This window comes from Pelagibius sp., assembly GCF_965227505.1.
Classification (GTDB): domain Bacteria; phylum Pseudomonadota; class Alphaproteobacteria; order Kiloniellales; family Kiloniellaceae; genus Pelagibius.
The window spans coordinates 2,303,160-2,356,620 of the sequence record NZ_OZ245757.1 but is presented as its reverse complement, the minus strand read 5'-3'; the positions used below and the strand labels follow the sequence as shown (position 1 = coordinate 2,356,620).

Annotated in this window: 59 protein-coding genes (2 of these 59 only partly in view); 26 read left to right on the top strand and 33 right to left on the bottom strand. The window is 67.9% G+C overall.

Annotated elements, in window-relative coordinates:
- Window positions 1-1,010 carry the 3' portion of a M16 family metallopeptidase gene (locus ACO06P_RS11185; RefSeq protein WP_420345326.1) on the top strand. 436 nt of this gene lie to the left of the window's left edge, so 1,010 of the gene's 1,446 nt are visible here — the last part of the coding sequence; its start codon lies off the left edge, out of view; it ends in the stop codon at window positions 1,008-1,010.
- Window positions 1,011-1,039: 29 nt separating this feature from the next.
- Here the strand turns inward: ACO06P_RS11185 and ACO06P_RS11180 are convergent, their stop codons facing one another.
- From ACO06P_RS11180 to ACO06P_RS11170, 3 genes are read right to left on the bottom strand one after another with little or no spacing between them, the layout of a single operon-like run.
- Window positions 1,040-3,277: a molybdopterin cofactor-binding domain-containing protein gene (locus tag ACO06P_RS11180; RefSeq protein WP_420345325.1), complete on the bottom strand. Its 2,238-nt coding sequence runs from the start codon at window positions 3,275-3,277 to the stop codon at window positions 1,040-1,042.
- A gap of 1 nt (window position 3,278) precedes the next feature.
- Window positions 3,279-3,755, bottom strand: coding sequence for a (2Fe-2S)-binding protein (locus ACO06P_RS11175; protein ID WP_420345324.1), 477 nt, complete (start codon window positions 3,753-3,755; stop codon window positions 3,279-3,281).
- Between the two features lie 41 nt (window positions 3,756-3,796).
- A complete protein-coding gene (locus ACO06P_RS11170) occupies window positions 3,797-4,231 on the bottom strand; it encodes a c-type cytochrome (RefSeq protein ID WP_420345323.1) in 435 nt (144 codons plus the stop codon).
- A gap of 150 nt (window positions 4,232-4,381) precedes the next feature.
- On the opposite strand from ACO06P_RS11170, the gene ACO06P_RS11165 reads away from it, so the two are divergent.
- The gene (locus tag ACO06P_RS11165; RefSeq protein ID WP_420345322.1) at window positions 4,382-5,200 is read left to right on the top strand and encodes an AraC family transcriptional regulator; all 819 of its coding nucleotides are present in this window, start codon (window positions 4,382-4,384) and stop codon (window positions 5,198-5,200) included.
- A 15-nt stretch (window positions 5,201-5,215) separates the two neighbouring features.
- Here the strand turns inward: ACO06P_RS11165 and ACO06P_RS11160 are convergent, their stop codons facing one another.
- A complete protein-coding gene (locus ACO06P_RS11160) occupies window positions 5,216-6,529 on the bottom strand; it encodes an MFS transporter (protein ID WP_420345321.1) in 1,314 nt (437 codons plus the stop codon).
- A gap of 167 nt (window positions 6,530-6,696) precedes the next feature.
- Window positions 6,697-7,599, bottom strand: a complete 903-nt coding sequence (locus ACO06P_RS11155; protein WP_420345320.1) for a LysR family transcriptional regulator — start codon at window positions 7,597-7,599, stop codon at window positions 6,697-6,699.
- Window positions 7,600-7,715: 116 nt separating this feature from the next.
- Between ACO06P_RS11155 and ACO06P_RS11150 the strand changes: the two genes are divergently transcribed.
- Window positions 7,716-8,285, top strand: coding sequence for a GNAT family N-acetyltransferase (locus ACO06P_RS11150; protein ID WP_420345319.1), 570 nt, complete (start codon window positions 7,716-7,718; stop codon window positions 8,283-8,285).
- A 9-nt stretch (window positions 8,286-8,294) separates the two neighbouring features.
- Here the strand turns inward: ACO06P_RS11150 and ACO06P_RS11145 are convergent, their stop codons facing one another.
- Entirely contained in the window at window positions 8,295-8,711 is a 417-nt protein-coding gene (locus tag ACO06P_RS11145) for an Hsp20/alpha crystallin family protein (protein WP_420345318.1), read from the bottom strand.
- Between the two features lie 211 nt (window positions 8,712-8,922).
- Here ACO06P_RS11145 and ACO06P_RS11140 point away from each other — a divergent pair, with 211 nt between their 5' ends.
- The 4 genes from ACO06P_RS11140 to ACO06P_RS11125 all read left to right on the top strand — a co-directional run bounded on the left by ACO06P_RS11140 (window position 8,923) and on the right by ACO06P_RS11125 (window position 13,108).
- On the top strand, window positions 8,923-9,423 hold the full coding sequence (locus ACO06P_RS11140) for a hypothetical protein (protein ID WP_420345317.1): 501 nt from the start codon (window positions 8,923-8,925) through the stop codon (window positions 9,421-9,423).
- Between the two features lie 66 nt (window positions 9,424-9,489).
- The gene (gene mutL / locus ACO06P_RS11135; RefSeq protein WP_420345316.1) at window positions 9,490-11,349 is read left to right on the top strand and encodes a DNA mismatch repair endonuclease MutL; all 1,860 of its coding nucleotides are present in this window, start codon (window positions 9,490-9,492) and stop codon (window positions 11,347-11,349) included.
- Window positions 11,350-11,365: 16 nt separating this feature from the next.
- On the top strand, window positions 11,366-11,629 hold the full coding sequence (locus ACO06P_RS11130) for a hypothetical protein (RefSeq protein WP_421935184.1): 264 nt from the start codon (window positions 11,366-11,368) through the stop codon (window positions 11,627-11,629).
- 330 nt (window positions 11,630-11,959) lie between these two features.
- Complete coding sequence (locus ACO06P_RS11125) at window positions 11,960-13,108, top strand: IS4 family transposase (protein WP_420345314.1); 1,149 nt, start codon at window positions 11,960-11,962, stop codon at window positions 13,106-13,108.
- Between the two features lie 119 nt (window positions 13,109-13,227).
- Here the strand turns inward: ACO06P_RS11125 and ACO06P_RS11120 are convergent, their stop codons facing one another.
- From ACO06P_RS11120 to ACO06P_RS11100, 5 genes are all read right to left on the bottom strand, one after another.
- The gene (locus tag ACO06P_RS11120; protein ID WP_420345313.1) at window positions 13,228-14,247 is read right to left on the bottom strand and encodes a threonine ammonia-lyase; all 1,020 of its coding nucleotides are present in this window, start codon (window positions 14,245-14,247) and stop codon (window positions 13,228-13,230) included.
- A gap of 52 nt (window positions 14,248-14,299) precedes the next feature.
- On the bottom strand, window positions 14,300-14,881 hold the full coding sequence (rsmD, locus tag ACO06P_RS11115; protein ID WP_420345312.1) for a 16S rRNA (guanine(966)-N(2))-methyltransferase RsmD: 582 nt from the start codon (window positions 14,879-14,881) through the stop codon (window positions 14,300-14,302).
- A complete protein-coding gene (locus ACO06P_RS11110) occupies window positions 14,856-15,965 on the bottom strand; it encodes a pseudouridine synthase (protein ID WP_420345311.1) in 1,110 nt (369 codons plus the stop codon). The genes rsmD and ACO06P_RS11110 overlap by 26 nt, the downstream gene beginning before the upstream one ends.
- A gap of 10 nt (window positions 15,966-15,975) precedes the next feature.
- Window positions 15,976-16,701 (bottom strand): gamma-glutamyl-gamma-aminobutyrate hydrolase family protein, encoded by a 726-nt coding sequence (locus ACO06P_RS11105; RefSeq protein ID WP_420345310.1) that lies wholly within the window; start codon window positions 16,699-16,701, stop codon window positions 15,976-15,978.
- 84 nt (window positions 16,702-16,785) lie between these two features.
- Window positions 16,786-17,229: a DUF3775 domain-containing protein gene (locus tag ACO06P_RS11100; protein ID WP_420345309.1), complete on the bottom strand. Its 444-nt coding sequence runs from the start codon at window positions 17,227-17,229 to the stop codon at window positions 16,786-16,788.
- Window positions 17,230-17,447: 218 nt separating this feature from the next.
- Between ACO06P_RS11100 and ACO06P_RS11095 the strand changes: the two genes are divergently transcribed.
- Window positions 17,448-17,882: a nucleoside deaminase gene (locus tag ACO06P_RS11095; protein WP_420345308.1), complete on the top strand. Its 435-nt coding sequence runs from the start codon at window positions 17,448-17,450 to the stop codon at window positions 17,880-17,882.
- A gap of 111 nt (window positions 17,883-17,993) precedes the next feature.
- Here ACO06P_RS11095 and ACO06P_RS11090 read toward each other — a convergent pair whose 3' ends face one another.
- A complete protein-coding gene (locus ACO06P_RS11090) occupies window positions 17,994-18,362 on the bottom strand; it encodes a hypothetical protein (protein ID WP_420345307.1) in 369 nt (122 codons plus the stop codon).
- A gap of 127 nt (window positions 18,363-18,489) precedes the next feature.
- The gene (locus ACO06P_RS11085) at window positions 18,490-18,927 is read right to left on the bottom strand and encodes a hypothetical protein (RefSeq protein WP_420345306.1); all 438 of its coding nucleotides are present in this window, start codon (window positions 18,925-18,927) and stop codon (window positions 18,490-18,492) included.
- A 201-nt stretch (window positions 18,928-19,128) separates the two neighbouring features.
- Between ACO06P_RS11085 and ACO06P_RS11080 the strand changes: the two genes are divergently transcribed.
- Both ACO06P_RS11080 and ACO06P_RS11075 read left to right on the top strand, forming a co-directional pair.
- Window positions 19,129-19,470 (top strand): DOPA 4,5-dioxygenase family protein, encoded by a 342-nt coding sequence (locus ACO06P_RS11080; protein WP_420345305.1) that lies wholly within the window; start codon window positions 19,129-19,131, stop codon window positions 19,468-19,470.
- The gene (locus ACO06P_RS11075) at window positions 19,457-20,026 is read left to right on the top strand and encodes a TlpA family protein disulfide reductase (protein WP_420345304.1); all 570 of its coding nucleotides are present in this window, start codon (window positions 19,457-19,459) and stop codon (window positions 20,024-20,026) included. The genes ACO06P_RS11080 and ACO06P_RS11075 overlap by 14 nt, the downstream gene beginning before the upstream one ends.
- Window positions 20,027-20,061: 35 nt before the next feature.
- On the opposite strand, the gene ACO06P_RS11070 is transcribed toward ACO06P_RS11075, so the two are convergent.
- Entirely contained in the window at window positions 20,062-20,349 is a 288-nt protein-coding gene (locus tag ACO06P_RS11070) for a TMEM165/GDT1 family protein (RefSeq protein WP_420345303.1), read from the bottom strand.
- Window positions 20,350-20,780: 431 nt separating this feature from the next.
- On the opposite strand from ACO06P_RS11070, the gene speD reads away from it, so the two are divergent.
- Both speD and speE read left to right on the top strand, forming a co-directional pair.
- Window positions 20,781-21,269, top strand: coding sequence for an adenosylmethionine decarboxylase (gene speD, locus ACO06P_RS11065; RefSeq protein ID WP_420345302.1), 489 nt, complete (start codon window positions 20,781-20,783; stop codon window positions 21,267-21,269).
- Between the two features lie 19 nt (window positions 21,270-21,288).
- Entirely contained in the window at window positions 21,289-22,137 is an 849-nt protein-coding gene (gene speE / locus ACO06P_RS11060) for a polyamine aminopropyltransferase (RefSeq protein ID WP_420345301.1), read from the top strand.
- 174 nt (window positions 22,138-22,311) lie between these two features.
- Here speE and ACO06P_RS11055 read toward each other — a convergent pair whose 3' ends face one another.
- Genes ACO06P_RS11055 through ACO06P_RS11045 form a run of 3 tightly spaced genes read right to left on the bottom strand, consistent with a single transcriptional unit; the run spans window position 22,312 to window position 23,500 of the window.
- Window positions 22,312-22,800: a YybH family protein gene (locus ACO06P_RS11055; protein ID WP_420345300.1), complete on the bottom strand. Its 489-nt coding sequence runs from the start codon at window positions 22,798-22,800 to the stop codon at window positions 22,312-22,314.
- A gap of 31 nt (window positions 22,801-22,831) precedes the next feature.
- Window positions 22,832-23,053 (bottom strand): hypothetical protein, encoded by a 222-nt coding sequence (locus ACO06P_RS11050; RefSeq protein ID WP_420345299.1) that lies wholly within the window; start codon window positions 23,051-23,053, stop codon window positions 22,832-22,834.
- A gap of 3 nt (window positions 23,054-23,056) precedes the next feature.
- Entirely contained in the window at window positions 23,057-23,500 is a 444-nt protein-coding gene (locus tag ACO06P_RS11045; protein WP_420345298.1) for a YybH family protein, read from the bottom strand.
- 116 nt (window positions 23,501-23,616) lie between these two features.
- Here ACO06P_RS11045 and ACO06P_RS11040 point away from each other — a divergent pair, with 116 nt between their 5' ends.
- Window positions 23,617-24,519, top strand: a complete 903-nt coding sequence (locus ACO06P_RS11040; protein ID WP_420345297.1) for a LysR family transcriptional regulator — start codon at window positions 23,617-23,619, stop codon at window positions 24,517-24,519.
- A 20-nt stretch (window positions 24,520-24,539) separates the two neighbouring features.
- On the opposite strand, the gene ACO06P_RS11035 is transcribed toward ACO06P_RS11040, so the two are convergent.
- Together ACO06P_RS11035 and purD are read right to left on the bottom strand one after the other, a co-directional pair.
- The gene (locus tag ACO06P_RS11035; protein ID WP_420345296.1) at window positions 24,540-25,094 is read right to left on the bottom strand and encodes a GNAT family N-acetyltransferase; all 555 of its coding nucleotides are present in this window, start codon (window positions 25,092-25,094) and stop codon (window positions 24,540-24,542) included.
- Window positions 25,095-25,099: 5 nt separating this feature from the next.
- On the bottom strand, window positions 25,100-26,386 hold the full coding sequence (purD, locus tag ACO06P_RS11030) for a phosphoribosylamine--glycine ligase (RefSeq protein ID WP_420345295.1): 1,287 nt from the start codon (window positions 26,384-26,386) through the stop codon (window positions 25,100-25,102).
- 166 nt (window positions 26,387-26,552) lie between these two features.
- Between purD and xseA the strand changes: the two genes are divergently transcribed.
- Entirely contained in the window at window positions 26,553-28,019 is a 1,467-nt protein-coding gene (gene xseA / locus ACO06P_RS11025) for an exodeoxyribonuclease VII large subunit (RefSeq protein ID WP_420345294.1), read from the top strand.
- A complete protein-coding gene (locus ACO06P_RS11020) occupies window positions 28,016-28,843 on the top strand; it encodes a M23 family metallopeptidase (protein ID WP_420345293.1) in 828 nt (275 codons plus the stop codon). The genes xseA and ACO06P_RS11020 overlap by 4 nt, the downstream gene beginning before the upstream one ends.
- Window positions 28,844-29,011: 168 nt before the next feature.
- Here ACO06P_RS11020 and ACO06P_RS11015 read toward each other — a convergent pair whose 3' ends face one another.
- From ACO06P_RS11015 to ACO06P_RS11000, 4 genes are read right to left on the bottom strand one after another with little or no spacing between them, the layout of a single operon-like run.
- Complete coding sequence (locus ACO06P_RS11015) at window positions 29,012-29,941, bottom strand: lauroyl acyltransferase (protein WP_420345292.1); 930 nt, start codon at window positions 29,939-29,941, stop codon at window positions 29,012-29,014.
- Entirely contained in the window at window positions 29,938-30,945 is a 1,008-nt protein-coding gene (gene lpxK / locus ACO06P_RS11010; protein WP_420349622.1) for a tetraacyldisaccharide 4'-kinase, read from the bottom strand. Before lpxK ends, ACO06P_RS11015 begins: the two co-directional genes overlap by 4 nt.
- Window positions 30,932-31,696: a lysophospholipid acyltransferase family protein gene (locus ACO06P_RS11005; protein WP_420345291.1), complete on the bottom strand. Its 765-nt coding sequence runs from the start codon at window positions 31,694-31,696 to the stop codon at window positions 30,932-30,934. Before ACO06P_RS11005 ends, lpxK begins: the two co-directional genes overlap by 14 nt.
- A gap of 30 nt (window positions 31,697-31,726) precedes the next feature.
- Complete coding sequence (locus ACO06P_RS11000; RefSeq protein WP_420345290.1) at window positions 31,727-33,571, bottom strand: ABC transporter ATP-binding protein; 1,845 nt, start codon at window positions 33,569-33,571, stop codon at window positions 31,727-31,729.
- 185 nt (window positions 33,572-33,756) lie between these two features.
- Between ACO06P_RS11000 and ACO06P_RS10995 the strand changes: the two genes are divergently transcribed.
- Window positions 33,757-34,695, top strand: a complete 939-nt coding sequence (locus ACO06P_RS10995) for a diacylglycerol/lipid kinase family protein (RefSeq protein ID WP_420345289.1) — start codon at window positions 33,757-33,759, stop codon at window positions 34,693-34,695.
- On the opposite strand, the gene ACO06P_RS10990 is transcribed toward ACO06P_RS10995, so the two are convergent.
- The 4 genes from ACO06P_RS10990 to leuA all read right to left on the bottom strand — a co-directional run bounded on the left by ACO06P_RS10990 (window position 34,692) and on the right by leuA (window position 39,416).
- Window positions 34,692-35,297 (bottom strand): DUF2239 family protein, encoded by a 606-nt coding sequence (locus ACO06P_RS10990; RefSeq protein WP_420345288.1) that lies wholly within the window; start codon window positions 35,295-35,297, stop codon window positions 34,692-34,694. The genes ACO06P_RS10995 and ACO06P_RS10990 overlap by 4 nt on opposite strands.
- Window positions 35,298-35,390: 93 nt before the next feature.
- Window positions 35,391-36,734 (bottom strand): TldD/PmbA family protein, encoded by a 1,344-nt coding sequence (locus tag ACO06P_RS10985; protein ID WP_420345287.1) that lies wholly within the window; start codon window positions 36,732-36,734, stop codon window positions 35,391-35,393.
- A 130-nt stretch (window positions 36,735-36,864) separates the two neighbouring features.
- Entirely contained in the window at window positions 36,865-37,407 is a 543-nt protein-coding gene (locus ACO06P_RS10980) for a GNAT family N-acetyltransferase (RefSeq protein ID WP_420345286.1), read from the bottom strand.
- 257 nt (window positions 37,408-37,664) lie between these two features.
- A complete protein-coding gene (gene leuA, locus ACO06P_RS10975) occupies window positions 37,665-39,416 on the bottom strand; it encodes a 2-isopropylmalate synthase (RefSeq protein ID WP_420345285.1) in 1,752 nt (583 codons plus the stop codon).
- A gap of 578 nt (window positions 39,417-39,994) precedes the next feature.
- On the opposite strand from leuA, the gene ACO06P_RS10970 reads away from it, so the two are divergent.
- The 4 genes from ACO06P_RS10970 (at window position 39,995) to paaK (ending at window position 43,841) form a co-directional block, all read left to right on the top strand.
- Complete coding sequence (locus ACO06P_RS10970) at window positions 39,995-40,504, top strand: hypothetical protein (protein ID WP_420345284.1); 510 nt, start codon at window positions 39,995-39,997, stop codon at window positions 40,502-40,504.
- Window positions 40,505-40,579: 75 nt separating this feature from the next.
- Window positions 40,580-41,596 carry a GlxA family transcriptional regulator gene (locus tag ACO06P_RS10965; protein WP_420345283.1) on the top strand — a complete coding sequence of 339 codons (1,017 nt, stop codon included), beginning with the start codon at window positions 40,580-40,582 and terminating at the stop codon, window positions 41,594-41,596.
- A 144-nt stretch (window positions 41,597-41,740) separates the two neighbouring features.
- Complete coding sequence (locus ACO06P_RS10960; protein WP_420345282.1) at window positions 41,741-42,541, top strand: enoyl-CoA hydratase/isomerase family protein; 801 nt, start codon at window positions 41,741-41,743, stop codon at window positions 42,539-42,541.
- Window positions 42,542-42,545: 4 nt separating this feature from the next.
- Window positions 42,546-43,841 (top strand): phenylacetate--CoA ligase PaaK, encoded by a 1,296-nt coding sequence (gene paaK, locus ACO06P_RS10955; RefSeq protein WP_420345281.1) that lies wholly within the window; start codon window positions 42,546-42,548, stop codon window positions 43,839-43,841.
- 124 nt (window positions 43,842-43,965) lie between these two features.
- Here the strand turns inward: paaK and ACO06P_RS10950 are convergent, their stop codons facing one another.
- From ACO06P_RS10950 to ACO06P_RS10935, 4 genes are all read right to left on the bottom strand, one after another.
- On the bottom strand, window positions 43,966-44,433 hold the full coding sequence (locus ACO06P_RS10950) for a PAS domain-containing protein (RefSeq protein WP_420345280.1): 468 nt from the start codon (window positions 44,431-44,433) through the stop codon (window positions 43,966-43,968).
- A 125-nt stretch (window positions 44,434-44,558) separates the two neighbouring features.
- Window positions 44,559-46,073 (bottom strand): UbiD family decarboxylase, encoded by a 1,515-nt coding sequence (locus ACO06P_RS10945; RefSeq protein WP_420345279.1) that lies wholly within the window; start codon window positions 46,071-46,073, stop codon window positions 44,559-44,561.
- Entirely contained in the window at window positions 46,073-46,519 is a 447-nt protein-coding gene (locus tag ACO06P_RS10940; protein WP_420345278.1) for an NfeD family protein, read from the bottom strand. The genes ACO06P_RS10945 and ACO06P_RS10940 overlap by 1 nt, the downstream gene beginning before the upstream one ends.
- Window positions 46,516-47,532 (bottom strand): SPFH domain-containing protein, encoded by a 1,017-nt coding sequence (locus ACO06P_RS10935; RefSeq protein WP_420345277.1) that lies wholly within the window; start codon window positions 47,530-47,532, stop codon window positions 46,516-46,518. Before ACO06P_RS10935 ends, ACO06P_RS10940 begins: the two co-directional genes overlap by 4 nt.
- A gap of 410 nt (window positions 47,533-47,942) precedes the next feature.
- On the opposite strand from ACO06P_RS10935, the gene ACO06P_RS10930 reads away from it, so the two are divergent.
- From ACO06P_RS10930 to ACO06P_RS10915, 4 genes are all read left to right on the top strand, one after another.
- Window positions 47,943-48,155 carry a DUF4170 domain-containing protein gene (locus tag ACO06P_RS10930; RefSeq protein WP_420345276.1) on the top strand — a complete coding sequence of 71 codons (213 nt, stop codon included), beginning with the start codon at window positions 47,943-47,945 and terminating at the stop codon, window positions 48,153-48,155.
- An 89-nt stretch (window positions 48,156-48,244) separates the two neighbouring features.
- On the top strand, window positions 48,245-49,006 hold the full coding sequence (locus tag ACO06P_RS10925) for a hypothetical protein (RefSeq protein ID WP_420345275.1): 762 nt from the start codon (window positions 48,245-48,247) through the stop codon (window positions 49,004-49,006).
- Window positions 49,007-49,126: 120 nt separating this feature from the next.
- Window positions 49,127-49,852 (top strand): tetratricopeptide repeat protein, encoded by a 726-nt coding sequence (locus tag ACO06P_RS10920; protein WP_420345274.1) that lies wholly within the window; start codon window positions 49,127-49,129, stop codon window positions 49,850-49,852.
- 17 nt (window positions 49,853-49,869) lie between these two features.
- Entirely contained in the window at window positions 49,870-50,364 is a 495-nt protein-coding gene (locus ACO06P_RS10915) for a hypothetical protein (RefSeq protein ID WP_420345273.1), read from the top strand.
- A 27-nt stretch (window positions 50,365-50,391) separates the two neighbouring features.
- Here ACO06P_RS10915 and ACO06P_RS10910 read toward each other — a convergent pair whose 3' ends face one another.
- Window positions 50,392-51,441 carry a GlxA family transcriptional regulator gene (locus ACO06P_RS10910; protein WP_420345272.1) on the bottom strand — a complete coding sequence of 350 codons (1,050 nt, stop codon included), beginning with the start codon at window positions 51,439-51,441 and terminating at the stop codon, window positions 50,392-50,394.
- A gap of 255 nt (window positions 51,442-51,696) precedes the next feature.
- Between ACO06P_RS10910 and ACO06P_RS10905 the strand changes: the two genes are divergently transcribed.
- Window positions 51,697-52,344, top strand: coding sequence for a tetratricopeptide repeat protein (locus tag ACO06P_RS10905; protein WP_420345271.1), 648 nt, complete (start codon window positions 51,697-51,699; stop codon window positions 52,342-52,344).
- A gap of 146 nt (window positions 52,345-52,490) precedes the next feature.
- A complete protein-coding gene (locus ACO06P_RS10900) occupies window positions 52,491-53,186 on the top strand; it encodes a DUF3047 domain-containing protein (protein ID WP_420345270.1) in 696 nt (231 codons plus the stop codon).
- A gap of 174 nt (window positions 53,187-53,360) precedes the next feature.
- Here the strand turns inward: ACO06P_RS10900 and ACO06P_RS10895 are convergent, their stop codons facing one another.
- A protein-coding gene (locus tag ACO06P_RS10895; protein ID WP_420345269.1) for a class I SAM-dependent methyltransferase crosses the window boundary here: on the bottom strand, window positions 53,361-53,461 show its end. The gene runs 580 nt beyond the window's last position; the window shows 101 of its 681 coding nt (coding positions 581-681); the start codon falls outside the window, past its right edge; the stop codon is at window positions 53,361-53,363.

Genomic DNA, 53,461 nt, shown 5'->3' with positions numbered 1-53,461 from the left:
TGACCACGCTCACCGAGAACCGCGAACGTGCCTTCGAGCTTCTGCGCCTGGCGATCACGGCGCCGCGCTTCGACAGGGAGCCGGTGGAGCGGATCCGCAGCCAGATCCTGGCGCGGCTCTCCCGCGAGGCCGAAGACCCGGATGTCATCGCCAGCCGCACGCTCAGGCAACTGATGTTCCAGGATCATCCCTATGCGCGGCCGACGCGGGGCACGGAGGCGAGCGTCCGGTCGATCACCACCGATGACCTGCGCGGCTTCGTGCAAGACCGCTTCGCCCGCGATCAACTGTTCATCGGCGTCGTCGGCGACATCACCACGGATGAACTGGAAGCCCTGCTCGATTCCACCTTTTTGCCGCTGCCCCTGTCGGCCCAGCCGTTCTCCGTACCGGAAGCCGACATCGGTAATGCAGGCGATCTGGTGGTGATCGAAAAAAACATCCCCCAGTCGGTGGTCTCCCTGGGGCAGGGCGGGATCAAGCGCGACGACCCGGACTACTACGCGGCCTATGTCGTCAACTATATTCTGGGCGGCGGCGGTTTCGCCTCGCGTCTCGTTGAGGAGGTGCGTGAGAAGCGCGGTCTCGCCTATTCCGTCTACTCCTATCTCAGCCCGCTCGACCACGGCGCCCTGGTCGCCGGCGGTGTGGCGACCCAGAACGCGAGGGTCGGCGAGTCGCTGGATCTGATCCGTCAGGAATGGCAGCGGATGGCGAGCGAAGGGCCGACGGAGGCGGAGCTTGAGGCGGCCAAACGCTTTCTCACCGGCTCCTTCCCGCTGCGGTTCTCCAGCTCCGGGCGCATCGCCGGCATGCTGGTGGGCATGCAGCTGGAAGACCTGGGCATCGATTATCTCGACAGGCGCAACGACTTCATCGAAGCCGTCACCCTGGAGGACGCCCGCCGGGTGGCAAAGCGGGTTTATCGGCCCGATGACCTGACGGTGGTCGTCGTCGGCGCCCCGGTCGGCGTCGAAGCGACCCGCGAGGCCCCGACCGACGGCAGCTGACCGTTTCGATCAGTCTTTTTCCAGCACCTTCAGGCCAGCGCCTCCAGCACCCGCTCCGGGGTAAAGGGCAGGTGGCGCAAGCGCCGCCCGGTGAGCCCGTGAAAGGCGTTGGCAACGGCGGCGGCGACCATTGGTGTGCCGACCTCGCCAATGCCCGTCGGCGGTCCGTCGCTGACCTGGAGCTGGATGTCGATCTCCGGCACCTCGTCGGCGCGCAGGATCTCGTAGTCGTAGTAATTGCTCTGCACCACCTCGCCGCCGGCGATGGTGATGCTCTCTTTCAGGGCACTGCTGAGCCCGAAAATGATTCCGCCTTCGATCTGCGCCAGGGCGTTGTCCGGCGCCACGATCAGACCGGCGTCCACCGCCGCCCAGAAACGGGTGACGGCAAGCCGTCCGCTGTTCCGGTCAAGAGCCACTTCGGCGATGCCGGCCGCCATGGAATCGCCATAGCCGGCAAAGGCGAGGCCGAGTGCGGTCTCGCCGCCCCTCGTCTCTGGCGCGCCCCAGCCGGCCTTTCCGGCAACGCGCTGCAGCAGCTCGCGGCCACGCGGGTTGTCCTGTAGAAGGCCGAGCCGGAAGTCCAGCGGGTCGCTGCCGGCCGCTGCCGCCAATTCGTCCATGAAGGCTTCGGCGGCAAAGCTGGTGTAGCTGGCGCCGATGGCGCGCCAGGGCGCCAGCCGCGCACCGCGCTCGGTGACAACATGCTCGGCATGGAGATCGGCGATGCTGTAGAACTTGTTCTCGGAACCGCGCATCGAAATGATGTCCTTCGGTTCCACCTGATCCCAGCGCAGCGGATTGAAGTAGGCAATGACCGAGGGCGTCGCGACGCGGTGGTGCCAGCCGCTGAGGCTGCCGTCGGCTGTCAGGCCGGCGCGCAGGCGCTGGGCGGCGGCAGGGCGGAACCAGCCGAACTTCACGTCGTCCTCGCGGCTCCAGACCACCTTCACCGGCCGGCCGGTGGCCTTTGAGGTCAGCAGGGCGTCGCGCAGGTATTCCTGCGTCAGCGCCGTACGGCGTCCGAAGCTGCCGCCCATGGTCATCATGTGCAGGCGGATGCGGTCGGCCGTGGTGTCGAGAATCTCGGTGATGGTGCGCATGGTCCAGCTCTGGGTCTGGGTTCCGGCCCAGACCTCGGCGCCCTTGCCGTCGGCATCGACCGCCGCCACCGCCGCCATCGGTTCCATCTGGGCGTGGTAGGCGTAGTCGGAAAGGTAGTTCGCCTCCACCACCCGCGCGGCGCCGGCAATGGCCGCCGCCGCATCGCCCTGGGCGGCCCAGGTCACGCCCTCGCGGGCACTGTCGCCGGCCGCCGCCGCATAACCGGCCAGATCCGTCGCGCTGTCGTAGCTGCGCGCCGGGGCGGTCTCGCTCCAGGTCACGTCCAGCAGGTCCTTGCCGGCCAGGGCCGCTTCCAGGCGCTCGGCGACCACCGCCACGCCGTCCGGCAGTTCCACGGTTTGCAGAACGCCCGGAACCCCCAGTGTGGCGGCGTCGTCGATTCGAACGGGGCTTTCGCCTTCCACCGGGCTGCGCAGCACGGTGGCGTAGGCCATGCCGGGCACGCGCACGTCGATGGCATAGCGTTCCGTGCCATCGCTCTTGGCCGGCACGTCGCGGCGCGGCAGGTTCTGGCCGATCAGGCGGTAGGCCGAGCGTGGTTTCAGATCGTCTTCGCCGACCTCGGTGACGGCGGGGAGGGGGGCGTCTAGGGCGGCGATCTCTCCGTAACTCAGCCGCCGCCCGCTTGCGCTGTGAACCACGGCGCCCGGTTCGGTGGCGACGCTGTCCAGCGGCACCGACCAACTGTCCGCCGCGATCTGCATCAGCAGGCGCCGCGCCTGGGCGCCGGCCTTGCGCAGCGTATCGAAGTAGCCGTAGACCCCCGTGCTGCCGGCGGTGTAGAGCACGCCGCCGAAAATCGGGTTGCCGAAGTTGCGGTCGTCACGACTCAGCTGCTCGATCACCACCCGGTCCCAGTCGGCGTCGAGTTCCTCCGCGAGGATCAGCGGCAGCGCGGTGGAACTGCCCTGGCCCATCTCCGTTGAGGGAAAGACGATGGTGATGGTCCCGTCGCCGGCGATGCTCAGCCAGGCGCTGGGCTTCAGGGTCTTGTCTGCTGCTGCTGCGTCTGCCCGCGCGACGGAGACCAGCCCGCCGCTGCCGATCATGAAGGTGAGGGCGGCTGTGCCGGCAAGAAAGCCGCGCCGGGAAAGCGACGGGGTATCGCTTTGTGCTGTGGCCTTATGGCTGTCTCTGGGCATATCAAGCCTCCCTGGCGGCGCGCTGCACCGCTTTGACGATCCGGTTGTAGGTGCCGCAGCGGCAGAGGTTGCTGCTCATCGACTGGAGGATCTCCTGCCGGCTGGGATCGGGGTTCTCCTCCAGCAGGGCCGCCGCCCGCATGATCTGGCCGGATTGGCAATAGCCGCACTGGGGCACCTGTTCAGCCACCCAGGCCCGCTTCAGGGGGTGATCCGCCTCACCCTCCGGGCCCTCGCCCGGGCCTTCGCCCAAGCCTTCAATCGTCGTCACCGCCGCACCGGCGACATCGCCCACGGCGGTCAGGCAGGCGAAGGTGGGGACGCCGTCGACGTGGACGGTGCAGGCCCCGCACATGCCGGCGCCACAGCCGAACTTGGTGCCCGTGAGGCCCAGGTGTTCGCGCAGGACCCACAGCAGCGCGGTGTCCTCGGGCGCATCGACCTGTACGGCGCGCGCATTGACAGTGAGGTCGATCATGGTGGTCTCCCGGGTTCGTGGGTGTGCTTGCGAAAGGGTGCCTAATTGGCTCCCAGTGTTCGCAGATAGGCGATGAGATCGGGCGCATCCTCGGCATTGCGCAAGGCGATCCGCATGGTGGTGCCGGGCAGGAAGCCGTTCGGATCGGTCAGATAGGCGGTCAGGGTCTCTTCGTCCCAGACGATCTCGGCCTCCTGCATGGCGCGGGAGTAGCGAAAGCCCTCCACCGCCCCGGCGCTCTGGCCGAAGATGCCGTAGAGCGAGGGCCCGGCCCGGTGGCGGTCGGGCTCGACCGTGTGGCAGGCGGCGCACTGCCGGAAGACCCGCTCGCCGGCGGAGGGATCGCCGCTTGGTGTCTGGGCGATGATTGTCTGGGCGGTGATTGTCTGTGCGCCGACGGGGGCAGCGGCCCCCAGCCAGACCGCCAGCGCGGCGGTGCCGGCGGACATCCACCGCCTGTGTCCGGGTTCCGTCATTCCGTTCTCTCCAATCCCATCTGTCCAACCCCGGCGGCTCAGGGGTCCTGCCGGCGATTCGCTCTGCCCGCCGCGTCGTTGCGCTTGAATCTGGGGGCGGGGCCCCCATCTGGCTTTCGAGAACCGGTCAATGTTTTGGGAAGATCAGCCATGCGCGACGGTTCGGACGACGGCCCGGCCGATCACTTTGCCGATCACTTCGCCGATCACTTGGCCGATCACCCGGCTGACAGGGCCGCTGCGCCCATTGTGGGCGAGCATTGGGACGACCCCGGCCCACGCAGCCTCGACTGGCACAGTCATCGCCGCGGCCAGTTGGTCTATGCCCTGCGGGGCTGCGCCTCCGTGCGGACCCGCGACGCACTCTTTGTCGTGCCGCCGCACCGGGCGGTCTGGCTGCCGCCGGAAACCCCCCATGCCGTCGACTATCCGCGGGAGGTTGCGTTCCGCGGCCTCTTCGTCGCGCCCGACCACTGCCGCGAGCTGCCCGGGCAGACCACCGTCATGCAGATCGACCCGCTGACCCGCGAGTTGATCGATGCCGCCGCCCGCCTGCCTTGGGACTATGCGCCCGATGGGCGCGAACACCGGCTGATGACCGTCCTGCTGGATCAGTTGGTCGCCCTGCCGGCCACGCCGCTGCGCCTGCCGCAGGGTGAGGACGCCCGCGTCCGCAAGGTGATGCAGGCGCTGCGCGCCAACCCTGCCGATAACCGTCCGCTCGGGCATTGGGCGGAAGCCGTCCACCTCAGCGAGCGGACCCTGGCGCGCCGCTTCCTGCTGGACACCGGCATGTCTTTCGGGGCCTGGCGTCAGCAACTGCGTCTGGCGGTGGCTCTGGAGCGTCTGGCGGCGGGCGAGGCGATCACGACGGTCGCGATCGACCTCGGCTACCGCACGCCCAGCAGCTTCACCACGATGTTCAAACGCGCGCTCGGCGTGCCGCCCAGCACCTACTTCGAGCACTAGGCGCGGCGACCCGCTTCAGATGGTCCGTGCGGCTTCCTTCGGCGTGTGTTGTCTCGCCGCGCTGTGCGGCAGGAAGCCGGCGCAGAGCAGGACGATACCGACGATCCCGGCAAGGGCCAGGAAGAGCGTTGCGAAGCCGGCTGCCTCGTCGAAGGTCCAGGCGACAAGCTGCACGCCCAGCGGGCCGGCGGCAATGGCGATCCCGTTGCGCAGACCGTAGGCAAGGCCGCGCCGGCGGCTCGCCGTGAAGCCCGCGATCAGCACGCTTTCCACCGGGGCGGCGATGTCGAAGGCAAAGAGGATCACCGCGGCGGCGATCACCACCGGCCAGCCGCCGAGCGCGGCGGCGGCTAGCAGGACGGCGAGCTTGAAGCCGTAGCTTGCGATGTAGACCGGGCGGGCCAGGCCCCGGTCGGCGAGGTGGCCGCCGAAGAGTTGAGCCGTCGCGCCGAGCAGATAGACCAGGGTGACCATCGCACCGATGCCCAGAAGCCTTTCCTCCAGCAGACCGTCTCCCAGCATGCCGTTCTCCACCAGACTGCTCCCCGGCTGGCCGTCGCCGGACCCCGCACCCAGTTCGCGCTCGAACCACTTTGGCAGCATGGTCGTGAAAGCCACGTAGACCACCGACGTCAGCGACATGGTGACGGCCAGCACGGCAAAGGCGCGGCGCCGTTCCGGGCGGCCGGGCTCCCCTCCGGCGACCGCGTCGTCGGCGGTGTCGACAATGCGCCCCCCGGCGACGAGGGCGGCAAGCGCAAGGCCCGCCGCCACGGAGACCGCGCCCGGCAGGATGAAGGCCAGGCGCCAGCCGAGCGCAAGGGCAAGCAGTGCGGCGATGAGAGAGGCGATGGCGGCGCCAATGCTGCCGGCGAGGCCGAGCAGGGCGAGGGCGCGGCCCCGCCGCTGTGCATGCTTGGTGATCCAGGCGGTCCCGACCGGATGATAGATCGCCCCGAACAGACCCATGAGCGCGAGGGCGCCGGCAAGCTGCTGCGGGCTGCCCGAAAGCCCGCAGAGGATCGCCGCCAGGCCGATCCCCAGGAAATAGACCGCCATCATCCGCGCTTCGCCCCAGCGGTCGCTCAGCCACCCGGCGGCCGGGGCGGCCAGCCCCAACAGGAAAGCGCCCGCCGTCCACAGCCCGATCAGATCGTCATAGGGGCGCTCCCAGGCCGGCTCCAGCACCAGCACCAGGGTCAGGAACAGTGCGACCAGAACGTGGAACCAGGCGTGGCCGAAGGCGGCGAAGGCAAGGACGAGGCGAAAGTGCCCCTCGCGGAAATGTCTCTCGGGGAAGTGCTCCTCTTGGAACTGCTCTGCCGGCATGACGCTGCTCCGCTCCGCTGGGCCCGCCCTCAGGGGACGGCAGGTCCCGACAGGCTAAAGCTGCGCCGCCGCGGCGGAACCCACCAAGTCCGCAGGGACTGCATGCAGATTTGTCGGGACCCCCGTCAGACGCCTTTCAGGTCCGCGTCAGGGCGGCGCTGTGCCGGTCAGTTCGCCCTGCCGGTCAGCGCGTCCTGCCGCGCCTGGATCAGCGCCGCCAGGGCCTCCGCCACCTGGCGGACCGCGGGCTGCCCCTTCCGGCTCTCGTGCATCAGCAGGTAGATGTCTTCCTCCAGTGCCGCGATGGGTCCGTCCACGCGGGCCAGCTCCGGATCGGCATCGCCCAGGTGGCAGGGCAGCAGGGTGACGCCCCGGCCGCTGCGCGCCGCTTCGTAACGCAGCTGGAGATCGCTGACGCGCAGGGGAAAGCGGCCGTCATTGCCGAAGTCGAACAGCCAGCGCGACTGTGAGGCCTTGCGCGGGTTTTCCCGGTAGCCGACGAAATCTGCGTGCTGAAGCGCCGCCGGGTCCGCGGCCAGTTCCTCCGCATGATCGCGCCGCGCATAGAGCGCAAAGGCGAGGCGGCCCAGCTTGCGGCAGATCAGATCGCCGCGCGTCGGCACCGCGTTCATGCGGAAGGCGATGTCGGCCTCCTGCCGCGCCAGGTTCAGCCGCTCGCCGGTGGCGATCAGCTCGACGGTATGGGGCGCGCAGCGCGCCTCCACCTCGCCGAACGCGCGGGCCAGGAACACCGCCAGGGATTCGATGGCGGTGACGCGGATCACCTTTTCGGCCGTCGGAGTCGCCCCGTCCAGCGCCTGGGACAGCGCCAGGCTCTGCTGCTCCATTTCTTCGGCGAAGGGCAGCAGCGCGCGCCCGGCCTCCGTCAGCACCAGCCGGTCCGGCAGCCGCTCGAACAGCGTCGCCCCCAGCCGCTCCTCCAGGGCCTTGAGGCGCCGGCCTGCCGTCGGCTGGCTGACCTTGAGCCTGCGCGCCGCGCCGGTCAGCGATTCCGCCCGGCAGGCGGCGAGAAAGACACGGATATCGTCCCACTCGAAATCACGCGCCATGAGGGCTCCCGAGGTTGCTCAGGGGAACCTTATCGAAAGGGGCCGGCGGCCTCAAAGGGGGACCGGGTCCGCCCGGGGCGATTGCCGCGCCGCTGTCTTTGCCGCAGACTGCCCTCATGCCCGACCGTCTGACCTTCGAGCCGCTCACGCCGCAACGCCTGGAGGATGCCGAAGCGGTGTTCAACGACTGCGGCGATGCCTCCCGCTGCTGGTGCGCCTACTGGTACTGCTCGAACGCGGACTACCGCGCCGGCTGGGACAGCGGCAACCGCGCGTTCTTCCGCAAGCTGGTGAAACGCGGCCCGCCGCCGGGGCTGATCGCCTATGCGGAGGGCGCGCCGGCCGCCTGGTGCGGGGTGGCCCCGCGCCGGGTCTTCGACCGGCTGAACCGCTCCCGCAGCTTCGCCGCCGTCGACGACAAGGACGTCTGGTCGGTGAACTGTTTCATCGTGGCCAAGAAACACCGGCGGCAGGGCCTGCTGCGCCGGCTGGTCCGCGCGGCGGTGGAGCATGCCCGCAGGCAGGGCGCCGTGGCGGTCGAGGCCTACCCGGTCGACCGCGCGGCGCGCAGGAAGCCCGGCTCCGGCGATCTCTTTCCCGGCACGCTTGCCGCCTTCCTCGACGAGGGCTTCGTCGAGGTGGCGCGCCGCGCCGCGACGCGCCCGGTGGTTCGGAAAGACCTCTAGCCGGCGTCGCTAGCTGCGGCGCACCTCGATCTTCTTGCCGGCGGGTTTGGAGGGTTCCTGCTTGGCGATCTTGAGGCAGAGCACGCCGTCGCTGAAACTGGCATCGATACTGTCGGCGTCGGCATCCGGCGGCAGCCGGAAGGAGCGCTGGAACAGGCCGTACTCGCGCTCGGAGAAGAAGAAGGTGCGACCCTTCTCCTGGCGCGTATGGCGCTTCTCGCCGCGAACGATCAGGCTGTTGTTGTGGATCGAGACGTCGACGTCATCGGGATTGACGCCGGGCAGTTCGACGTTGATTTCGTAGGCGTCCTCCAGGGTCGACGCGTCGGAGCGCGGGGCGAACCAGTCGGCCACCTTCTGGCCGAGGGTCTGGAAGGGTTCGTAGAGCCGCGGCCACCAGCCGGCGGTATGGGATTGCTCGACCATCGTAACCTCGTGTCAGGGGATTGGCTTGGTTGGTGCCGATTTCACCGCGCAGCCCCCTTGGACGCCTTGATCCGCGTCAATCTTCGCTTCGCCATCAGGCGGCCGAGCCGCGCGCCTACTGTCCGTCGATCTCAGGATATCGTAGGCTCGGGGCCTTCGCTTCTAAGTCGAGCGACCCGCTTTGAATTTCATTCTGGGGTGATGTTCTGAAATGATCAGCGCAAGAGATCTCGCCTTCGTCGGTTGCCGCCTGCTGGCGCTCTATGCCCTCTATGCGGCTCTGCTGACCTTTGCGCACACGCTAACAGTCGCGATGTCAGGATTTGACCAGTTCGTCCTATCTTTCGGGACGTCGCTGACGGTCAATCTCGTCGTTTTCCTTGCTCTATGGTTCGGCGCGGGACGAATTGCCGAACGGGTTGCGCCCGGGCGCGCGCCGCCGCGTGAGGAGGCGGCACCCTTCTGGACGCGGCAGCATGTTCTCACATTGGCGCTGGTCGTCCTTGGCGCCTGGGTGCTGATACATCATCTGCCGACGCTGTTGGGGCAACTCTCCCTGCTTTTCGAGGACGGTGGCGGCGGGGCCATCCGCGACCGCACGGGTCTGCTTTCGTCGATCCTGACGTCGGTCCTTGCAAGCGGCTTCGGGCTGCTCTGCTTGTTCGGGGCCCGCGGCATCGCGGATGTCATCGTGAAGCTGCGGCGCTGGTAGGCACCCACTTTCCGCGACTCCGCCCTCCCTGCTAGGCTTTGTTCACTAAAACGGAGACCGCCTCCCATGCCCATCCGCCGTCTGCCCGAAACCCTGGTGAACCAGATCGCCGCCGGCGAGGTGGTGGAGCGGCCGGCCGCTGCGGTGAAGGAACTGGTGGAAAATGCCCTCGATGCCGGGGCGCGCCATATCGACGTGGTGCTGCGCGACGGCGGGCGGGCGCTGATCGCCGTCACCGACGACGGTTGCGGCATGACGCCGGAGGAGATGCTGCTGGCGGTGGAGCGTCATGCCACCTCCAAGCTGCCGGACGACGACCTCGTGCACATCGCCTCCCTCGGGTTCCGCGGCGAGGCGCTGCCCTCCATCGGCGCCGTGGCCCGGCTCGGCGTCACCAGCCGCCCGCCCAGTGCCGAAGAGGCCTGGACCCTCTCCGTCGAAGGCGGCCGGGTGGGGGCGCCGCAGCCGGCCGCCCATCCCAAGGGCACGCGGGTGGAGGTGCGCGACCTCTTCTTCGCCACCCCGGCGCGGCTCAAGTTCCTGAAGACCGCGCGCACCGAGGTCTCCCATGCACAGGACACGCTGAACCGCCTCGCCATGGCCCATCCGGAGGTGGGTTTCACGCTGAGCGACGGGGACCGCAAGCTGATCTCCCTGGCCCCGGCGGAGGGGGCGCTCTTCGACGCCCGCCTGAAGCGACTCGCCGCCGTCATGGGGCGCGACTTCGCCGACAACGCCCTGCCGATCTCCGCCGAGCGGGAGGGGATCGGCCTCACCGGCTACATCGGCCTGCCGACCTTGAACCGCGGCAACGCCCAGCAGCAGTATCTCTTCGTCAACGGCCGGCCCGTGCGCGACAAGCTGCTCTATGGCGCGGTGCGCGGGGCCTATCAGGATTTCCTCGCCCGCGACCGCCATCCCTTGGTGGCCCTCTTCGTCACCCTGCCACCGGAGCAGGTGGACGTGAACGTGCATCCGACGAAGGCGGAGGTGCGCTTCCGCGATCCCGGCCTAGTGCGCGGGCTCATCGTTTCCGCCGCCAAGCATGCCCTGGCCGAGGCCGGGCACCGCGCCGCCACCACAGTCTCCGACCTTGCGCTCGGCGTGCTGCGCCCCGGCAGTGGGATGGGCAGTGGGATGGGCAGCGGGGCGGGTGGGGGCCTACCTTGGGGACAGCCGCAGGGAACGCGTCTGCCAAGGGGCCTCGCCGAAGCCACCGCGCATTACCAGGCGCCTTTGGGCCAGCCGGCGGTGTCGCATGGGACTCTCCCGGGCCTTGCCCAGGCGCCCGCCGCGGCAGCCCCCAACGTCCACGCCGAAGCAGAGGCGGAAGCGGCGGGGGACGGCTTCCCCCTCGGCGCCGCCCGCGCCCAGGTGCACGGCACCTATGTCGTGGCGCAGACCGGCGACGGCATCGTCATCGTCGATCAGCACGCCGCCCACGAGCGTCTGGTCTACGAGCGCATGAAGGAACAGCTCGGCGAGACGGGCGTGGCCCGACAGATGCTGCTGCTGCCGGAGGTGGTGGAGCTGGAGGAAACCGCCGCTGCCCGCGTCGTCGCCCGCGCGGAAGAACTGGCGGACCTGGGTCTGGTGCTGGAGGCCTTCGGCCTCGGCGCCGTGGTGGTGCGGGAGGTGCCGGCGCTGCTCGGCACCGTCGACGTGCCGGGCCTGATCCGCGACCTTGCCGATGAACTGGCGGAACTGGGCGAAGCGCTGGCGCTGCGCGACCGGCTGGAGCATGTCTGCGGCACTCTGGCCTGCCACGGTTCGGTGCGCGCCGGGCGTATCCTCAACGTCGAGGAGATGAACGCCCTGCTGCGCCAGATGGAAGAGACGCCCCACTCCGGCCAGTGCAACCACGGCCGGCCCACCTATGTGGAGCTGAAGCTGGCCGACATCGAGAAGCTCTTCGGCCGGCGGTGAGCTGGCAGGGACGGTTTTGAACGGCATGGACGAACCCTGGACCGGCAGGTCCCGACCTGCGCAGATACCGGAAACCTGGCGCGGTCGCGCATTGCGCGGCGGCGACGGGTGGTGCTGGGAAGACCCGGAGAACAGCGGCAACAGCGTCCGCTTCTACAAGGGCGATCCCGACAGCCCTGTTCCGGCGAAGCAGGGACCCTATGTCGTCGTGTGTTCGGATGGATGCTTGATGGACCGCAACGGCTATCCGATTCCCGGCAGCCGCTGTCCGGAAGACTGAGACTGCAACGAAGCGCACCTGCATTGCCCGCATGCCTCTCGCACCCAGTTGCCGTCTCGCGTAGGCGGTTTTCTCCAACCAGGGAGAGGGATTGCGGAGCGACGTCAAGAGCGGGCTTTCTGCTGCTGTCACCCTCGGGCTTGACCCGAGGGTCCATCGGACCACGCGCTGGAACCCTCGGCGGAGAGGTCTGGGACCTCCGGTTACATGGATGCCCGGGACAAGCCCACTGGTGTCCGGTTTAGATTTGGTGGACTGAGCGCACGGTGTTGATTCTACTTGTGTCCAAGCGTTTGGCGACGTCCTGGGACACGAGAAAGGAACAACACCGTGCGACACCAGAATAGCGTTTTTCACGATCTTCTAAAGCGGGTTCCCTGGGGAGAGTTCGAGCGCCTGGTGGCTGAGCACGGAGCGGACCATCGGGTTCGCCGTCTGCCAACCAAGAGCCAGTTTATAGCCTTGCTTTACGGGCAGCTTTCCGGGTCGACGAGCCTGCGGGAGATCGTTGGCGGCCTGGAGAGCCATGCCAGGCGGCTCTACCACCTGGGTGGGCGACCAGTGTCACGCTCGACTTTGTCGGACGCCAATGCCCTGCGCCCGAGCGCGGTATTCAGCGATCTCTTTGCGGCGATGGTTGGTCAAGCCCAGCGGGGCCTGCGCCGCAAAGTCGGTGAGGCGGTCTATCTGATTGATTCCACCAGTATCCGCCTCAGCGGGATTGGCTGCGAGTGGGCGCACTTTTCAGCCAAAGCCTGCGGCGCCAAGGCGCACGTCATCTATGATCCCGCCGCTGACCGGCCGATCTATGCGGCGGTCACCGCGGCCAAGGTCAACGACATCACCGTCGCCCAGACGATGCCGATAGAGGCAGGAGCTACCTACGTCTTCGATCTCGCCTACTACGATTACGGCTGGTGGGCCAGGATGGATGCCGCCGGTTGCCGCATCGTCACCCGCTTCAAGTCCAATACGCCCCTGGCTGGAGCCGTTGAACTCGACGTAGTGGAAGGCACCAGCATCCTCTCCGACCGCATCGGGCTGTTGCCGCAGCGTCAGGCTAACAGCCGCAAGAACCCCTTCAGCAGCCCGGTTCGCGAGGTGCGCGTCAAGACCCACACCGGCAAGATCTTGCGCATTCTCTCGAACGATCTCAAGGCCCCAGCCAGGGAAATCGCCGATCTCTACAAGCGCCGCTGGGCCATCGAGCTGTTCTTCCGATGGGTCAAGCAAACCCTCAAAATCCGCCACTGCCTCGGAGCCAGCGAGAACGCCCTACGCATCCAGATTGCCGTCGCCCTCATCGCTTTCCTGATCCTGCGCATGGCTCAGGGCGACCAGAAAACCATCCAAAGCCCGCTCAAGTTCGCCCGTCTCGTCCGCGCAAACCTCATGCACCGACGCCGTATAGATCGGCTGATAACCGCCCAACCCGATCCACGCGAAAACCCAAATCAAATGGCCTTGCTATGGGTTTGAATCTAAACCGGACACCAGTGGGCTTGACCCGAGCATGACGCGTGTAGGATGGGGCTGGTGCCAGCGCGTTCCTGGTGCAAGCAGACACAAAGGCGGCGTCAGCGGGAGGGTGAGGGGGCCTAGAGCGCCCGCCCCTTGGCGACGAGCTCGGCAAAGCGCGCCTCGCCGATGGTGCTGCCGCAGAAGATGACGCCGACCCGCTTGCCCGCCAGAGTCTCGCGCAGGGGGCCCATGACGGCGGCGGTGGCGGCGGCGCCGGCGGGCTCCAGCGCCAGCTTCATGGCGTCGTAGACCAGCGCCATGGTGCGCAGCATCTCGGCGTCCTCGATCAGCACCACTTCGTCCACGTGGTCGCGGGCGACGGCGAAGGAATAGGGCAGGGCCTTGGGGGCGCCCAGGCTGTCAGCGATGGTGTCGACCCGCTCCAGGCTCTGCGGGCTGCCGGCGGCGAAGCTGCGGCTCAGGCTGTCGGCGCCGGTCGGCTCCACGCCGATGATGCGGCACTGAGGCTGCAGCAGCTTGATCGCGCGGGCCATGCCGGCGATCAGCCCGCCGCCGCCGACGGGAATCACCATGGCGTCGAGATCGGGCATCTGCAGCGCGCACTCGCGCCCGCAGGTCGCGGTGCCGAGGACCGTGAGTGGATTCTCGAAGGGATGGACGAAGCGCCGCCCTTCGGTTTCGACGATGCGGTCGACCTCGGCGAAGGCGCCGTGGATGTCGTCGGCCAGCACCACCTCGGCGCCCAGCGCCTTGCAGCCCGCGACCCGCACCGGGTCGGCGGACTGCATCATCACCACCTTGGCCGGCACCTTCCTTTGAGCCGCGGCCCAGGAGACCGCCAGGGCGTGGTTGCCGGCGCTGACCGCCGTCGCGCCGTGGGCGCGTTCGTCTTCGCTGAAGTCGAGAAGGTTGAGCAGCGCGCCGCGCGCCTTGAAGGAGCCGGCCTGCTGGAAAAGCTCCAGCTTGCCCAGCACCGCCGCGCCCTCCGGCAGGAAGGGCGTCAGAACGCCTGCGGTCAGCGGCGTCACCGGGGTCTCCACGATGCGCCCCTTCAGCCGCTCCGCGGCCGCCTCGATCTCCGCCAGGCTGGGGGCTGCTGCGGTTTCAAGATCCAGGGTCTTCATGGTCTCGGCCATCCTTTCTGCGCATCCTTTCCTGCGCCGTCGTTCCGATAGATGTTCGTTTGCGTCAGTCGTGCGGCGGCGGGGAGTCGGACTGCAGGAATATGAGACGGGCCTTGCCGTAGGTGCGGTTGTCCAGCTCGGTGAAGCCTGCGGGCAGGGTGAAGTCCTCGGTCTTCATCAACTCCACCGAGATCAGGGCGCCCGCGGCGAGCCATCCGGCCTTGTCGAGTGCGACGACGGCCTTTTCGGCGAAGCCCTGGTTATAGGGCGGATCGAGGAACACCAGGTCGCAGGGCTGGCGTGCGCGCAAGGGGTGCAGCACGTCACAGGCCAGCAGTTCCGCGCGCGCCTCCTCGTCCAGCGCCTTGATGTTGGCGCGGCAGATCTCGATGGCCGGGGCGTAGTTCTCCATGAAGGTGACCTGCGCGGCGCCGCGGGACAGGGCCTCCAGCCCCAGGGCGCCGGTGCCGGCAAAGGCGTCGAGAACCCGCGCGCCGGCCAGGCGCCGGCCGCCCTCGGCGCTCAGCTTGCCGCTGGTCAGGATGTTGAACAGCGCCTCGCGCGTCCGGTCCGCGGTGGGCCGCACGGCAAGGTCGGCGGGAGTCCTGAGGCTGCGGCCTCTATGACGGCCGGCGACGATTCGCATGACGCTTGGGCTTGGATCTGGAGGCGGCGGGGCCGCGCCGTGCCGGGGTTTTCGCGCCTGCCTTGCCGGCGCCGCGCGGCTTTGCGCCCGCGCTCTTTGCCCTCACGGTCTTCGCCCCCACGGTCTTTGCAGAGACCTTTTTTACCGCTGCTTTTTTTGCGGCAGACTTTTTCGTTGTTGGTTTCTTTGCGGCCGTCTTCTTTGCGGCCGTCTTCTTTGCAGGGGCGCTTCTTTTGTTCGGTCCGGCGTCGCTGCTCTCCTTGTGCTCCGGCTTCTTGAAGCCGCGGCGCGATCCCGGACGGTTCGGCTTCGGCCTGGCTTTGGCAAAGCCCTTGCCGCGCTTTGTCTTCTCTTTCTTTTCCAGGCCCAGAGCCTGGCGCAGACGTTGCGCCGGCACCTCTTCCAGGCCGCGGTTCGGCAGCTTGGCGAGCGCGAAGGGGCCGTAGGCGACGCGGATCAGGCGGTTCACGGCGAGGCCCAGGTGGGCGCAGATCTTGCGCACCTCGCGGTTCTTGCCTTCGCGCAGTCCCACCGTCAGCCAGGCGTTGGCGCCGGTCTGCTGGTCCAGGCTCGCCTCCACCGGTCCGTAGTTCACGCCCTCCACCGTGACGCCCTTTGCCAGGGCGGCCAGGCGCGCGGTGCTGACCCGGCCATGCACGCGGACCCGATAACGGCGCAGCCAGCCGTTGGCCGGCAGTTCCAACTGGCGCTTCAGGGCGCCGTCGTTGGTCATCAGCAGCAGGCCCTCGGAGTTGATGTCGAGCCGGCCCACGGCCTGCAGGCGCGGCAGATCGGGCGGCAGGCGGTCGAAGACCGTGGTCCGGCCCTGGGGGTCGCGCGCCGTGGTCAGTTCGCCGCGCGGCTTGTGGTAGCGCCAGAGCCGCGCCGGCTCCGCCGCCGGCAGGGGCGCGCCGTCCACCTCGATGCGGCTCTCGTCGGTCACCAGGGCGGCGGGGCTGTCGAGCACCCGGCCGTCGAGGGAAACCCGCCCGGCGGCGATCCAGGCTTCCGCGTCGCGGCGCGAACAGAGCCCGGCACGGGCAATCACCTTGGCGATGCGCTCGCCTTTGCGGATCTCAGCCACCGGCTTTTCCTCAGGCTGCGGCGGCGACGAAGGCGCGGAAGATCGCCCGGTCGGATGGCGTGATGGCGAACTCCGGATGCCACTGGACGCCCAGGCAGAAGCGGTAGTCCGGCGCCTCGATGCCCTCGATGACGCCGTCCGGCGCCACGGCGTTCACGCGCAGGCCCCTGCCCGGCGCCTTCACCGCCTGGTGGTGGGCCGAGTTCACCGGCAGCACCTCCGCGCGGCAGATATCCCGCAGCAGGCTGTCTCCGGTCAGCGCCACGTCGTGGCCCGCCTCGTCGCGGGGGTTGGGTTGTTCGTGGGCCAGTGCCGCCTCGACCTCGTCGGGGATGTGCTGGATCAGGGAGCCGCCGAGGACGACGTTCAGAAGCTGTTGGCCGCCGCAGATGCCGAGCACCGGCATGTCGCGCTCCAGGGCGCCGCGGGTGACCGCCGCCTCGAAGGCGGTGCGCGCGTCCTTGGTGTGGACCGTTTCGTGGCGGTGACTGTCGCCGAACAGCGCCGGGTCGACGTCGAAGGCACCGCCGGTGATCATCAGGGCGTCGATGCGCTCCAGATAGGCCTCCGCCTGTGCCGCCTCATGGGGCAGCAGCACCGGCAGGCCGCCGGCCTCGATCACCGCGGCGGTGTAGTTCTGGCGCAGGGCATACCAGGGGAATTTGGACCAGCCGCCCGCAGGCTCCGAATCCAGGGTGATTCCGACCAGCGGCTGACGCGTGATTTGTGTTGCCATGGCAGCACTTTAGGCCCCGGGCGTGGGGCTCACAAGCCCGCCGGCCTGCCGGTGCCGGCCTGCGGGTATCGGGCGGGGTGGTCCCTAGACCGGGTTTCCCACGTCCTCGCAGGTGTGGCCGAGCGCGGTGAAGCCCTCTTCCAGCAGGTCGCCGAACAGCGGCATGCCCATGATGTAGTCGGAGGAGGGGCCGGTGTGGCGCTCGTTGGCGGCGGCGATGGCGCTTTCCCATTCGCTGCGCTCGAAGTCGCCGCGGCCGACCCAGATCAACGCCACCAGTTCGGCCTGTTGCTCGTCGTTCAGGTCGTCGATGACATGGCGGATTTCGTCGGCCACCGGGTCGTCGCCGTGGTCTTCCAGCACGTCGTGCATGTCGTCTTCGCCCGGCTGCGAGATCTCGTCGCGCTCGGCCGGGGCCACCTTGGCGTCAAAGGCGCGCCCCTTGGCAATCAGGAAGCAGACCGTTCCGGGATCGATATCCAGCTCGATGGCGTCCTGCTGTGAAACCATTTGTCCTGTCCGTGCCATGGCAACGCTCCTTTCCCTCTGGTCCCCACCGGTCCTCACGGGCACGTCCGTCGCTCAGGAGTCGGGCGGCCCTGGGTCTCAGTCTCCGGGTCGCGGGCGGGCGCCGCATTGACCTACCGCAAAGGGCAGGGCAGGCTCCGCCCGCTAGAGCCGGGGCCGGGAGCCCGGCGGATCACAGCAGGGGCGCGATGCGGAAATCCGGGAGCAGACCCGATTACATGGCCGAGGCGCTGGCCGAGGCAGGGGCCGCCGCGGCGGCCGGGGAGGTGCCGGTGGGTGCCGTCCTGGTGGACGGCAACGATGGCACCATCCTGGCGCGCGCCCACAATCGGGTCATCGCCGACAGCGACCCCACCGCCCATGCGGAGATCCTGGCGATCCGCGCCGCGGCGGCGCTAACAGGCGCGCCGCGCCTGGCCGGGGCGGATCTTTACGTGACCCTCGAGCCCTGCCCCATGTGCGCCACGGCGATCTCCTTCGCCCGCATCAGGCGCCTCGTCTTCGGCGCCTACGACCCCAAGGGCGGCGGCGTCGATCACGGCCCGCGCATCTTCGAGCAGCCCACCTGCCACCACCGCCCGGAGGTCATCGGCGGCGTCCAGGAACAGGCCTGTGGCGCCCTGCTGCAGGATTTCTTCAAGGTCAGGCGCTGACGGTCTGGGTTGCTCCTGGGCCGCCTAAGTGCCGATGTGCCGAGGAGAGAAGCCATGGACGATGCCTCGAGATGCAAGACAGCGACGATGCGCGCGCTCGTTATGTGCGAACTATCGAGCTGTAAAGTCGTTTCCTACATCCGAGGCGGCGAAGCGTCCTTCGCTGTCCAGATCGATGCGAATCACGACGGATTGAACAACCTGTAGCTCAGGAACGACGTCTCGGATGATTGCCTGGTATCGATTGCCAAACTCATTGAATGAATAGGCAATGCCATGCCTTTCGAAGAAGGCTTCGATGACCTCCGAAGGCGCGCCAACAAAGAGCTCAGAGTCGATCAGGTCTTCAATTTCGTCTGATTTCTCGGTGTTTGGGGGCGTTGGAAGGGGTAGTGACTGACCGCTAACGCTGATGCCATAAGAAAGCGAAACCAAAACAAGTATTGCGAAGAATACGACGCAGTAAGCTGACCGCTTCACTTTCTTCTTTGCCCTTCCTGGTGTTCCTGTGCCGAACCGTGGATCACAAGGCCGTTGGCGCAAGATGACTTCTCACCATCGAGCGGAAGTCTTTATCGTTCGTTGTGGGCATTTGTATTCGGAACGCTCATTTGATGATGGTGAAGCTTACACGGTCCAGGTGGCGGAGCCTGTCCCGCAGGTCTTCGACGAAGCGATCGACGAGGCCCATGGGCAGGGGCTGGTCACCGTTGGCGTAGATCCCGACATCATATCTCAGATCGAGGATGTTTGGATCGATGATGGGTATGGCGAGGATCTTCACATCCCGGCGCCACATCCGGATGCGGACATCCGTTGGATCCAGCAAAGGCTGTCCCACGCGCACTCCGAGGGTGTTCTCGGCGGCAAACTCTGAAATCTGGTCCACGAATTGCCCGTGTTCCTCATGGGCCAGCGTGATCTTGACGACGCGGACAGGCAGTTGTTCGCCGCTCGCGCCCGCCGCGGCGAGGTACCCTATGGTGATCGCCGACCACAGACCGCAGGCAATCACGACCGTTGCCAGCTTGCGCCACTTCGTCATCGCATCCTCACCGAAAGAAAACGCTTTCCTTGCAATTGTGGCGCCGAATTGTGCGCGAGGGTAGCAGAAACGCGCTCGATCTGCGTCCTTTGAAAGAGGCCCTATCCGGGTGCCCGGGCCCTTCACAAGCGCGTGGGCGGGTGGTGACGGGGGCGGTGCGCAGCCCCATATTGGGGGCTGGACAGGAGGGGACGCCGCCCAATGCCTGAGGATATCGCCGCCATCCGGGGCTATCACGCCCATGTCTACTACGACGCCGACAGCAAGCCGGCGGCGGCGGCGCTGCGCGAGGCCATCGAGGCGCGCTTCGACATCCGCATGGGGCGCTGGCACGACCGGCCCGTGGGTCCCCATCCGCGCTGGAGCTACCAGGTCGCCTTCGAGCCGCCGCTCTTTGCCGAGATCGTGCCCTGGCTGGCGTTGAACCGCGGCGACCTTGTGATCTTCATCCACCCGGAAACCGGCGACGACCTGCCCGACCACCGCGACCGCGCCCTCTGGCTGGGCGACTATCTGGAGCTGAACCTCGATGCGCTGCGCTAGATCCTTCGCTGCCGGGCCCCTCGCCTGCCTTCTTGTTGCTCTGCTGTTGGCTGCTGCGCCGGCGCAGGCCGAACCCGTCCAACTGAACGACCAACGCGTCGAAGCGCTGGGCGCCCTGCCCAGCCTGCGCGGCGCTGCGGTCACCTCCGAGGCGCTGGCCGGCAGGGCCGTGGTGGTGGCCTTCTGGGCAAGCTGGTGCCCGCCCTGCCATCCGGAGTTCGACAACCTGGCCCGGCTGCAGGAAACCTACGGCGACGAGGTTGCCATCGTTGCGGTCAACATCTTCGAGGAGTTCGGGCGCTTCACCGGCACCACCCGGCGCGACGCCTTCCTGGCCAAGAAGAAGCCGCCCTTCCACGTGGTGGCCGAGGGCGAGCAGGTGGCCGGCCTGTTTCAGGACGTGACCCGCATCCCGACGGTCTTTGTCTTCGCCCCCAACGGCCGCCCGGTGATGCACTTCATCCACCACCAGGGCGCCACCAAGACCCACGCCTCCTACGAAGAGTTGCGTGCGGCAGTGGGCACGGCCCTGGCGCGCCAGGCCGCCGGGGGTTGAGCGCCCGCCGCGCCCATCCCGCCCATCCCCAGGTCTCAGGCCGCCGGCGTGGTTCTCACATAGCTCCAGAGGCTCCACAGGCCGAGGGCGATGAAGCCGCAGCCGGCCAGCAGCTTCAGCGGCAGCATCGCCAGGTAGCGCTCGGCGGCGAGTCCCAGGCCGACGGCCAGGGCGGTGGACAGGGCCAGGGCGGCGGTCGCGGCGGCAAAGACCCCGAGCGGGCTGCTTTGACGGTCGGCCGCGAACATCAGGGTGGCCAGCTGAGTCTTGTCCGCCAGTTCAGCCAGGAACACCGTGGCGAAGATGATCAGGAGTTGGGACATGGACAGATTGCTCCCCGGAGCCGCAGAGACGCCATGACGTGCCGTGCAGGCCGGCTCCATGCCCCACGGAACGTCATAGGTCTCGCCAAATCCGGAGGATCTCCCTGCACCATGGCCGGGCATCCGGCTTCGGATGCCACCCGCCAAGTCTGTTGATGCAGGGCCCCGTGACAGCGTGCGCCAAACGCGGCGCGGCCCGGGGCGGCTACTCCCCTACGAACCCCACCGTCTTAGGCGATCCCTGTCCCGGCGGCAAGGGCGCAGGTTCGGGCGGGCCGGCTTGAAGCCCCGGCGTCGCATCACGGCATGCTGCGGCCGCGTTAACCACTTCGCCCGCAAACGAAAATTTCCCTTGCATTGTCAGGCGAAAAACAGGAAAACCCGCCCCTCAGTTTTTACTGGGTCAATCTACTGGTTGCGTTGGAGGACAGATGTCTAAGGCACAGGCCCTCTTCCAACTGGGGATCGACTTGGACGAAAACCCAAGCGCCTCCAAAACGGAAGAACAAGAAACCGCACTCCACGCCGATGATACGGCGGAGGCGCGTAAAGACTTTTTCATCGAGCGCGATGGCGAGCGCTATGCCGGCACGCACCTGATCGTCGATCTCTGGGACGGCCAGGGCACCGACGATCTCGCCTTCGTCGAGGAAACGCTGCGCGAGAGCGTGACCGCCGCCGAGGCGACGCTGCTGCACATCCACCTGCATCATTTCACGCCGAACGACGGGATCTCCGGCGTGGCGGTGCTGGCGGAATCGCACATCTCGATCCACTCCTGGCCGGAGTCCGGCTATGCGGCGCTGGACATCTTCATGTGCGGCGACGCCAAGCCGCACAAGGCGGTGGAGGTGCTGCGGGAGCGTTTCAAGCCGGCGCGCATCGCGGTTGAGGAGCATCGCCGGGGCCGCGGCGTATGAGCCGCCGGCGGGCCGCGCCGTGAGCGACTGGCGCATCGAGCAGCTGCACGACGACTTCCAGCTGGGCCTGAAGGCCGACACCGTTCACTACGACAGCGAAACCGCGCATCAGCGTCTCGTGGTCTTCGAGAACGGGACCTTCGGGCGCGTCCTGACCCTCGACAGCGTGGTGCAGACGACAGAGAAGGACGAGTTCATCTATCACGAGATGCTCGCCCATCTGCCGATCCTGGCCCACGGCGCGGCGCGCAAGGTGCTGATCATCGGCGGCGGCGACGGCGGCATGCTGGAAGAGGTGCTGAAGCACCGCGGCGTGGAGAAGGTGACCCAGGTGGAGATCGACGCCGGGGTCATCGACTTTTCCAAGCGCTATCTCTCCTCGATCTGCAAGGACGCCTACGACGACCCGCGCCTGGACCTGGTGATCGCCGACGGGGCGGAGTTCGTTGCGACCTGCGAAGAGCGCTACGACGTCGCCATCGTCGACTCCACCGATCCCATCGGGCCGGGCGAGGTGCTCTTCACCGACACCTTCTACGGCAAGGCCAAAAACTGTCTCGCCCCCGGCGGCATCCTGGTGACCCAGAACGGCGTGCCCTTCCTGCAGAGCGACGAGCTGGTCAACACCATGCGGGCCTTCCGCGCCCTCTTCGCCGATGCCGCCTGCTACCTGGCCACGGTGCCCACCTACGCCGGCGGGCCCATGGCCTTCGGCTGGGGATCGGACGATCCGGCAAAGCGCCAGGTGAGCCCGGAGATCCTGGAGCAGCGCTTCCGCGACGCCGGCATCGCCACCCGCTATTACAACCCCGCTGTTCATCCCGCCGCCTTCGCCCTGCCCACCTACATCGCCGAGATGGTCGGTTAGCAGGCTGCTAAGAAAGAGATTTGAGCGTTTGCACATCCTTCGAGACGCGTCCCTTCGGGCCGTTCCTCAGGATAAGGTCGTCGTTTTTTCAACCGGTCAACCCTCATGCTGAGGAGGCGCGAAGCGCCGTCCCGAAGCATCCAGGCCACAGATCGATCCTTTTTCACCAGCCTGTTAGGCCGCTTCGCCGAGCAGCCGGCTGGTGGTGGCAGGATCGGGGAAGGGAATGGCGGCGGAGCCGTGCTCGTGCACGATGCGCCAGTCGCCGTCGCCCTGGCGCTCGAAGATCAGGGTGACGCGCGCTTCCGGCAGGTCGATGGGGTCGCCGTCCTGCGTCTCGCCGCTGCCGGCCAGCGACAGGGTGGTCCAGGCGATGTCGCCCTGCACGGTGACGCGCAGGTCCTCGCCGGGGGTCAGGATCCAGCGCCGCGGGATCGCCATGAAGCCCGCGTAGTAGGGCGCGGCCTTGTCCCATCCTTCGACGCCGCTGTGAGGCCGTCCGAAGTCGTAGGAGAAGAGGCGGTGATCATGGACATAGAGGTCGGCGATCTGCTCGATGGCGAAAGGGGCCTCCGGGCTGGTGTGCCAGCCGGCGACCCAGGCGCGGGTCTTGGCTTCCAGGGCGGCGCGGTCGGCGGCGAGGGCGGTCTCTGAAGCGGTCATCGGTCTTTCCTTTCTCGGTCTCGGGTGGTTCTCAGTTTCCCAGGCGGGCGTTGGCCCAGCGGGTCAGGCGCGGCATCACCACAAAGCTCATCAGCGGCACCAGGATCGCGGTCAGAACCAGCGTCCGGAGCGGCAGCGGCAGGGCGGCCAGCAGGGGATCGCCGACCAGCAGCAGGCCGGTAATCAGTGGCCAGATGGCGGCCCAGGTGAGAAGAGCGCCGCGCGCGCGTGTGTTGTTCATCAGACGGTTCATCGTTCAGTCCTCAGACTCGTTTGGGGCCCCGAACTTCTTGGGGTCGTCGCTGGTGATGTGCTCGCCGACGATGACCCAGGTTCGGCCCTGCCGGCGCCAGGCCTGGGTGACGTGCTGTGCGGCGGAGGCCGCTTCGCCCGTCTTGGTCACACCCTCGCCCAGGAACACGAAGGTCACGACGGCAAGATCGCCGGAGGTTTCGATCCGCGGCGTCTCATGGGGCCGGATCGCCCAGTCGGCGAAGCCGGCCATCACCGGGGTCCAGGTGGCGGCATAGCCGTCGAAGCTGTCGATGGTGACCACCCGGTCGCCGAAGTCGTCGATCACCCGGATCTCGCCCGCGGCGAACAACGGGCGCATCGCCTCGGCGTCGAAGGGTGCCTGGCCCGGGCTCCAGCCGGCGAACCAGCGGTCCAGTCGGGCGCGGATTTCGGTCTCTGCGGTCATCTCTTTTCACTCCGTTCTTGGGGGACAGGCGGTGTCCCGTTGCTGGAGAGGAAGATGGCAGGGGCCCGTGCTCAACGGTAGACGTTCAACAAGTTGAAGTGTTATACGTTGAACGTATGGGTAATGCCGCCGACACCCTGCAACTGCTGCAGACCTTCACGCGCATCGCCGAGAGCGGCTCGCTTTCGGCTGCGGCGCGCAGTCTGGGCACCACCCAGGCCAGCGTCAGCCGCCAGCTGGCGGCGCTGGAGGGGCGTCTGGGCACCGCCCTGGCGCGGCGCTCCACCCACGACCTGAGCCTGACCGACGAGGGCGAGCGGCTGCTGCCCCGCGCGATGGAGATGCTGGCTGCCTGGCAGGCGACCCGCGAGGCCCTGGGGCAGGCGGTCGCCGAGCCGAGCGGGCTCTTGCGGATCATCGCCCCCTCGGGCATCGGCCCCACCATCGTGGCGCGCACGGCGGCGGCCTTCGCACGCAGCCACCCGAAGGTCGATGTCGATCTGGTGTTCACCGACGCCTCGGTCGATCTGGTGGGGATCGGCGCCGATCTTCAGCTGAAGGTCGGCCCTGTAGACCGCCAGGAACTGCTGGCGCGGCGCATCGGCGCCGTGGAGCGCTGGCTGGTGGCGGCCGGAGACCTCGACCTCGGCGACCACTGCAATGCGGCCGGTGACCTTCGTGATGGGCTGCCGCTGGTCGCCCTGGCACCGCTCTACGGCAGCCGTCTGCAGATGACCGCCGCGGACGGCAGCACGCAGCACCTTACCTGCCGCATCAGGCTGCGCTGTGAGGTCTTGAACGCGGCCTACCAGGCGGTGCTGGCGGGGGCCGGCGCCGGCCTGCTGCCCCGCTGGCTGGTGGGCGACGATGTCGCCGCGGGCCGGCTGAAACGTCTGGCGCCGGCCGCCAGCTTCGCCTCAGTGCCGATCCATCTGGTGTTTCCGCCCGGCCGCTACCGGCCGCTGCGCACGCGGCTCTTTGCCGAGCAGGTCGAGGCAGCCATCAGCGCGCTCCGCTGAAGGCGCCGCAGCCTTCGCTGTCAGGTTTTGGGTGGACGCTCCATCAGGATGGCCGGCGTGCCCAGGTACTCGGTCTCGGTCCAGAGCGTGAAGCCGCATTTCTCCGCCACCTTGATGGAGGCGGTGTTCTTGGGGTCGACGATGCAGACATAGCGCTCGGCACCGCGCGTCTGCCCGGCCCAGGCGAAGACCGCGCGCATGGCCTCGGTGGCGTAGCCCTTGCCGTGGGCGGCGGGGGCCAGCACCCAGCCGGCTTCCGGTGCGCCGTCGAAACCGGGTTTGATGTCGCGCTTGAACTCGGCCAGTCCGACCTCGCCGAGGAAGCGCCCGCTCTCGCGCTCCTCCACCAGCCAGTAGCCGAAGCCCATCAGCGCCCAGTGGCCGGCATAGTTCAGCAGCCGCGCCCAGGATTCGCGGGCCGTAGAGGGGCGGCCGCTGATATGGAGGGTGACGCGGGCATCGCCCCAGAGGGCCAGCGTGCTCTTGTAGTCGGCGGCCGTATGGCCGCGCAGGATCAGCCGCTCGGTGGTCAGGACCGGCACGCCCGCGGCGGAGGGATGATCGGGACCGGGCAAGGCGCCTATCCCTGCTCCCGGGCGACGGCGCGCCAGCCGATGTCGCGCCGGCAGAAGCCCTGGGGCCAGTCGATCTTGTCGACGGCGCCATAAGCGCGGGCCTGGGCCTGGGCGATGTCGGGCGCCATGGCGGTGACGCCGAGAACGCGGCCGCCGTTGGCCAGCAGGCTGCCGTCCTCGCCGCGCCGGGTGCCGGCGTGGAAGATCTTGATGTCGTCGGAGTTGCCCTCCGCCTCCTCCAGGCCCTTGATGACCGAACCCTTCTCGTAGGCGCCGGGATAGCCCTCGGCGGCCATCACCACGGTCAGCGCCGGCTCTTGGTACCAGCGCAGGTCGAAGGTGGAGAGCACGCCGTCGGTGCTGGCGATCAGCGCCGGCAGCAGGTCGGACATCAGGCGCATGAGGACCACCTGGCATTCCGGGTCGCCGAAGCGCACGTTGTACTCGATGAGCTGCGGCCCTTCGGCGGTGATCATCAGCCCGGCGTAGAGCACGCCCTTGTAGGGGCAGCCCTCCGCCTTCATGGCGGCGACGGTGGGGCGGATGATGCGCGCCATGGTGTCTTCGATCAGGGCTTCGGTCATCACCGGTGCGGGCGAATAGGCGCCCATCCCGCCGGTGTTGGGGCCCTGGTCGCCGTCGAAGGCGCGCTTGTGGTCCTGCGCCGTCACCAGGGGCAGGGCGAAGTCGCCGTCCACCAGGGCGAAGAAGCTGGCTTCCTCGCCCTCCAGGAAGGCCTCGATCACCACCTCGCCGCCGGCATCGCCGAAAGCGCCCTCGGAGAGGGCGGCATCGATGGCGGCCAGGGCCTCCTCCTCGGTCATGGCGACGGTCACGCCTTTCCCGGCGGCCAGGCCGTCGGCCTTCACCACGATGGGCGCGCCCTGCGCGCGGACATACGCTTTCGCCGCTTCGGCTTCGGTGAAGCGGGCATAGGCGGCGGTGGGGATGCCGTACCTGGCGCAGAGGTCCTTGGTGAAGCCCTTGGAGCCTTCCAGCGCCGCCGCTGCCGCGCTGGGGCCGAAGGCCTTCACGCCGATGGCGTCCAGCCGGTCCACCAGCCCCAGAACCAGGGGAGCCTCCGGCCCCACCACCACGTAATCGATGGCCTCCTCCTCGACGAAGGCGAGCAGTCTGTCGATGTCCTCCGCGGCGATGGCCACGCACTCGGCATCCTCGGCGATGCCGGCGTTGCCCGGCGCGCAGAACAGTTTGTGGCAGAGCGGAGAGGCCGCCAGCGTCCAGCAGAGCGCGTGCTCGCGCCCGCCACTGCCAACCACCAGAACTTTCATGCAAGGACCCTCGGGAAACTGGGTTTGAGACGGGTTGCGCGACCTGCGGCGGGGGCCGATCCGGGCATGGCCTCAGCCGCGGGGCTCTTGTAGCATAGCGACTCCGAACGACGACCCGAATTCTCCATCCGCCGACAGCCGGCAGGCACCCTGGGAAAGGACCCCTGTGGCAGCAGGTCCCGCCATCAGCAACATCCCGGAATTCTCGGTCTCCGAGATCTCCCAGGCGGTCAAGCGCACGCTTGAGGGCACCTTCGAGCGCGTGCGCGTGCGCGGCGAGGTTTCCGGCTTCAAGCGCGCCGCCTCAGGGCATCTCTATCTCGCCCTGAAGGACGAGAACGCCGTGCTCGACGGAGTCTGCTGGCGGGGGGTAGCAGGGCGGCTGTCGATCCAGCCGGAAGACGGCATGGAGGTCATCGCCTCCGGGCGTATCACCAGCTATCCCGGGCGCTCCAAGTATCAGATCGTTATTGATTCGCTGGAGCTGGCCGGCCAGGGCGCGCTGCTGAAGCTGCTGGAGGACCGGCGCCGCAAGCTGGCCGAGGAGGGGCTCTTCGACGAGGCGCGCAAACGCCCGCTGCCCTTCCTGCCGGGGGTGATCGGCGTCGTCACCTCGCCCACCGGCGCGGTGATCCGCGATATCCTCCACCGCCTGGAGGACCGCTTCCCGCGCCGCGTGCTGGTCTGGCCGGTGCTGGTCCAGGGGGACGGCGCGGCGGAGCAGGTGGCAGCGGCCATCCGCGGCTTCAATGCCCTTCCCGCCGGCGGTGCCGTCCCGCGCCCGGACCTGCTGATCGTGGCGCGCGGCGGCGGCTCCCTGGAAGATCTCTGGGCCTTCAACGAAGAGGTTGTGGTGCGCGCTGCCGCCGAATCGGAGATCCCGCTGATCTCCGCCGTCGGCCACGAGACCGACACCACGCTGATCGACTTCGCCGCCGACCGCCGCGCGCCGACACCCACCGCCGCGGCAGAGATGGCGGTGCCGGTGCGTCGCGACCTGATGCTGCAGAGCGCCGACCTGGAGCGCCGCATGCTGGCCGCCTCCAGCCGCCTGCTGGAGGAACGGCGGGTGCAGCTGGAAGGCCTGGGCCGCGGACTCGTCGATCCCCGGCGCCTGCTGGAGGAAATGGCCCAGCGCCTCGACGAACGCACGGAGCGCCTGCGCGCCGCCTGGGACCGGCTGATGGCGGAGGGGCGCGGACAGCTCGACCGCCTGGCAGCGGCGCTGCCCCATCCGCGCCAGCTCCTGGCGGTCAAGCGCGAGCAGGCGGCCGCCGCCGGGGAGCGGCTGGAGCGGCTGCGTCCGCGCCTGCTGACCGAACGGCGCGGCGAACTAGACGGCCTGGGCCGGGTCCTGGAGAGCATGTCCTACAAGCGGGTCCTGAAGCGCGGCTACGTCGTGGTGCGCGGGCCGGAAGGGGCGATCACCGACCCGGATGCGGTGACTCCGGGCCTGCCGTTGGACCTGGAGTTTGCCGCGGGCCGCGCGACGGCGACCGGCGGTGGCGACCAGCCGGTGGCCGGCGATTCCGCCAAGCCGGCGCGCAAAGCTGCAACGTCCAAAGAGCCGGGGCGTCGCAAGAAACCCGGACCTGACGATTCTTCCGATGATCCCCAGGGCTCGCTTTTATGATTCGGATTCTTCTGACCGCTGTCCTCTTCGTCCTGGCCGGCGCAGATGCGGCACGGGCCGACGGGGCTATAACGCTCAACGGTGACCTGACGCAAGGCGGACTGGTGTTCGGAAAGGCGGCAGCGGGCGCCTCGGTGGCTTTGAACGGCAAGGCGCTGCGCACGACCGCCGACGGTCGTTTCATCTTCGGCTTCGGGCGCGATGCCGCCGTGTCGGCGGTCCTGACGGTGACGGCGGTCGACGGCAGCGTTACCACCCGTGAATTGGAGATCGCCCAGCGCGAATACCGGGTGCAGCGCATCGACGGCCTGCCGAACAAGTTCGTGACGCCGCCCGATGACGTCGTTGCGCGCATCCGGGCCGATGCAGCGGCGGCGGCCAGGGCGCGGGAAACCGACCGCTCCGAAACCGACTTCGACAGCGGGTTCCGCTGGCCGGCGATCGGCATCGTCTCCGGGGTTTACGGTTCGCAGCGCGTGCTCAACGGCGAGCCGCGCCGCCCGCATTTCGGGATCGACATCGCCGCGCCCCAGGGCACGCCGGTGGTGGCGCCCGCAGACGGCGTCGTTACCCTGGTGCATCCGGACATGTACTTCACCGGCGTGACCCTGTTCCTCGACCACGGCCATGGTCTGTCATCGGCCTTCCTGCACCTGGAGCACGTCACGGTGGAAGAGGGGCAGAGGGTCAAGCAGGGCGAGCAGATCGCCACGGTCGGTTCGACGGGCCGCTCCACCGGGCCGCATCTGGACTGGCGTATCAACTGGTTTACCGAGCGGCTCGATCCGGCCCTGCTGGTGCCGCCGATGCCGCAGCCGGATTAGATCCGGAAGCTTCTGAAGGAGAGTTGAACAGTTTTGCCCGCCCTTCGAGACGGCCCTGCGGGCCTCCTCAGGGTGAGGTAAAAAGACACAACTACCGACCTCATGCTTCGAGACGCTTCGCTCCTCAGCATGAGGTCAGTCACCGCCCCGGCTTGTTCAGCAGCCCCGCTATGGTCTATCCCAGCGGCGGTGCAGCCACAGCCAGTCCGCCGGGCTTTCGCTGATCCAGCGCTCCAGTGCCCGGTTCATCTCGGTCATCATCGCTTCTGCCTGCGCCTGTTTGTCGCCCAACTCGGGCCGCTCGAGCGCGTCTTCGACGGTCAGGCGGAAACGCGCACCGCCCAGGCGCTCCAGATGGATCGGGAAGACCGGGGCGTCGTGGTCGATGGCCAGCTTGGCGATCCCCAGGTTGGTCCGCGCCGGCCGGCCGAAGAGCGGCAGGGCGACGCCCTGGCTGCTGCGCTGGTCGACCAGGACACCCAGGTTGAGGCCCTGCTTCAAGAGCTTGAGGGCCTGGCGCGCGCCGTCGACGCCCTTGGGGATTTTGCCCCAGTTGCCGGTCGGCCGTTCGCGGAAGAACAACAGGATGCGCTGGATCAGCGGATTGTTCACCGGCCGCGAGACGACGCTCAGGTTATGGCCGGCGCGGTAGGCGGCGATCGGCATCAGCTCGAAGTTGGCCATATGGGCCGAGGCGACGATGAAGGGCCGCCCGGCCGCGCGCAGGGGGTCCAGCCGCTCTGCGCCGCGGACTTCCATACGGCCGGAGGCCGGGTCGGCGATGGTGCCAAGATGCGGGTACTCCGCAACCATGCGCCCGAAGTTGTCCCACATGCCCACCAAAATACGGCGCTTTTCCGCTTCGCCCATCTCCGGAAAGGCGATGGCCATATGTTCGAGCGCACGCCGGTTGACACCCAGGCGCGGGCCGACGCTGCGGGCGGCCCAGCCGCCGAGGCCGGAGGCCCAGTCCACCGGCAGCAGCCAGCAGAATCCCAGGACGAGGCATTGCGCCAGGCCTTCGCCGCCCTGGCGCAGGCGGCGCAGGGCGCGGTAGACCGGGTGTTGGCGGCGGGCCCAGTTCTTTCTCTCGGTCATCGCCCTGTTGCGGCTTCGGGGGAGGGGTCTTCTCGGCCCGCCGGCAGCACAGAAGCCAGCAGCCTGCGCAGGGCCTGCTTGTCGTCCCAGGCGAGCGTCACGTCAAGCACGGTGATGTCCTGCGGCATCGCGGGGCGCAGGCGGGCGGCATCCTTCGCGGTGGTCACTAGTCTGGCGTCCAGCGCCCCCGCCGCTGCGCGCAGCCGCGCCAGGGTGTCGGCGGAATAGGGCTGGTGGTCGGCGAAAGCCTCGCAGCCGGTCAGCTCCGCCCCTAGGGCGCGCAGGGTCTCGAAGAACTTCTCCGGCCGCCCGATGCCGGCGAAGGCGAAGACCCTGACGCCGGAAAGGCTGCGGTCCGAAGGCTCCAGCCGAGCCGCAAGGATCGGCAGGTCCGCCAGGAGAGCGCGCTGCTCCGCCGCGATGCGGTCGTCGCCGACGATGACAACCGCATCGGCGCGGGCAAGTCCGCCGCGCAGGTTTTCCCGCAAGGGGCCGGCCGGAATGACGCGGCCGTTGCCGAAGCCGGCGGCGCCGTCCACCACAACGAAAGAGAGATCCTTGTGCAGGCCCGGGTTTTGAAAGCCGTCGTCCATGACAATGACGTCGGCACCGCCCGCGACGGCCGCGCGCGCGCCTGCCGCGCGGTCCCGGACAACCCAGGTCGGGGCGGCGTCGGCCAGCAGCAGAGCCTCGTCCCCGACCATGGCTGCGCCGTGGGCGTCCGGGTCCACCTGCAGGGGGCCTGCGACGCTGCCGCCGTAGCCGCGGGTCAGCGCCGCCGGCTTGAGGCCCCGGCTCTTGAGCTCGGCGATCAGTGCCAGGGCGACCGGGGTCTTGCCGGCGCCGCCGGCCACCAGGTTGCCGACGCAGAGCACCGGCACCGGCGCGCGCCAGGGTGTCGTCAGGCGGCGGCGCAGCACCCCCGCCAGGTGGTAGGCCTGGCCGAGGGGCGTGAGGAGGCGCGGCAGCGCGCCGTCGCGGGCCCAGAACTCAGGCGCGCGCATGGCGCCCCCGGTCCGCCCCCTTGCCGTCCGCCCCCTTGCCATCCGCATCTTCTTCCGGGGCCGCCTCGGTTTCCTCCTGGCCCAGGCTGCGTTCGGCCTCCTTGGTCAGGCTGTTCAGAGACTCCTCGATGGCCCGGCGGCAGGCTTCCAGCGTCTGTGCGTCGGCATCGCGCGGCACATAGATCGGCGGGCCCCAATAGACCGGCGCCCGCGCCAGCGGCGACGGCAGGCAGAAGCGGTCCCAGGTCTTGAACAGCTTGCGCGGTGCGGCGCTGCCGGTGAAGGCGACCAGCGGCACGCCGGCGATCTGGGCGGCCTTCACCGCCCCGGCCTTGGCCCGCATGCGCGGGCCTTTCGGCCCGTCGGGGGTGATCGCCATCGGCGTGCCCGCGCGCAGGTGGCGGCTCATCTCCCGCAGGGCCATGGCGCCGCCGCGGCGGCTGGAGCCGAGCACCGAGGTATAGCCGATGCGCACCAGCGCCCGGGCGATCAGGCGGCCGTCGCGATGTGCGGAGTTCAGAAAACCCAGCTTCTTCGGCCGCTTGCGCCAGGCCCCGGCGAGAAAGAACATGCGGCCGTGCCAGTAACAGATGATCACCGGCTTGCCCGCGTCCAGAAGCGCACGGGTTTCCGGGTCGATGCGCCGATGCCAGCGCACCGTCAGATAGAACAGCCAGATGAGCCCGGCGAGAACGACGGACAGGATCGACTGTGCCTGATCCGTTTTCAGCCAGGTTTTGAGGAGCTTCATGGGCCTATCGGTTCAATTGCCTCGCCAGCCCTAGGCCTGCGCCCGGAGGCTTTCGTCGGCTCCGCCGCCGGGTTCGGCCTCCGCTGCGTCTTCCTGCTGGGCGAACTGCAGCGCATAGAGCCGGGCATAGTGCCCGTCGCGGGCGAGAAGCTCCGCATGGCTGCCCTGTTCGACGATCCGGCCGTTTTCCATCACGTAGATGATGTCGGCGTCGACCACTGTGGAGAGGCGGTGGGCGATGACGAAGGTCGTGCGCCCGGCCATCAGCGTGTTGAGCGCGGCCTGCACGTGGCGCTCGGACTCGCTGTCGAGGGCGGAGGTGGCTTCGTCGAGCAGCAGGATCGGTGCGTCCTTCAGGATCGCCCGGGCGATGGCGACACGTTGGCGCTGGCCGCCGGAAAGGTTGCTGCCACGCGGGCCGACCTGGGTTTCATAGCCGTTGGTAAGATCCTTGATGAAGCCGTGGGCGCCGGCCATCTGGGCGGCCTTCTCGATCTCTTCGGCGCTGGCGCCGGGCCGGCCGTAGGCGATGTTGGCGCGCACCGTGTCGTCGAACAGCAGGATCTCCTGGCTGACCAGGGCGATGGAGCGGCGCAGCGAGTCTAGGGTGACGCTGCGCACGTCCTGCCCGTCGATGCTGACCCGGCCTGCCGCCGGATCGTAGAACCTGGGAATCAGATTGAGGATCGTCGACTTGCCGGCGCCGGAGGGGCCGACCAGGGCCACCGTCTTGCCGGCCGGCGCCTCCAGGTCGACGCCGTGCAAGGCGGCCTTCGCGCCGTCGTAGGAGAACTGCACCTGCTCGAAGCGCACACGGCCGCCGGCGACCGCCAGCTCCGCCGCGCCCGCCGGATCGCGGATCTCCGGCTCGCGGTCCAGAACCTCGAACACGCGCTGCGCCGCCGCGAGGCCGTTCTGCAGGATGGTGTTCAGCTTGCTCAGGCGCTTCAGCGGTTCGTAGGCCAGCAGCAGGGCGAAGATAAAGGCGAAGAGCGAGCCCGGTTCGCGGTTTCCGGCGATCACCTCGTTGCCGCCGTAGAGGATGACCGCGGCGATGGCAAAGCCGCCCAGCGCCTCCATGATCGGATGCAGGACGTTGCTGACCCGCGCCTGCTTCATGTTGAGGTGGAAGACTTCTTCGATGGTGCCCTGCGCGCGCTTGGACTCGTAGCCTTCCATGACATAGGACTTCACGTGGCGGATACCCTGGAAAGCCTCGTCCAGCAGGGTCGTCAGACGGCCGATCTGAACCTGGTTCTTGCCGGAGACCTTGCGCATGGAGCGGCCGACCCGCACCGAGGGCATGATGGCCAGGGGCAGCACCACGCAGGTCAGCAGCGCCAGCAGCCAGTCCTCATAGAACATCACCGCGATCAGCGCGAGGGCGGTCAGGCTGTCCTTGCCGATGGCGGTCAGCGTGTTGGAGGTGGTGTTGCGCAGCAGGTTCACGTCGTTGATGAAGCGCGCGACCAGGGCGCCGGGGGCGTTGTGATGAAAGAACGCTAGGTCGGCGCCGATCAGCTTGTCGAAAAGCTGTTGCTGGATCTTGGCCACCACCCGGTGGCCGACGCCGCTCATCAGCACGGCCTGGGCATAGGCGGCAAAGCCGCGCAGCGTGAAGACCGCGATGGTGGTCAGCGCCACCGGGTAGAGCAGGTCGGCCCGCTTTTCGCCGAAGATGTCGTTGACCACCGGCTTGATGAGCTGGGTGAAGCCGGCGGTCGTGGCGGCGACGATCGCCATGCCGAGAAACGCCAGCGCGATGCGGTACTTGTGCTCGATCACATAGTCGCGCAGCAGGCGGCGGACCAGGATCTTGGTCGACGCGTCGCGGAGGTCGATCTTCTGCTTTTGGGGTTTGCTTCTGTCTGACAATGCGCACCGTGCCGGCGCCCGGGCGGGGCCGGCCAAACACCGTTGCTGGATGGCGGAGCTTACCATGCGGCCCTGCGGCAGGTCACGGCTCAAGAGGCCGGAATCTTAACCCTTCCCGGCCATGCTGCGACGCACAAGAAGAGACGTTAGACAGCCCGGCGAAAGTCAGTATGATCCCGCCTTCCATGCCCGATTCGACCACCCTTGCCAGAGCCGCAAGACGGCTGCTGGTGATCTACAATCCGACCGCAGGCGGCAGCCGCCGACGGCGGTTCGAGGCCGTGCTTGCCGACCTGGCCGACCTCGGCTGCGCCATGGACGTGCGCCCGACCACCGGCCCCGGGGATGCCGGGCACTTCGCCGCCGAGGCGGATGTGCAGGACCACGATCTGGTGGTTGCCGCGGGCGGCGACGGGACCATCAACGAGGTGGTCAACGGACTTGTCGCGTTGACGCCGCCGGAACGGCGCCCGCCGCTGGCGGTTCTGCCGCTGGGCACGGCCAACGTTCTGGCCGCGGAACTGGGCCTGCAGATCGTGCCGCGGCAGATCGCCCGGGTGATCGCGGGCGGCGCGGTGCGCCCGGTCAGTCTGGGCCGGACCGAGGGCCCGGACGGCCAGGGCCGCGTCTTTTCGCTCATGGCCGGCGCCGGCTTTGACGCGCGGGTGGTGGAGGGGCTGGATCTGCGCCTGAAGCGCCTCATCGGCAAGGGCGCCTATGTGGTGGAAAGCCTGCACCAGATGTGCCGCCGCCAGCCGCCGCCGCTCCAGGTCACCGTGGACGGTGTGCCTTACGAGGCCGCTTCGGTGGTGGTCAGCAATGCGCGCTTCTACGCCGGGCGCTATCTTCTGGCGCCGGACGCGCGGATCGACGAACCGCGGTTCCACGTCTGCCTGTTCCGCTACGGCGATGCCTTCAACACCCTGCGTTACGCCCTGGCGCTGCAGCGTGACCGCCTGCCGGTGTCGCGCGGTTTCGAGATCGTCTCCGGCCAGGACATTCGGATCGAGGGCGAGGGCCGTGCGCCGCTACAGGCCGACGGCGATATCGTCGCCCGCCTTCCGGTCACCATCCGGCCGTTGCCCAATGCGCTGCAGATGGTGACCTCGGCGGGGCCCGCCTAAACGGTTTCCCGCGAGAAGGCTGAAGCCGTCATCTTGCGGCAGTGATCGCGGACATCCCTCGGCCAGGCGTCGATCAAGGCGGCAAAACGCGCCCGGTCGCCGGCAAAGAGAGCCCGGATAGCATCCTCGAAGCCGGGCAGGTCACCGGCCAAGGCAGTCATAAACTCATAGGCCGCGTCGCGCGCCTGCCGGGGGCCGGCGGCGTCGTTCTTTCGGGCCGCGTCCACCAGCTTGCGCAGGCTGGCAGAGGCGCCGCCCGGCTGGCTGCGCAGCCAGTCCCAGTGCCGCGGCAGCAGGGTGACCTCCCCCGCGACCACGCCCAGCTTGGGGCGTCCCCGCGGGCGGCTGCGGCTACTGTCGGCTGAAGGTTTCTCGGAGGCTGCGGACGAGCCCGAGAGCCGGGCGATGATCTCTTCGGCCTCGCCCCGGGTATCGACATCGACGACCCGGCCGCTGGTGTCGTCGAACACCAGCAGCGGCGCTTCGACGCCGTGCTCCTCGGCACCTTTCACCGCCAGAGTGACCTCGGCCAGCGATCCCGCGGCCAGGCGGGTAAAGCCTTCAAAGGCGGTAAAGCGGCCGGTTTCTGTCCCTGACATCATCGTTCCTTCCGGGAATCACGGTCTCTTCCCGGCATTTATATCCGGATAAAAAGATCTGTCAATTTTATCCGGATATAAATATGGCGTTTCCGGTCAGGCGCCGGCCAGGGTCATGCCATCGATGCGCAGGGTCGGGGCATTGGTGGCGTACTTGAAGGTCAGGTCGTCCGCCGGCGTCAGATTCAGGAACATATCCTTCAGGTTGCCTGCCACCGTGGCTTCGCTGATCGGCGTCGTCAGTTCGCCGTTTTCGATGCGAAAGCCGGTGGCGCCGCGCGAGTAGTCGCCGGTCACCCCGTTGATCCCCATGCCCATCATGCTGGTGACGTAGAAGCCCCGCTCGATACCGCCCAGCAGGTCGTCGCGGCTGATGCTGCCCGGCGCCATGTAGAGGTTGGAGGTGGAGGGCGAGGGCGGGCTGGAGGTGCCGCGCGAGGCGTGGCCGGTGCTCTTGAGGCCGAGCTGGCGCGCCGAACTCAGGTCCATGACCCAGCTTTGCAGGACGCCGTCCTCGATCAGGTTCAGCTTCCTGTTGGCCAGACCCTCCGCGTCGAAGGGCTTGGAGCCCAGGCCGTGGGGCCGGTGCGGATCGTCGATGATGGCGATGCCCTCGGCGAAAACGCGCTCGCCCATCCTGTCCTTCAGGAACGAGGTGCCGCGGGCAATGGCCGGCCCGGAAATGGCGCCAGCGAAGTGGCGCAGCAGGCCCATGGAAACCCGCGGGTCGAAGACCACCGGCAGTTTCTCGGTCTCCGGCTTCTGCGCGCCCAGGCGGCGCACGGCGCGTTCGCCGGCGCTGCGGCCGACCTCTTCCGGGTCTTCCAACTCATGGCCGAAGACTGCGGTGGAGAACTCGTAGTCGCTTTCCATGCCCAGGCCTTCGCCGGCGACCACGGAGGTGCCGACCGAATGGCTCGAGCGGGCATAGCTGCCGACGAAGCCGTTTGAGGTGACCAGGGTGATGCCGGCCCGGCTCCAGCCCGCTTCCGCGCCCTCGGAATTGGTCACCCCCTTGACCGCGCGGGCCGCCTCTTCACAGGCGCGGGCCCGTTCGATCAGCAGTTCGGCCGGCGGCTCCTCCGGGTCGAGGATGTCCAGGTCGGGGAAGCTGCGGGCAAGCTCCTCCGCTTCGGCGAGGCCGCAATAGGGGTCCTCCGGCACCACCCGGGCCATGGCCACGGCGCGATCGACCAACTGGCTGAGGCTTTCGGCGCTGAGGTCGGTGGAGGAGACGATCGCCTGGCGCTTGCCGATCATGACGCGCAAGCCGACATCCTGGCTTTCCTCGCGCTCCAGCTTCTCCGGCTTGCCGAGGCGCTGGGTGTGGGCAAGGCCGATGGATTCGAAGTGGACCCCATCGGCGCTGTCGGCGCCGGCCGCCTTGGCTTTGCCGATCAGGTCTTCCAGCAGGGAACGGGGATCTTCGGGGAGGCTCATGGCGGGGTGGTCCTGGCGATAGGGGCAAACCCTCAATATAGGGGGCCGGCCGGCGGCTTGCACCCTGGACGCAACGGCCGCGGTCGCGGCCCCGTCAGACGTCGCAGTAAAGTCAGACGTCGTAGTAAAGTCAGACGTCGTAGTAAAGAACGGGGAGAAAGCGGTCCGCGCCGCCGGGGCCTTTCACCGGCGCACGCATCTTGCCGGCCAGGGTCGCGCCCATGGCGCGGTAGAAGCCCATGGCGAAGGGATCGCTCTCGATCTTCAGGCGCTTGATGCCCTCGCTGCGGGCCTTGGCCACGAGATCGTCCCAGAGCAGCCGCCCAAGGCCGTGGCCGATGGCCGCCGGCTCGATGAAGAAATGCCGTACCTCGGCTTCGTCCGGGCGGCGTTCGGGCAGCAGGGCATAGAGGCCCAGAATCGTTGCCTCCTCGACCAGAACCACCACCCGCCCCGCACTGACATGCTCAGGCCGGATGGTCAGTTCGTCGCGGCAGGCCTGGATGAAGCTGGGATCGTAGCCCCAGTAGGCTTTGGAGCGCAGCGCCAGAGCGGTCAGCGAACCGCATTCCCGGACCGCTGCAGGGCGCAGGAAACGACCGGATCCCTGGTCCGATCCCTGGCCCGATCCCTCGCCCGGCTTCCCGCCGGACCCCGATTCTTGGCCGGACATAGCGCATCGACCTCGTCGCAGCGGGCCGCCGCCGGCTCTCTTCGCGCCCATCACACCGGTTCGGCCGCCCCTCTCTCCCACGCTTTGCATAGCCTGGGGCCGGAACGCTGACAAAGGGTTTTCCGGGTTAGCCCTCTTGGGGGAGCCTGCCCGGGCCCGGACTGGGTCCAGACTGGGGCCGGACTGGGTCCGGACTGGGGCCGACCTGGGCAAGACGGTTTGGGGGAGCCGGCGCAGCGCGCCGCTTCCCCCTGTCTTCAGGCCGCCCGGCCGGGGGCCTTGGGTTCCGCCGCCGCCATCTGATTTACCGCGGAAACCACGGCGTCGAGGGAGGCGACCACGATGTTGGCGTGGCGTCCGACACCCCAGTAGATCGTGCCGTCAGCCGCTTCGGTTTCGACATAGGCGATGGCTTTGGCATCGGCGCCCGCGCTGATGGCGTGCTCGTGATAGTCGTGAACCTTGATGTCGATCCCGCATTCCTTGCCGAGCGCGTCGACAAAGGCGGCGATGGGTCCGTTGCCGATGCCCTGGATTTCCCGGCGCTGGCCGTTTTCTTCGATCACCGCGGTCAGCAGCCGCTTTTCAGAGGCATGAGTGTCCGGCACCGAGCGGTGCTCGACGAAGGCATAGGGCTGGCGGGGGCTCAGATAGGTCTGCTCGAAGAGCGACCAGATCTGCTGCGGCGTGATCTCCTTGCCGCTGGTGTCGGCCTCTTCCTGCACTTTCTGGGTGAAGCTGGCCTGCAGCTTGCGCGGCAAGTCCAGGCCGTACTCGGTGTGCATGATGTAGGCGACGCCGCCCTTGCCCGACTGGCTGTTGATGCGCACGACGGCCTCGTAGGTGCGGCCCACATCCTGCGGATCGATGGGCAGGTAGGGCACCTCCCAGAGGCCCGAGTTGCTCTGCTTCATGGCCGCCATGCCCTTCTTGATGGCGTCCTGGTGGGAGCCGGAGAAGGCGGTATAGACCAGATCCCCGGCGTAGGGGTGGCGCTGGTGGACCGGCAGCTGGTTGCAGTACTCCGCCGTCTCGCGCACCCGGTCGATGTCGGAGAAGTCGATGCCCGGATCGACGCCCTGGGTGAAGAGGTTCAGGCCCAGGGTGACGACATCGACGTTGCCGGTGCGCTCGCCGTTGCCGAACAGCGTGCCCTCGATGCGGTCGGCGCCGGCCATCACGCCCAGCTCGGCGGCGGCCACGCCGGTGCCGCGGTCGTTGTGGGGATGCAGCGACAGCACGATGGACTCGCGGTCCTTGATGTTGCGGTGGAACCACTCGATCTGGTCGGCGTAGATGTTCGGCGTCGACATCTCCACCGTGGCCGGTAGGTTGAAGATGACCTTGTTCTCCGGCGTCGGCTGCCAGACGTCCATCACCGCCTCGCAGACCTCCTTGGCGAAGTCCATCTCGGTGCCGGTGAAGCTTTCCGGCGAGTACTGGTGGATGATTTCGGTGCCGCTGACCTGCGCCGTCAGATCGCGGATCTGCTCCGCGCCTTTCACCGCGATGTCGATGATCCCGGCCTGGTCGAGCCCGAAGACCACCCGCCGCTGCAGGGTGGAGGTGGAGTTGTAGAGATGGACGATGACCCGCTTGGCGCCTTCGATGCTTTCGAAGGTACGCTCGATCAGGTGTTCGCGCGACTGGGTCAGGACCTGGATGGTAACGTCGTCGGGTACCAGGTCGTCCTCGATCAGTTCGCGCACGAAGTCGAAGTCGGTCTGCGAGGCGGAGGGGAAGCCGACCTCGATCTCCTTGAAGCCCATCTCGACGAGCAGCTTGAACATGCGGCGCTTGCGCGGGCCGTCCATGGGTTCGATCAGCGCCTGGTTGCCGTCGCGCAGATCGACGGAACACCAGATCGGCGGCGCGGCGATCACCCGGCCCGGCCACTGGCGGTCGGGCAGGTCGATGGGTTTGAAGGCGGCATACTTGTCGCCGGGGTTTACGCCCCCGCCCTTTGAGGGGGCTTGTACGGGGGTCTTGCGCGGCGTCTCGCGGGTCATGGTCTTGCTCCTTGGTGCCGGGCCGGGGCGGACTGTCACGATCTCTTCGGAAGTCCGGCGTCCCGCCGGCAGGTGTCTTGTAAAGGCGGTATCTCGGGTCTCTGTGGCTTCGGCTACAGCCGCTGCGGCGCCACCCCTTTATCTGATCGACAGGGCGCAGCGGCCGCCGATAAGTCGCAGCCGGGCGTGACGACCCGCAAGACCGCCTGCAGGACCGGGCCTCAGGCAACCGGTCGCGATGCTAACACTTTGAGATATCGGGCTTTCGGAAAGTCTTGCGCTCATCGGAGCGAACCTTTTTCAGGGCTTGGGAATGTCGGACGACGGCTTTACCCGGCGCGCACTTCAGGCGGCCGGGGCAATAAGTCGAAGCGACAGAAGTCCCTGAATTCCGGTCATAGTCCCGGGACCCTAGGCGCGGAGCCGCCGCCGGTCAAGGGCTTTGACCCTCCCGGTGGCGTCCCGCGGAACGCGCAAGATCCGGATAGACGGACCGTGTTGCGCAGGCCAGCCTGCAGCCGAACTCCGCCGGCCGCACGGAGTTCTCCCTGTCTGACTTCGCCATAGGACCCTCAAAAATGGCTTGGATCGAGCGCGGTCTTCTCAACCGCCTGAATAAGCAGAACCCACGGCAGTTCGGCTGGCTGCGCAATGCCGCCGGCGCCAGCCCGGGCATCTTCTGGAAGCTCCTGCTCTTCTTCCCCCTGGCCGGCCATCGGCGGGCGGCCTCGCGGGCGCTCATCACCATGGCGCGGCTCGGTGCACTCCGCGCGCAGGACTGCGGCGACTGCCTGCAGGTGGCGGTCGATTACGCCCTCAAGGACGGCATTCCCGCCGATCACATCCAGGCGGCGCTGCGCAACGCCAACAGCCTGCCGCCGGGCGAGCGCCTCGCCCTGGACTACGGTCAGGCCGTGGCCGGGAGCTGGCCGGACCTCGCCGCACGGGTCGACGCCGTGCGCCGCGAATTCGGCGAAGCCGTTCTCGCCGAGCTTGCCTTCGCCGTGGCCACCGCAAGCCTGTTCCCGCTCGCCAAGCGGGGCCTCGGCGTCGCCGCCGCCTGCGACCTGGATGCCATCCGCGTCTAGCCGTCCGGGAAGAAGGCCGGCCGCCTGACCGTAGCTTCCAGCAGGGCGCCGCTTTGCCCCTGCGGAGTCTTTCCGATGCTTGACCTGACCCCGGTGGAGCCCCTGGTTTCACGGCACGCCCTGACCATCGTCCTGCCGCCCGACCCGGTGCTCTTCGAGTTCGCCACGGCCTTCAGCGTCTTCGCGATCGGCGCTCGCGGGCGCTACCGGGTGCGCTCCTGCCATGCCGGCCCGTGGCCGCTACAGCCCCATGGCGCGATGATGCTCGGGGTGGAGCAGGGGCTGGCGGCGGTCGAGGCGGCGCAGACCGTGGTGGTTCCGGGGACCATGGCCGACCTGGACCGGGATTTCGCCGCCGGCCTTCCGCCCGATCTTCTCGCCGCCCTGCGCCGTGCCCATGCGCGCGGCTGCCGCATCGCAGCGCTCTGCACCGGCTCCTTCATGCTTGCCGCGGCCGGGTTGCTTGACGGCCGCCGCGCGACCACGCACTGGAAGTGCGTCGACGCCATGACCGCGCTTTTTCCCGGGGTGCGGGTGGAGCCCAACGTGCTCTACGTCGACGAGGGCGATATCCTGACCGCCGCCGGCGTGACGGCGGGTATCGACCTCTGCCTGCACATGGTGCGCCGAGACTTTGGCCAGGCTTTGGCCAACGAGATCGCCCGCCACATGGTCTTCGGCCCCCACCGCGGCGGCGAGTACGCCCAGCAGATCCCCTGCGCCCTGGGGCCGGCGCGCTCCTGCAGTCTGGAGCCGACCCGGCGCTGGGTGCTGGAACGTCTGGGTCGGCCCATCACGGTGCCGCAGATGGCGGATCACGCCTGTCTTTCGGTGCGGGCCTTTAGCCGCCGCTTTCATGACGAGGCGGGCTGTCCGCCACTGCACTGGCTGGCGGTCCAGCGCCTGCGCCTGGCCCGCCAGATGCTGGAAACCTCCGACCTGATGGTCGAGGAGGTGGCGCTGCGCTGCGGCTTCGGTTCGACGCTGACCCTGCGCAAGCACTTCAAGCGGCATTTCGACGCCACGCCGCAGGCCTACCGCCGCGCCTTTCAGGAACGGCGTCGGCAGCGCGTCTTGCCCTCGGCGGCCTGAAGAGAAGGGCCGGCGGCAGCCGGGCAGCCGCAGCATTTCGGACTCCCAGCGTTCCCTTTCGGCCAGACGGCGGCCGACCCCCTGTTTCCGGCGGTATTGCTTCGCTACCTCGGCCCCAGACACAGCCGCGGAACAGGAGACGAGATGTCCGACGCATATGACACGCATTCGTACGACACGCGTTCTTACAACTCTTTGGGCTTCGAGAGGGACGGCCCGATCGGCTGGCTGGAACTGAGGCGCCCGCAAAGACTGAACGCAGTCGCCATGCGCGGCGCCGAGGAACTGCTGGACGTGGCACAGCGGATCGCCGCCGACCCTTCCCTGCGGATGGTCGCGGTCACCGGACAGGGCCGGGCCTTTTCCACCGGCATCGACCTGAAGGATCTGGCGGCCGGCCTGATCGAACCCCGCTACTTCGATCTCTGGGAGCAGGCGCTGCGGGTTTTCGAGACCATGGACAAGCTCGTCCTCTGCCTGATCCGCGGCTATGCCCTGGGCGGCGGCCTGCAGCTCGCGCTCGCGGCCGACCTGCGGGTCTGCACGCCCTCGGCCAGGCTCGGCCTGCCGGCCATCAAGGAGGGGCTGATCCCCGGCCTCGGTACCTGGCGGCTGGCCCGCTACATCGGTCTGGGGCGCGCCAAGGCGATGATCATCGGCGGCGCCATGATCGACGGGGCCGAGGCGCAGCGCATCGGCCTGGTCGATCACCTGGTCGAGGAAGATGAAGCAGACAGCGCTTTCGAGGCTTTGATTGCCGACTACGCCGGCACCAACTCCGCCGGCTGCCGCTACGCCAAGGCGCTGCTTGCGGACTGCTTCGACACCGGCTTCGACCGGTTCTTCGCCGGCTACCTCGCCGCGCAACGGCGCGCGCTCGAGAGCGCAGACTTCGCCGAAGCCATGGCCGCCTACCGCGAAGACCGCGTAGCGGTCTGGGGGTAAGGCCATGGCGACGAAGAGTAACGCAGGTCTGGACCCCATCGAGACCGCCAGCCGCGACGAGATCACCGCGCTGCAGGTGGAGCGCCTGAAGCAGGTGCTTGCCTACGCCTATGACAGGGTGCCCCACTATCGGCAGAAGTTCGAAGCCGCCGGCGTGCACCCCGTCGACTTTCGCGAGCCGGCGGACCTGGCGAGGTTTCCCGCCACCACCAAGGAGGATCTGCGCCAGACCTATCCCTTCGGCCTCTTCGCCCTGCCGATGGATCAGGTGATCCGCCTGCATGCCTCCAGCGGCACCACCGGCAAGCCGACGGTGGTGGGCTACTCGCGCCGCGACATCGAGACCTGGGCCGGGCTCATGGCGCGCTCGATCCACGCCGCCGGCGGTCGCCCCGGCGACCGGGTCCACATCGCCTACGGCTACGGTCTCTTCACCGGCGGGCTGGGCGCCCACTACGGAGCCGAGCGCCTCGGCTGCACGGTGGTGCCGGTCTCCGCCGGCCAGACACTGCGCCAGGTGCAGCTCATCAGGGACTTCACCCCCGACATCATCATGTGCACGCCGTCCTACATGCTGAACCTGGCCGATGCCTTTCAGGCGCAGGGGCAGGACCCGGCCTGGACCTCGCTGCGCATCGGCGTCTTCGGGGCGGAGCCCTGGACCCCGGCGATGCGCCGGGAGATCGAGCGGCGCTGCGTGCTGGATGCGGTGGACGTCTATGGCCTCTCGGAGGTGATCGGCCCCGGGGTCGCCTGCGAGTGCGTGGAGGCCAAGGACGGACCGGTGATCTGGGAGGATCACTTCTATCCCGAGATCGTCGACCCGGAGAGCGGCGCAGTGCTGGAGGACGGGCAGGAGGGTGAACTGGTGTTCACCACCCTGACCAAGGAGGCGCTGCCACTTATCCGTTACCGCACGCGGGATCTCACCCGGCTGCTGCCGCCGACCGCGCGGTCCATGCGGCGCTTCGCGAAGATCACCGGGCGTTCGGACGACATGATTATTCTGCGCGGCGTCAATGTCTTTCCCAGCCAGTTCGAGGAACTGCTGCTGGGCGACACGCGCCTCGCGCCGCACTACCAGTTGGAGCTGCGGCGCAAGGGCGCCCTCGATGCCCTGACCCTGAAGGTGGAGCCGCGCGACGCCGGCGGCCTCGCCCAGGGGCCCCAGATCGCCCGCGACCTGCGCGAGCGCGTGAAGCAGACGATCGGCGTCACCAGCGAGGTCTGCCTGCTGCCGCCGGGCAGCATCCAACGCTCCGAAGGGAAGGCGGTGCGTGTCGTCGACCGGCGGGGGTGATTTAGGCCGTACTCGACCTGCGTCGATGCGGTTCCAGCCCGCTCCCCCTCCCGGCCACCCATAGGATACTGGCATTGGGTGGCCGGGAGGGGGAGCGGGCCGGTGCCGTCAAATTCCATGGACCCTAAACGAAGCCCACCGTCACAAAGAGCATGTTGACCTGATCGTCGTCGTCGGAAAGCGGCATGATCAGGTCCTCGGTGGTGAGGAATTCCTTGTTCTTGCCCACATAGGGCACGTCGCTGCTGAGCGGCGCCCGGGATTCGAAGACCTGCCGGCAGGATGACCAGATCCGGCTCGGCGCCTTCTGATGCGGGATGCTGCTCATCCAGAGGCCGGTGTAGCTGCCCATCATGTGCTCGTCCATCTTGGTGCCGATCAGCCGGTAGCGGAAGTCCAGCGGCTCGGCCCGCACGTCGAGCAGGAAGATGTGCGGCAGGATCTTCAGAATCTCAGACGGGTCGATGTCGCCGCGCGCGGGCATAAGCCGGGCGCCGCGCTTGGCGTTCCAGTAGTCGAAGCCCTGCTGATTGATCGGTGATTTCAGGGCCAGCAGTGGGACACTACTATTTGCGGGAGCGTTGCTGTTCACCGCTAAGCACTATCTCTCAAAACGCGGCTACAAAAAGTCTTAGGTGTCTGAAAATTAAGATGATTTGCCTAGTCAGGCTGTAATAATCGCTTAGGTCAATTGAGCAAAGGTAACGCGAATCGCTCTTATTTCCAAATCGTCTTCCCGCTTCCCGGCAAACCCAGATCGGGCCAGAGACGGTCGATGCGGTCGATGACCGCCTGGTCCATGCGGATTTCCCGGCCCCATTCGCGCTTGGTTTCCGGCGGCCACTTGTCGGTGGCGTCCAGCCCGATCTTGGAGCCCAGGCCGTCCTCCGGCGAGGCGAAGTCGAGATAGTCGATGGGGGTCTGCTCGATCAGGGTGATGTCGCGGGCCGGGTCCATCTTGGTGGAGATGGCCCACATCACGTCCTTCCAGTCGCGCGCGTTCACGCCGTCGTCCACCACGATCACCCACTTGGTGTACATGAACTGGCGCAGGTAGGACCACACCCCCAGCATCACCCGCTTGGCATGGCCGGGGTAGGCCTTCTTCATCGACACCACGGCGATGCGGTAGCTGCAGCCCTCCGGCGGCAGCCAGAAGTCGGTGATCTCCGGGAACTGCTGCTGCAGGAGCGGCACGAAGACCTCGTTCAGGCCCTCGCCGAGGACCGAGGGCTCGTCCGGCGGGCGCCCGGTGAAGGTGGAGAGATAGATCGGGTCGCGCCGCATGGTGACGGCGGTCACGGTGAAGACAGGGAAGGGCTCGGCGGCGTTGTAGTAGCCGGTGTGGTCGCCGTAGGGGCCTTCCTCGGCTGTCTCCTCCAGCGAGACCTCGCCCTCCAGCACGATCTCCGCCTCCGCCGGCACCTTCAGCGGCTGGGTCTTGCAGTCGACGAGGTCGACCTTGCGGCCGCGGAGCAGCCCGGCGAAGTGATACTCCGAGAGGGTGTCGGGCACCGGGGTCACGGCGGCCAGGATGGTGCCGGGGTCGGCGCCGATCACTGCCGCGGCCGGCAGCGGCGCCGGCTTCTGCTCTTTCCAGCGCCGGTGGTGCTGGGCGCCGCCGCGGTGCTTCAGCCAGCGCATGATGGTCTTGTTGCGGCCGATCACCTGCATGCGGTAGATGCCGAGGTTGAAGGCGTCGCTCTTGTCGCCGCCGGGGTTGGGCCCCTGGGTCACCACCAGCGGCCAGGTGATCAGCGGCGCCGGCTCGCCCGGCCAGCAGGTCTGCACCGGCAGGTGCGCGAGGTCGATGTCGTCGCCGGTCAGCACCACGTCCTGGCAGGGGCCGTAGCCGGCGGTCTTGGGTTTCATCGCCAGCACCGACTTCAGCAGCGGCATGTGCTGCCAGGCCTCGCGCAGGCTGCCCGGCGGCTCCGGCTGGCGCAGGAAGGCCAGGGTCTCGCCCACCTCGCGCAGTTGCCCGGGCTCGCGGTCCATGCCCCAGGCGACCCGCTCGACCGTGCCGAAGAGGTTGACCAGCACCGGCATCTCCGCCTTGCGGCCGTCGGCATGGACGACGTTCTCGAACAGCACCGCCGGGCCGCCCTCCGCCAGCAGGCGGGTCTGGATCTCGGTCATCTCCAGCTCCGGCGCCACCGGCGCGCTGACCCGCACCAGCCGGCCGTCGCGCTCCAGCCGCGCGATGAAGTCCCGCAACGACGCAAAGGGCATCAGTCGCGCTCGACCTGCAGCACCGTGCCGTCGATGGCCACCACCTTCACCCGCGTGCCGGCGGGCAGGTCCTCGCCCTCCACCTTCCAGCGCGTGTCGTCGATGTGCAGCAGACCGGTGCCGTCCTTGATGGGCTCGCGCAGCGTGAAGGTACGCCCGACGTAGCCGGCGCCGCGCTTGTTCAGGTTCGGCTGGTCGCTCGGCGCCGGGGTCCGGTTGCGGGCATAGAAGCGCCAGGCGTAGATCGAGACCACCGAGACCACGGCGAAGAGCAGCAGCTGCATCTGCCACATCATGTCCGGCGCGATCAGCAGCACCAGCCCGACGACGCCGGCGGCGATGCCCATCCAGAGGAAGATGGCGCCGGGGGCGAAGACCTCGATGCCGATCAGGAAGATCCCGATGACCCACCAGTTCCAGTATTCGATCTGTTCGAAGCTGATCATGGGCGCGAACTCCCGCCGCCCCCCGGAACGCCACCGCCGGTGTTGTCGTTGCCGCTGGGCGGATCCCAGGGGCCGCGCGCGGCCTCGCGCTGCTCCATCGATTCGCGCGCGATCTCGGCGATGCCGCCGATGGCCCCGATGACCCCGGCGGCGTCGACCGGCAGGAAGAAGGTCTTCTGATTGGCGGAGTCGGCGAACTTGCCGAGTGCGTCGACATAGCGCTGGGCGACGAAGTAGTTCACCGCGTTGACGTCGCCGCGGGCGATGGCCTGGGAGACCATGGCCGTCGCCTTGGCTTCCGCCTCGGCCTCGCGCTCGCGCGCCTCGGCGTCGCGGAAGGCGGCCTCGCGGCGGCCCTCTGCGGCCAGGATCTCGGCCTGCTTCTGGCCCTCGGCGCGCAGGATCTCGGCCTGGCGGTCGCCCTCGGCCACCAGCACGGTGGCGCGCTTGTCACGCTCGGCCTTCATCTGGCGGGCCATGGAATCGACCAGGTCGGCAGGCGGCGTGATGTCCTTGATCTCGATGCGCGTCACCTTCACGCCCCAGGGCTCGGTCGCGTCGTCGACCACCTGCAGCAGGCGGGTGTTGATGCTGTCGCGGTTGGACAGCAGCTCGTCCAGGTCCATGGAGCCCATGACCGTCCGGATGTTGGTCATGGTCAGGTTCAGGATGGCGCGCTCCAGATTGCGCACCTCATAGGCCGCCTGGGCGGCGTTCAGCACCTGATAGAAGACCACCCCGTCGACCTGCACCAGGGCGTTGTCGCGGGTGATGACCTCCTGGGAGGGTACGTCCAGCACCGTTTCCATCATGTTGAGCTGGGCGCCGATGCGGTCGATGATGGGCAGGATCATGCCCAGCCCGGGGGGCAGGGTCTTGGTGTAGCGCCCGAAGCGTTCGATGGTGTACTCGTAGCCCTGCGGCACCGCCTTGACGCTCATGGAGACGATGATGATCGCCAGGATGACAATGGCGATCACCAGGATGCCGAAGCCGCTGATTTCAATTGGCATGATTGCGGTGTCCCCCTTCTTGAATCCGCGTGACTGACTGCCCAGATCGACTTTGAGTCGAGGCCGCCTTGCAATCAAGAACTATCGGTTTGGTTCCAGGGCAGGGGGCTGACTCTATCCTGTGTTGTGCAGCCAGTAAAACGGCCGCCTGATCTTGGGTGTTTGCGGCGATGACAGCCCCGCCGGACAAGAAAAGAGCGCGGATAACACAAACTCGGTAGGCCGGATTAACCAAGATGCAATGCCGTTTTGGCACTATACATGACGCGCGCTTTTTCCTTATTGTTGACAGTGTCTTGGCAGGAACCGCGCGGAGTCGCCCGGGCGGCCGGCGCAGGATGACCGAGGCTTGTTTGGACCGGGGCTTCTTTGGACCGGGGCACTTTTTCAAGTTGTGAGGCTTGAACCAGATGATGCAGTACTACGTTGTCGGCGGTGAATACAAGGATACGCGCTTTCGCGAAACCGTCGGCGGAAACGAGGAATGGTTTGGTCCCTTCAGCGACTACGAAGCGGCGAGGGCCGAGTGGGCCAGACATGCCTGGCAGACGGTCGATGACTGCACGACCCGCTATCGGATCGAATGCATCGACAACGACGGGCCGCCGCCCTGCACCGACTGAAGGGGAGGCGCGGTCCGCTGACGGACCGCTCCGCCACTGCCAGGTCGACAGGGTAGCAGGCGCCGGCAAGGCAACGAGACCGACGCGCCATGCCCTGGCCGCTTCCTGAAACCGACGACGCGCGCCTGCGTCTGGCCAAGGGCTACCCCTATGCCGCGCCGGGCGGCTCCTACCTTTACCGCGACGGCGAAATCACGCCGATGCCGGATGACGTCGGCCCGGCGGCGCTGCGGGACCGGGTGCCGGTCATCGCCCATGGCTCGAACCGTGCGCCGGAACAGATTCACCGCAAGTTCTCCCATCTTTCGGGACCTGCGTCCGAGATCCCGGTCACCCGCGCCGTCCTGGATGACCACGACGTGGTCTACTCGGCCCATATGACGCGCTACGGCGCGGTCTCGGCGACGCTGCACCGGGCGCCCGGCACCCGGGTGACGGTCTTCGTCACCTGGCTCACCGAGGCACAGTTGCCGCGCATGCACGAGACCGAACTGGGGCTCGGCAACTATGCCTATGGGCGCATGACCGACGTCGACCTGACGATCGAGGGCGGTCCCCGGCTGGACGCCGCCTTCGCCTATCTTTCGGTGCACGGCTGCCTTGCGGACCCCGAGGCCGCAGGCGCACCGCTGGCGCTTGCTGCCGTTCCGGCCGAGGACCGCCGCCACCGCGCCGTCCACCAGGAATCGGCGCTCGCCGTGCTGCGCGACCACCACGAACCGGAGGCGGAGCTGGACGGCCTGATCCTCACCGCCATCGCCGACACCGCCAAGCGCCGCCGCCTGATCGAAACCCTTCAGGCCGCCGCCGTGCCCTGGGAAGTGCCGGGATTCGAGATGATCCTGCGCTAGGGCGGAAGCCGGTGCCGGCAACGCTCTAATCAGACCGCGCGTATTGTCGGCAATTGCGTTCGCCTCTAAATTGCTGCACGGCTTACCCTCCGCTTCCCAAGCGCTCGATTGGAGATGCCGATGCGCAGGCTCGCTTTGGTTTTCGTTCTTGCCGCCGGCCTCGGGGCCTGCGCGGCTTCCCCCTCAAAAGACCTCACCGAAGCCCACCGGCTCTGCAAGCAGATCGAGCAGGGCGTGACGACGCAGGCCACCGTTGACGGCTGTACCGAGATCATCGAGCACAGCGCCTGGGATGACGAGCGCGTGGAGGCCCTGAATCGTCGGGGTGTGGCCAACGAGCAGTTGGGCCGCATCGACGAAGCCTTTGCCGATTTCGACGAGGCGGTCAGTCTCGCCCCCTACTTCTCGGCGGCCTATAACAACCGGGCCAACCTGTTCAGCAGGCAGGGGAACAACGCCCGCGCGGTGCAGAGTTTTCAGGCGGCTATCCGCGCGAACCCCGACAATGCCGCCGCCTACAACAATTACGCCTGGTATCTCGCATCGCGCGGTGATTATGACGGGGCCCTGGTGCGTGTGGAGAAGGCGCTGGCGTTGGACAGCGACTATGGCGCTGCCCTCGACACCTATGGGCATGTTCTGATGGGATTGGGACAGTCGCAGGCGGCGATGAGCGCTTTCGAACGGGTCATCGTCTTGGAAGGTTCGAAAGCTGTGCGCATGTATCAGGAAGCGCTGGACGGATGGGGCTATGAGCCGGGCCGGACCGACGGCGTCATGGACGCGCAGACCGACGCGGCGCTGTCCGCCTGTATCCGCGACAACTGCCGTCTGCTGCTGGAGTGAAAGGCAGCGGTCACGGCATGTCGCGGCGCGCAGGAAGCACGGCAAGAAGGCTGGCCCTCTGTGTGGTTGCGGTTTGCTGGCTCGCGGGCGGTGTGGCCGGAGCAGCACTGGCCCAAGGCCGCGCATCGCTTGAGACGCAGGATCCCACCGCCTTTTTCTTTACTTACGCAATTGCTCAGGTGGGCAGTGTGGATTCACCCGAGATCCGTGCGGCCTATGCCGACAGCCTTCTATCGATTGTCTGGTATCTTGTGGCCGAGGGTAGGCTTGACAGCGTCAACGACTCCCACATCGAAGACCTTGCGGCGCTTCTGGAAGATGAGAGTGACGCCGTGCGAGAGAGGGTGGCTGCGGTGCTTGGACACCTCGGGCCGCGGGCCGCGCGCGCGGTGCCCGCTCTTGAAGACGCTCTCCGCAGGGTCGAAGCGATGCGGCGGGCCTTGCCCATCCTGCCGCAGGCCGACTCTGCGCAGACCATCAAGCAGGCGCTCAGGAGAATCTCCGGAAAGTAGGCCGATGCCGGGCCGGTCTGATCCGGATCAGACGGCGTTGGCGAGTCCGGCCGTGCTGCGGAAGCGGGTGCGGTAGGCGTTGGGGCTGACCCCCAGATGGCGCAGGAAGGCGCGGCGCATGATCTCCGCCGAGCTGAAGCCGGCGGCAGTGGCGATCCGCTCCACCGGGTCCTCGCTCTGCTCCAGGTGGCGCCGGGCCGCTTCCAGGCGCTGGGCCTCGACGTAGCGGGCCGGGGTCTGCCCGGCCTCTCGGGTGAAGCTGCGGGCGAAGGTGCGCGGGCTCATGCCGGCCCGCGCGGCCAGTGCCGGGACGGAGAGGTCGGCGGCGATGTTGTCGGCGATCCAGCGCTGCAGGTCTTCGATCTTTCCCACCCTGCCGCTGCGCGCACGCAGTTGCGTCGCAAACTGGGACTGGCCGCCCGGGCGCTTGACGAAGAGGACGAGTTCGCGCGCCACCGCCAGGGCCAGTTCCGGCCCATGGTCCAGCTCCACCATGGCCAGGGCCATGTCCATGCCGGCGCTGACCCCGGCGGAGGACCAGAACTTGCCGTGGCGCATGAAGATGGCGTCGGGTTCCAGATCGATGTCCCGGTAGCGCTGCTGCAGGTCGTCGGCCCAGCGCCAGTGGGTGGTGGTGGCCTTCCCCTCCAGGGCGCCGATCTCCGCCAGCAGGTAGGCGCCGGTGCAGACCGAGCCGACGCGCTCCGCCGCCGCGACGGCCTGGCTCAGCCAGGCCAGCGTCTCGGCGTCCTTCAGGGCGCCGCGGCGCCCGGCGCCGCCGCAGACGATCAGGCTGCCGAGCCCCGCCAGATCGCTTGTGAAGTCCCGCGTCGCCTGCAGCACCAGCCCCTGATCGGAGCGCAGGGCGCCCTCGGCCTTGGCCACCAGGTCGATGCTGTAGAGGTCCGCCAGGCCGAACTCCCGCACGATGTGGTTGGCGGCGGCGAAGACCTGAAAGGGCCCTGACATGTCCAGCAGGTTCGCGTCGGGATAGCCAAAGACCCAGATGGTCTGATGGCGGTCCGGATCGCGGATCATCTCCCGGGTCAGGCTGTGGGGCTTGCGGATCTCCTGCATGAGCGACCTTCCGTCGGGGGGCTTCCGCGGCTGCGGGGAGACCCACAGTCAATCATGACCGCGCCCTTGGCGCCAATGACAAAGACCCCACGATCTCTGCCTTGTATCTTTTTTTTGTAATCTACTTTGAAGTTAGCGGACTCCTTCGCTCTTCGTCTTTATGGTGCGTTCATGCGGAAACGCGATGTCTGTGCGCTCACTCAACGCGGTTGCGGTGGGCATGACGCGACCGCCAATCGAACAGGAAAGGCTGCAATGATCCGGATACTGTCCATCCTCGCATTGGTGTCTTTGGTGGTGGCTTGTGCCGGTGGCGCCCAGCGCGCCCTCATCGATGAGCGCCGCGCCTGCCTCGGCAACGGTCAGGGGGCGATTGAAGCCTGCACGCGCATCATCGCGAGGGATGTGCCGCGCGACGTTCTGATCGAGGCTTACATCAACCGCGGCAACGCCCGGGTCGATACCGGCGACATCGATGGAGCTCTTGCCGATATGCAAGCGGTGATCGATCTCGATCCCGACGATCCCTTGGCCTATTTCAACAGAGGAGACGCCTATCTGAAGTTGGACAAGCCGGAGCGCGCCATTGCCGAGTTCAGCCGCAGCATCGAATTGGACCCCAACTACGCGCCTTCGTATTCCATGAGAGGCTCGGTCTATTCCCTGGTGGACAAACACGCTCTTGCCTTGGCCGACCACGACAGGGCGTTGTCCCTGGAGCCGAAAGACGCCGTCATGCTCTACAACCGCGCGCTTTCACTGTTCTTTGCTCAAGACTATGAGCGCGCGCTGACGGATCTTGATGCGGCGCTCAGGGTGCGGGCAAGCTACGGCGTTGCGCGGGAACTGCGCGCCGAGGTTTTGCGGATCTTGCAGCAGCAGAAGGCGGGCAACGGCGGCTGATCCCCGCGCTTGGCGTTGCCGTCGGCAAGAAGGCAGCGTCCGACCGCCATCGTGGCTGCATCGCGGAGTGCAAGTCATGGATCGCAGCTCGAAACTCTGGTCAGAGTCCGTCGCTCCGCTATAGTGCGCCGATGTTGGGGATCCCTTTGCGCGCGGCGCTGTCCGCGCTTCTGCTTGCCGGGCTGGCGGCCTGCGAGACGCCGCCGCCGGAAACCGCTGGGCGGCTGGACCGCGAGGTCACGCTGTTCGATCCGGCCACCGCGATCCAGGATGACTGGATCGAGATGCCGCTGGTCGGCAAAACCGAATACCGCCTCAACACGCTGAACGACCGCCTGTCGATCCGCGCGGTGGGCCGGCGCTCGGCCTCCGGCCTCGTGCTGCCGGTGGAGTTCGACCCCAACGACTGCCCGGTGATGGCGTGGTCCTGGCGCATCCAGGAACTGCAGGAGACGGCCAGCCTGGTCGAGCGCGACCGCGAGGACGTGGCGGCCTCCATCTTCGTGATGTTCGGCGACCCCGGGTCCTTTGCTGCGCCGCGCGAGGTGCCGACCCTGCGCTACGTCTGGACCAATGCGCGCCAGCAGATCGAAGACATTGTCGACTCGCCCTATCTGCCGGGGGTGGTGCGCTCTATCGTCGTGGAGACCGGGGTGGTGAGCCCGGCGATCTGGGTCGACGAGAAGCGCGACCTGCTGGCCGATTATCAGGCGGCCTTCGGCGGCAAGCCGCGGGACAAGGTCCATGCCATCGCGATCTTCACCGACAACGACCAGACCGGCGAACCGGTGGAGGCACACTACGGCCGCGCCGGCCTGTTCTGCACGGTCAGTTCGGGCTGAGAGACGTCACGGCGAATTTGCCCCGCCCTTCGAGACGGCCCCCTTTGGATCAAAGGGGGCCTCCTCAGGGTGAGGCAGAGCGTTGGCTTGATTGACCTCATGCTGAGGAGCCCGAAAACCTCAGGGGGCGTCTCGAAGCACGAGGTCAATCACTCGACCGGCGTTCGCAGCCGCTCACACTGGCGCGACCTTCCAGACGACGGCGTTGCGCAGGTCGGTGTCCTCCAACTCGCGGCTGGTCTTGACCGCATAGGCGATCATCCGTTCCAGGCCCT

Bases quoted from the DNA above. Each gene is read 5' to 3' on its own strand.
- ACO06P_RS11180 (WP_420345325.1), bottom strand. From the start codon at position 3,277: ATGCCCAGAGACAGCCATAAGGCCACAGCACAAAGCGATACCCCGTCG.
- ACO06P_RS11175 (WP_420345324.1), bottom strand. From the start codon at position 3,755: ATGATCGACCTCACTGTCAATGCGCGCGCCGTACAGGTCGATGCGCCC.
- ACO06P_RS11170 (WP_420345323.1), bottom strand. From the start codon at position 4,231: ATGACGGAACCCGGACACAGGCGGTGGATGTCCGCCGGCACCGCCGCG.
- ACO06P_RS11165 (WP_420345322.1), top strand. From the start codon at position 4,382: ATGCGCGACGGTTCGGACGACGGCCCGGCCGATCACTTTGCCGATCAC.
- ACO06P_RS11160 (WP_420345321.1), bottom strand. From the start codon at position 6,529: ATGCCGGCAGAGCAGTTCCAAGAGGAGCACTTCCCCGAGAGACATTTC.
- ACO06P_RS11155 (WP_420345320.1), bottom strand. From the start codon at position 7,599: ATGGCGCGTGATTTCGAGTGGGACGATATCCGTGTCTTTCTCGCCGCC.
- ACO06P_RS11150 (WP_420345319.1), top strand. From the start codon at position 7,716: ATGCCCGACCGTCTGACCTTCGAGCCGCTCACGCCGCAACGCCTGGAG.
- ACO06P_RS11145 (WP_420345318.1), bottom strand. From the start codon at position 8,711: ATGGTCGAGCAATCCCATACCGCCGGCTGGTGGCCGCGGCTCTACGAA.
- ACO06P_RS11140 (WP_420345317.1), top strand. From the start codon at position 8,923: ATGATCAGCGCAAGAGATCTCGCCTTCGTCGGTTGCCGCCTGCTGGCG.
- mutL (WP_420345316.1), top strand. From the start codon at position 9,490: ATGCCCATCCGCCGTCTGCCCGAAACCCTGGTGAACCAGATCGCCGCC.
- ACO06P_RS11120 (WP_420345313.1), bottom strand. From the start codon at position 14,247: ATGGCCGAGACCATGAAGACCCTGGATCTTGAAACCGCAGCAGCCCCC.
- rsmD (WP_420345312.1), bottom strand. From the start codon at position 14,881: ATGCGAATCGTCGCCGGCCGTCATAGAGGCCGCAGCCTCAGGACTCCC.
- ACO06P_RS11105 (WP_420345310.1), bottom strand. From the start codon at position 16,701: ATGGCAACACAAATCACGCGTCAGCCGCTGGTCGGAATCACCCTGGAT.
- ACO06P_RS11100 (WP_420345309.1), bottom strand. From the start codon at position 17,229: ATGGCACGGACAGGACAAATGGTTTCACAGCAGGACGCCATCGAGCTG.
- ACO06P_RS11095 (WP_420345308.1), top strand. From the start codon at position 17,448: ATGGCCGAGGCGCTGGCCGAGGCAGGGGCCGCCGCGGCGGCCGGGGAG.
- ACO06P_RS11085 (WP_420345306.1), bottom strand. From the start codon at position 18,927: ATGACGAAGTGGCGCAAGCTGGCAACGGTCGTGATTGCCTGCGGTCTG.
- ACO06P_RS11080 (WP_420345305.1), top strand. From the start codon at position 19,129: ATGCCTGAGGATATCGCCGCCATCCGGGGCTATCACGCCCATGTCTAC.
- ACO06P_RS11075 (WP_420345304.1), top strand. From the start codon at position 19,457: ATGCGCTGCGCTAGATCCTTCGCTGCCGGGCCCCTCGCCTGCCTTCTT.
- ACO06P_RS11070 (WP_420345303.1), bottom strand. From the start codon at position 20,349: ATGTCCCAACTCCTGATCATCTTCGCCACGGTGTTCCTGGCTGAACTG.
- speD (WP_420345302.1), top strand. From the start codon at position 20,781: ATGTCTAAGGCACAGGCCCTCTTCCAACTGGGGATCGACTTGGACGAA.
- ACO06P_RS11055 (WP_420345300.1), bottom strand. From the start codon at position 22,800: ATGACCGCTTCAGAGACCGCCCTCGCCGCCGACCGCGCCGCCCTGGAA.
- ACO06P_RS11050 (WP_420345299.1), bottom strand. From the start codon at position 23,053: ATGAACCGTCTGATGAACAACACACGCGCGCGCGGCGCTCTTCTCACC.
- ACO06P_RS11045 (WP_420345298.1), bottom strand. From the start codon at position 23,500: ATGACCGCAGAGACCGAAATCCGCGCCCGACTGGACCGCTGGTTCGCC.
- ACO06P_RS11040 (WP_420345297.1), top strand. From the start codon at position 23,617: ATGGGTAATGCCGCCGACACCCTGCAACTGCTGCAGACCTTCACGCGC.
- purD (WP_420345295.1), bottom strand. From the start codon at position 26,386: ATGAAAGTTCTGGTGGTTGGCAGTGGCGGGCGCGAGCACGCGCTCTGC.
- ACO06P_RS11020 (WP_420345293.1), top strand. From the start codon at position 28,016: ATGATTCGGATTCTTCTGACCGCTGTCCTCTTCGTCCTGGCCGGCGCA.
- ACO06P_RS11015 (WP_420345292.1), bottom strand. From the start codon at position 29,941: ATGACCGAGAGAAAGAACTGGGCCCGCCGCCAACACCCGGTCTACCGC.
- lpxK (WP_420349622.1), bottom strand. From the start codon at position 30,945: ATGCGCGCGCCTGAGTTCTGGGCCCGCGACGGCGCGCTGCCGCGCCTC.
- ACO06P_RS11005 (WP_420345291.1), bottom strand. From the start codon at position 31,696: ATGAAGCTCCTCAAAACCTGGCTGAAAACGGATCAGGCACAGTCGATC.
- ACO06P_RS10995 (WP_420345289.1), top strand. From the start codon at position 33,757: ATGCCCGATTCGACCACCCTTGCCAGAGCCGCAAGACGGCTGCTGGTG.
- ACO06P_RS10990 (WP_420345288.1), bottom strand. From the start codon at position 35,297: ATGATGTCAGGGACAGAAACCGGCCGCTTTACCGCCTTTGAAGGCTTT.
- ACO06P_RS10985 (WP_420345287.1), bottom strand. From the start codon at position 36,734: ATGAGCCTCCCCGAAGATCCCCGTTCCCTGCTGGAAGACCTGATCGGC.
- ACO06P_RS10980 (WP_420345286.1), bottom strand. From the start codon at position 37,407: ATGTCCGGCCAAGAATCGGGGTCCGGCGGGAAGCCGGGCGAGGGATCG.
- leuA (WP_420345285.1), bottom strand. From the start codon at position 39,416: ATGACCCGCGAGACGCCGCGCAAGACCCCCGTACAAGCCCCCTCAAAG.
- ACO06P_RS10970 (WP_420345284.1), top strand. From the start codon at position 39,995: ATGGCTTGGATCGAGCGCGGTCTTCTCAACCGCCTGAATAAGCAGAAC.
- ACO06P_RS10965 (WP_420345283.1), top strand. From the start codon at position 40,580: ATGCTTGACCTGACCCCGGTGGAGCCCCTGGTTTCACGGCACGCCCTG.
- ACO06P_RS10960 (WP_420345282.1), top strand. From the start codon at position 41,741: ATGTCCGACGCATATGACACGCATTCGTACGACACGCGTTCTTACAAC.
- paaK (WP_420345281.1), top strand. From the start codon at position 42,546: ATGGCGACGAAGAGTAACGCAGGTCTGGACCCCATCGAGACCGCCAGC.
- ACO06P_RS10945 (WP_420345279.1), bottom strand. From the start codon at position 46,073: ATGCCCTTTGCGTCGTTGCGGGACTTCATCGCGCGGCTGGAGCGCGAC.
- ACO06P_RS10940 (WP_420345278.1), bottom strand. From the start codon at position 46,519: ATGATCAGCTTCGAACAGATCGAATACTGGAACTGGTGGGTCATCGGG.
- ACO06P_RS10935 (WP_420345277.1), bottom strand. From the start codon at position 47,532: ATGCCAATTGAAATCAGCGGCTTCGGCATCCTGGTGATCGCCATTGTC.
- ACO06P_RS10930 (WP_420345276.1), top strand. From the start codon at position 47,943: ATGATGCAGTACTACGTTGTCGGCGGTGAATACAAGGATACGCGCTTT.
- ACO06P_RS10925 (WP_420345275.1), top strand. From the start codon at position 48,245: ATGCCCTGGCCGCTTCCTGAAACCGACGACGCGCGCCTGCGTCTGGCC.
- ACO06P_RS10920 (WP_420345274.1), top strand. From the start codon at position 49,127: ATGCGCAGGCTCGCTTTGGTTTTCGTTCTTGCCGCCGGCCTCGGGGCC.
- ACO06P_RS10915 (WP_420345273.1), top strand. From the start codon at position 49,870: ATGTCGCGGCGCGCAGGAAGCACGGCAAGAAGGCTGGCCCTCTGTGTG.
- ACO06P_RS10910 (WP_420345272.1), bottom strand. From the start codon at position 51,441: ATGCAGGAGATCCGCAAGCCCCACAGCCTGACCCGGGAGATGATCCGC.
- ACO06P_RS10905 (WP_420345271.1), top strand. From the start codon at position 51,697: ATGATCCGGATACTGTCCATCCTCGCATTGGTGTCTTTGGTGGTGGCT.